This window comes from Nonomuraea sp. NPDC046570 (genome assembly GCF_040645915.1).
GTDB lineage: Bacteria > Actinomycetota > Actinomycetes > Streptosporangiales > Streptosporangiaceae > Nonomuraea.
The window spans coordinates 1-54649 of the sequence record NZ_JBEYZF010000020.1 but is presented as its reverse complement, the minus strand read 5'-3'; the positions used below and the strand labels follow the sequence as shown (position 1 = coordinate 54649).

Annotated in this window: 58 protein-coding genes and 1 pseudogene (1 of these 59 cut by a window edge); 36 read left to right on the top strand and 23 right to left on the bottom strand. The window is 69.0% G+C overall.

Features of this window, described 5'->3' with window-relative positions:
* Positions 1–187 carry the 3' end of a serine protease gene (locus ABZ911_RS27700; protein WP_358061905.1) on the top strand. The gene continues 917 nt to the left of window position 1, outside the view, so the window shows 187 of its 1104 coding nt (coding positions 918–1104); its start codon lies off the left edge, out of view; its stop codon occupies positions 185–187.
* 52 nt (positions 188–239) lie between these two features.
* On the opposite strand, the gene ABZ911_RS27695 is transcribed toward ABZ911_RS27700, so the two are convergent.
* On the bottom strand, positions 240–620 hold the full coding sequence (locus tag ABZ911_RS27695) for an SSI family serine proteinase inhibitor (RefSeq protein ID WP_358061902.1): 381 nt from the start codon (positions 618–620) through the stop codon (positions 240–242).
* Between the two features lie 445 nt (positions 621–1065).
* On the opposite strand from ABZ911_RS27695, the gene ABZ911_RS27690 reads away from it, so the two are divergent.
* The 5 genes from ABZ911_RS27690 to ABZ911_RS27670 all read left to right on the top strand — a co-directional run bounded on the left by ABZ911_RS27690 (position 1066) and on the right by ABZ911_RS27670 (position 9144).
* Positions 1066–2136, top strand: coding sequence for a hypothetical protein (locus tag ABZ911_RS27690; protein WP_358061899.1), 1071 nt, complete (start codon positions 1066–1068; stop codon positions 2134–2136).
* A 258-nt stretch (positions 2137–2394) separates the two neighbouring features.
* A complete protein-coding gene (locus tag ABZ911_RS27685) occupies positions 2395–3558 on the top strand; it encodes a hypothetical protein (protein WP_358061896.1) in 1164 nt (387 codons plus the stop codon).
* 386 nt (positions 3559–3944) lie between these two features.
* Positions 3945–5459, top strand: coding sequence for a hypothetical protein (locus tag ABZ911_RS27680; protein ID WP_358061893.1), 1515 nt, complete (start codon positions 3945–3947; stop codon positions 5457–5459).
* Between the two features lie 452 nt (positions 5460–5911).
* Positions 5912–7435 carry a hypothetical protein gene (locus ABZ911_RS27675; protein WP_358061891.1) on the top strand — a complete coding sequence of 508 codons (1524 nt, stop codon included), beginning with the start codon at positions 5912–5914 and terminating at the stop codon, positions 7433–7435.
* A 200-nt stretch (positions 7436–7635) separates the two neighbouring features.
* Positions 7636–9144 (top strand): hypothetical protein, encoded by a 1509-nt coding sequence (locus tag ABZ911_RS27670; RefSeq protein ID WP_358061888.1) that lies wholly within the window; start codon positions 7636–7638, stop codon positions 9142–9144.
* A gap of 476 nt (positions 9145–9620) precedes the next feature.
* Here the strand turns inward: ABZ911_RS27670 and ABZ911_RS27665 are convergent, their stop codons facing one another.
* A complete protein-coding gene (locus tag ABZ911_RS27665) occupies positions 9621–10979 on the bottom strand; it encodes a hypothetical protein (protein ID WP_358061885.1) in 1359 nt (452 codons plus the stop codon).
* A gap of 160 nt (positions 10980–11139) precedes the next feature.
* Positions 11140–12330: an NADP-dependent malic enzyme gene (locus ABZ911_RS27660; protein ID WP_358061882.1), complete on the bottom strand. Its 1191-nt coding sequence runs from the start codon at positions 12328–12330 to the stop codon at positions 11140–11142.
* A gap of 186 nt (positions 12331–12516) precedes the next feature.
* Here ABZ911_RS27660 and ABZ911_RS27655 point away from each other — a divergent pair, with 186 nt between their 5' ends.
* Positions 12517–13038, top strand: coding sequence for a CGNR zinc finger domain-containing protein (locus ABZ911_RS27655; protein WP_358061879.1), 522 nt, complete (start codon positions 12517–12519; stop codon positions 13036–13038).
* Here ABZ911_RS27655 and ABZ911_RS27650 read toward each other — a convergent pair.
* On the bottom strand, positions 13008–13304 hold the full coding sequence (locus ABZ911_RS27650; RefSeq protein WP_358061876.1) for a S24 family peptidase: 297 nt from the start codon (positions 13302–13304) through the stop codon (positions 13008–13010). The genes ABZ911_RS27655 and ABZ911_RS27650 overlap by 31 nt on opposite strands.
* A gap of 89 nt (positions 13305–13393) precedes the next feature.
* On the opposite strand from ABZ911_RS27650, the gene sodN reads away from it, so the two are divergent.
* The 3 genes from sodN (at position 13394) to ABZ911_RS27635 (ending at position 15147) form a co-directional block, all read left to right on the top strand.
* Positions 13394–13795, top strand: a complete 402-nt coding sequence (sodN, locus tag ABZ911_RS27645; protein ID WP_358061873.1) for a superoxide dismutase, Ni — start codon at positions 13394–13396, stop codon at positions 13793–13795.
* A 180-nt stretch (positions 13796–13975) separates the two neighbouring features.
* Positions 13976–14350, top strand: coding sequence for an anti-sigma factor (locus ABZ911_RS27640; protein ID WP_358062187.1), 375 nt, complete (start codon positions 13976–13978; stop codon positions 14348–14350).
* Positions 14351–14367: 17 nt separating this feature from the next.
* The gene (locus ABZ911_RS27635) at positions 14368–15147 is read left to right on the top strand and encodes an RNA polymerase sigma factor SigF (protein WP_358061871.1); all 780 of its coding nucleotides are present in this window, start codon (positions 14368–14370) and stop codon (positions 15145–15147) included.
* Here the strand turns inward: ABZ911_RS27635 and ABZ911_RS27630 are convergent.
* Positions 15144–15518, bottom strand: a complete 375-nt coding sequence (locus tag ABZ911_RS27630; protein WP_358061868.1) for a hypothetical protein — start codon at positions 15516–15518, stop codon at positions 15144–15146. The genes ABZ911_RS27635 and ABZ911_RS27630 overlap by 4 nt on opposite strands.
* Before the next feature lie 94 nt (positions 15519–15612).
* Here ABZ911_RS27630 and ABZ911_RS27625 point away from each other — a divergent pair, with 94 nt between their 5' ends.
* The 3 genes from ABZ911_RS27625 to ABZ911_RS27615 all read left to right on the top strand — a co-directional run bounded on the left by ABZ911_RS27625 (position 15613) and on the right by ABZ911_RS27615 (position 18605).
* A complete protein-coding gene (locus tag ABZ911_RS27625) occupies positions 15613–17055 on the top strand; it encodes an AAA family ATPase (protein WP_358061865.1) in 1443 nt (480 codons plus the stop codon).
* Positions 17056–17115: 60 nt separating this feature from the next.
* Positions 17116–18078 carry a diacylglycerol kinase family protein gene (locus ABZ911_RS27620; protein ID WP_358061862.1) on the top strand — a complete coding sequence of 321 codons (963 nt, stop codon included), beginning with the start codon at positions 17116–17118 and terminating at the stop codon, positions 18076–18078.
* Positions 18079–18350: 272 nt separating this feature from the next.
* A complete protein-coding gene (locus ABZ911_RS27615; protein WP_358061859.1) occupies positions 18351–18605 on the top strand; it encodes a WhiB family transcriptional regulator in 255 nt (84 codons plus the stop codon).
* A 173-nt stretch (positions 18606–18778) separates the two neighbouring features.
* Here ABZ911_RS27615 and ABZ911_RS27610 read toward each other — a convergent pair whose 3' ends face one another.
* Positions 18779–20248 (bottom strand): histidine kinase N-terminal domain-containing protein, encoded by a 1470-nt coding sequence (locus tag ABZ911_RS27610; RefSeq protein WP_358061856.1) that lies wholly within the window; start codon positions 20246–20248, stop codon positions 18779–18781.
* 62 nt (positions 20249–20310) lie between these two features.
* Between ABZ911_RS27610 and ABZ911_RS27605 the strand changes: the two genes are divergently transcribed.
* From ABZ911_RS27605 to bioB, 4 genes are read left to right on the top strand one after another with little or no spacing between them, the layout of a single operon-like run.
* On the top strand, positions 20311–21459 hold the full coding sequence (locus ABZ911_RS27605; protein WP_358061853.1) for an 8-amino-7-oxononanoate synthase: 1149 nt from the start codon (positions 20311–20313) through the stop codon (positions 21457–21459).
* A 20-nt stretch (positions 21460–21479) separates the two neighbouring features.
* Positions 21480–22199, top strand: coding sequence for a GntR family transcriptional regulator (locus ABZ911_RS27600; RefSeq protein WP_358061850.1), 720 nt, complete (start codon positions 21480–21482; stop codon positions 22197–22199).
* A 30-nt stretch (positions 22200–22229) separates the two neighbouring features.
* The gene (gene bioD, locus ABZ911_RS27595) at positions 22230–22952 is read left to right on the top strand and encodes a dethiobiotin synthase (RefSeq protein WP_358061847.1); all 723 of its coding nucleotides are present in this window, start codon (positions 22230–22232) and stop codon (positions 22950–22952) included.
* A 20-nt stretch (positions 22953–22972) separates the two neighbouring features.
* Entirely contained in the window at positions 22973–23971 is a 999-nt protein-coding gene (gene bioB / locus ABZ911_RS27590) for a biotin synthase BioB (protein WP_358061844.1), read from the top strand.
* On the opposite strand, the gene ABZ911_RS27585 is transcribed toward bioB, so the two are convergent.
* Positions 23968–24570, bottom strand: coding sequence for a hypothetical protein (locus ABZ911_RS27585; protein ID WP_358061841.1), 603 nt, complete (start codon positions 24568–24570; stop codon positions 23968–23970). The genes bioB and ABZ911_RS27585 overlap by 4 nt on opposite strands.
* A 145-nt stretch (positions 24571–24715) precedes the next feature.
* Here ABZ911_RS27585 and ABZ911_RS27580 point away from each other — a divergent pair, with 145 nt between their 5' ends.
* Genes ABZ911_RS27580 through ABZ911_RS27565 form a run of 4 tightly spaced genes read left to right on the top strand, consistent with a single transcriptional unit; the run spans position 24716 to position 29032 of the window.
* A complete protein-coding gene (locus ABZ911_RS27580; RefSeq protein WP_358061838.1) occupies positions 24716–25909 on the top strand; it encodes a sensor histidine kinase in 1194 nt (397 codons plus the stop codon).
* Entirely contained in the window at positions 25900–26541 is a 642-nt protein-coding gene (locus ABZ911_RS27575) for a response regulator transcription factor (RefSeq protein ID WP_358061835.1), read from the top strand. Before ABZ911_RS27580 ends, ABZ911_RS27575 begins: the two co-directional genes overlap by 10 nt.
* A 16-nt stretch (positions 26542–26557) precedes the next feature.
* Positions 26558–27340 carry a DUF4097 family beta strand repeat-containing protein gene (locus ABZ911_RS27570; protein WP_358061832.1) on the top strand — a complete coding sequence of 261 codons (783 nt, stop codon included), beginning with the start codon at positions 26558–26560 and terminating at the stop codon, positions 27338–27340.
* Positions 27341–27385: 45 nt separating this feature from the next.
* Complete coding sequence (locus ABZ911_RS27565; protein WP_358061829.1) at positions 27386–29032, top strand: acetolactate synthase; 1647 nt, start codon at positions 27386–27388, stop codon at positions 29030–29032.
* A gap of 3 nt (positions 29033–29035) precedes the next feature.
* Here the strand turns inward: ABZ911_RS27565 and ABZ911_RS27560 are convergent, their stop codons facing one another.
* Positions 29036–30622: a protein kinase gene (locus ABZ911_RS27560; RefSeq protein WP_358061826.1), complete on the bottom strand. Its 1587-nt coding sequence runs from the start codon at positions 30620–30622 to the stop codon at positions 29036–29038.
* A 386-nt stretch (positions 30623–31008) separates the two neighbouring features.
* On the opposite strand from ABZ911_RS27560, the gene ABZ911_RS27555 reads away from it, so the two are divergent.
* A complete protein-coding gene (locus tag ABZ911_RS27555; RefSeq protein ID WP_358061823.1) occupies positions 31009–31392 on the top strand; it encodes a hotdog domain-containing protein in 384 nt (127 codons plus the stop codon).
* Here ABZ911_RS27555 and ABZ911_RS27550 read toward each other — a convergent pair.
* From ABZ911_RS27550 to ABZ911_RS27525, 6 genes are all read right to left on the bottom strand, one after another.
* On the bottom strand, positions 31382–31594 hold the full coding sequence (locus tag ABZ911_RS27550; RefSeq protein WP_358061820.1) for a biotin/lipoyl-binding carrier protein: 213 nt from the start codon (positions 31592–31594) through the stop codon (positions 31382–31384). The two genes, ABZ911_RS27555 and ABZ911_RS27550, sit on opposite strands and share 11 nt — an antisense overlap.
* Positions 31595–31634: 40 nt before the next feature.
* Positions 31635–31823, bottom strand: a complete 189-nt coding sequence (locus tag ABZ911_RS27545) for a hypothetical protein (protein WP_358061817.1) — start codon at positions 31821–31823, stop codon at positions 31635–31637.
* Between the two features lie 11 nt (positions 31824–31834).
* The gene (locus ABZ911_RS27540) at positions 31835–33103 is read right to left on the bottom strand and encodes an HD domain-containing phosphohydrolase (RefSeq protein ID WP_358061814.1); all 1269 of its coding nucleotides are present in this window, start codon (positions 33101–33103) and stop codon (positions 31835–31837) included.
* The gene (locus ABZ911_RS27535; protein WP_358061811.1) at positions 33100–34455 is read right to left on the bottom strand and encodes an HD-GYP domain-containing protein; all 1356 of its coding nucleotides are present in this window, start codon (positions 34453–34455) and stop codon (positions 33100–33102) included. Before ABZ911_RS27535 ends, ABZ911_RS27540 begins: the two co-directional genes overlap by 4 nt.
* 276 nt (positions 34456–34731) lie before the next feature.
* Positions 34732–34998 carry a mycothiol system anti-sigma-R factor gene (gene rsrA, locus ABZ911_RS27530; protein WP_358061808.1) on the bottom strand — a complete coding sequence of 89 codons (267 nt, stop codon included), beginning with the start codon at positions 34996–34998 and terminating at the stop codon, positions 34732–34734.
* Complete coding sequence (locus ABZ911_RS27525) at positions 34995–35600, bottom strand: sigma-70 family RNA polymerase sigma factor (RefSeq protein WP_358062184.1); 606 nt, start codon at positions 35598–35600, stop codon at positions 34995–34997. The genes rsrA and ABZ911_RS27525 overlap by 4 nt, the downstream gene beginning before the upstream one ends.
* A 233-nt stretch (positions 35601–35833) precedes the next feature.
* Between ABZ911_RS27525 and ABZ911_RS27520 the strand changes: the two genes are divergently transcribed.
* Complete coding sequence (locus tag ABZ911_RS27520) at positions 35834–36574, top strand: methyltransferase domain-containing protein (RefSeq protein ID WP_358061805.1); 741 nt, start codon at positions 35834–35836, stop codon at positions 36572–36574.
* A gap of 31 nt (positions 36575–36605) precedes the next feature.
* On the opposite strand, the gene ABZ911_RS27515 is transcribed toward ABZ911_RS27520, so the two are convergent.
* Both ABZ911_RS27515 and ABZ911_RS27510 read right to left on the bottom strand, forming a co-directional pair.
* On the bottom strand, positions 36606–36938 hold the full coding sequence (locus ABZ911_RS27515; RefSeq protein WP_358061802.1) for a TraR/DksA family transcriptional regulator: 333 nt from the start codon (positions 36936–36938) through the stop codon (positions 36606–36608).
* Positions 36939–37091: 153 nt separating this feature from the next.
* Complete coding sequence (locus tag ABZ911_RS27510) at positions 37092–37838, bottom strand: SOS response-associated peptidase (protein ID WP_358061799.1); 747 nt, start codon at positions 37836–37838, stop codon at positions 37092–37094.
* A gap of 96 nt (positions 37839–37934) precedes the next feature.
* On the opposite strand from ABZ911_RS27510, the gene ABZ911_RS27505 reads away from it, so the two are divergent.
* The 4 genes from ABZ911_RS27505 to rsgA all read left to right on the top strand — a co-directional run bounded on the left by ABZ911_RS27505 (position 37935) and on the right by rsgA (position 42204).
* Positions 37935–38582: a Uma2 family endonuclease gene (locus ABZ911_RS27505; protein ID WP_358061796.1), complete on the top strand. Its 648-nt coding sequence runs from the start codon at positions 37935–37937 to the stop codon at positions 38580–38582.
* Between the two features lie 35 nt (positions 38583–38617).
* Entirely contained in the window at positions 38618–39646 is a 1029-nt protein-coding gene (locus ABZ911_RS27500; protein WP_358061794.1) for an NAD(P)-dependent alcohol dehydrogenase, read from the top strand.
* Positions 39647–39693: 47 nt separating this feature from the next.
* Positions 39694–40980 (top strand): 3-phosphoshikimate 1-carboxyvinyltransferase, encoded by a 1287-nt coding sequence (gene aroA, locus ABZ911_RS27495; RefSeq protein ID WP_358061792.1) that lies wholly within the window; start codon positions 39694–39696, stop codon positions 40978–40980.
* Positions 40981–41184: 204 nt separating this feature from the next.
* Complete coding sequence (gene rsgA / locus ABZ911_RS27490) at positions 41185–42204, top strand: ribosome small subunit-dependent GTPase A (protein WP_358061789.1); 1020 nt, start codon at positions 41185–41187, stop codon at positions 42202–42204.
* A gap of 22 nt (positions 42205–42226) precedes the next feature.
* On the opposite strand, the gene ABZ911_RS27485 is transcribed toward rsgA, so the two are convergent.
* Positions 42227–42664 (bottom strand): ester cyclase, encoded by a 438-nt coding sequence (locus ABZ911_RS27485; protein ID WP_358061786.1) that lies wholly within the window; start codon positions 42662–42664, stop codon positions 42227–42229.
* Positions 42665–42704: 40 nt separating this feature from the next.
* On the opposite strand from ABZ911_RS27485, the gene ABZ911_RS27480 reads away from it, so the two are divergent.
* Together ABZ911_RS27480 and ABZ911_RS27475 are read left to right on the top strand one after the other, a co-directional pair.
* Positions 42705–43379, top strand: a complete 675-nt coding sequence (locus ABZ911_RS27480) for a helix-turn-helix domain-containing protein (RefSeq protein ID WP_358061782.1) — start codon at positions 42705–42707, stop codon at positions 43377–43379.
* A gap of 33 nt (positions 43380–43412) precedes the next feature.
* A complete protein-coding gene (locus ABZ911_RS27475; protein ID WP_358061779.1) occupies positions 43413–43886 on the top strand; it encodes a MarR family transcriptional regulator in 474 nt (157 codons plus the stop codon).
* Between the two features lie 23 nt (positions 43887–43909).
* On the opposite strand, the gene ABZ911_RS27470 is transcribed toward ABZ911_RS27475, so the two are convergent.
* Positions 43910–44350, bottom strand: coding sequence for a DUF4442 domain-containing protein (locus ABZ911_RS27470; protein ID WP_358061776.1), 441 nt, complete (start codon positions 44348–44350; stop codon positions 43910–43912).
* Positions 44351–44433: 83 nt separating this feature from the next.
* Here ABZ911_RS27470 and hisN point away from each other — a divergent pair, with 83 nt between their 5' ends.
* On the top strand, positions 44434–45213 hold the full coding sequence (hisN, locus tag ABZ911_RS27465; RefSeq protein ID WP_358061773.1) for a histidinol-phosphatase: 780 nt from the start codon (positions 44434–44436) through the stop codon (positions 45211–45213).
* Between the two features lie 4 nt (positions 45214–45217).
* Here hisN and ABZ911_RS27460 read toward each other — a convergent pair.
* Both ABZ911_RS27460 and ABZ911_RS27455 read right to left on the bottom strand, forming a co-directional pair.
* Positions 45218–45997 (bottom strand): annotated as a pseudogene (locus ABZ911_RS27460) (fructosamine kinase family protein).
* On the bottom strand, positions 45984–46457 hold the full coding sequence (locus tag ABZ911_RS27455) for a low molecular weight protein-tyrosine-phosphatase (protein ID WP_358061770.1): 474 nt from the start codon (positions 46455–46457) through the stop codon (positions 45984–45986). The pseudogene ABZ911_RS27460 and the gene ABZ911_RS27455 overlap by 14 nt, the downstream one beginning before the upstream one ends.
* Positions 46458–46595: 138 nt before the next feature.
* Here ABZ911_RS27455 and ABZ911_RS27450 point away from each other — a divergent pair, with 138 nt between their 5' ends.
* The 5 genes from ABZ911_RS27450 to ABZ911_RS27430 are packed head-to-tail and all read left to right on the top strand — an operon-like array spanning position 46596 to position 51024.
* Positions 46596–47597: a PstS family phosphate ABC transporter substrate-binding protein gene (locus tag ABZ911_RS27450; protein ID WP_358061767.1), complete on the top strand. Its 1002-nt coding sequence runs from the start codon at positions 46596–46598 to the stop codon at positions 47595–47597.
* Positions 47597–48538, top strand: coding sequence for a phosphate ABC transporter permease subunit PstC (gene pstC, locus ABZ911_RS27445; RefSeq protein ID WP_358061764.1), 942 nt, complete (start codon positions 47597–47599; stop codon positions 48536–48538). Before ABZ911_RS27450 ends, pstC begins: the two co-directional genes overlap by 1 nt.
* Positions 48538–49428 carry a phosphate ABC transporter permease PstA gene (gene pstA / locus ABZ911_RS27440; RefSeq protein WP_358061761.1) on the top strand — a complete coding sequence of 297 codons (891 nt, stop codon included), beginning with the start codon at positions 48538–48540 and terminating at the stop codon, positions 49426–49428. Before pstC ends, pstA begins: the two co-directional genes overlap by 1 nt.
* 25 nt (positions 49429–49453) lie before the next feature.
* Positions 49454–50287 (top strand): phosphate ABC transporter ATP-binding protein PstB, encoded by an 834-nt coding sequence (pstB, locus tag ABZ911_RS27435; protein WP_358062181.1) that lies wholly within the window; start codon positions 49454–49456, stop codon positions 50285–50287.
* Complete coding sequence (locus tag ABZ911_RS27430) at positions 50287–51024, top strand: response regulator transcription factor (protein WP_358061758.1); 738 nt, start codon at positions 50287–50289, stop codon at positions 51022–51024. The genes pstB and ABZ911_RS27430 overlap by 1 nt, the downstream gene beginning before the upstream one ends.
* Here ABZ911_RS27430 and ABZ911_RS27425 read toward each other — a convergent pair.
* Positions 50990–51670 (bottom strand): serine hydrolase, encoded by a 681-nt coding sequence (locus ABZ911_RS27425; protein ID WP_358061755.1) that lies wholly within the window; start codon positions 51668–51670, stop codon positions 50990–50992. The genes ABZ911_RS27430 and ABZ911_RS27425 overlap by 35 nt on opposite strands.
* Positions 51671–52139: 469 nt before the next feature.
* On the bottom strand, positions 52140–53021 hold the full coding sequence (locus ABZ911_RS27420) for a phenylalanine 4-monooxygenase (protein ID WP_358061752.1): 882 nt from the start codon (positions 53019–53021) through the stop codon (positions 52140–52142).
* Between the two features lie 274 nt (positions 53022–53295).
* Here ABZ911_RS27420 and ABZ911_RS27415 point away from each other — a divergent pair, with 274 nt between their 5' ends.
* Entirely contained in the window at positions 53296–53766 is a 471-nt protein-coding gene (locus ABZ911_RS27415; RefSeq protein ID WP_358061749.1) for an Lrp/AsnC family transcriptional regulator, read from the top strand.
* Here ABZ911_RS27415 and ABZ911_RS27410 read toward each other — a convergent pair.
* On the bottom strand, positions 53747–54391 hold the full coding sequence (locus tag ABZ911_RS27410) for a uridine kinase (protein WP_358061746.1): 645 nt from the start codon (positions 54389–54391) through the stop codon (positions 53747–53749). The two genes, ABZ911_RS27415 and ABZ911_RS27410, sit on opposite strands and share 20 nt — an antisense overlap.
* Between the last annotated feature and the right edge of the window lie 258 nt (positions 54392–54649).

Here is a 54649-nt window from a genome sequence, read left to right as displayed (position 1 = left end):
GGGCGCCAGCGGCGGCCCGTTCCTGTACAGCTACAAGAACTCCAGCCGCACCGGCTACCTGATCGGCGTCAACAGCGTCGCCTGGGACACCGACGGCAACGACAGGTACGACCACATCAGCTCGCCGTACTTCAACACCGACACCTACAAGGTCTACAAGGCCGCGGCCAACAAGTGGACCAAGTGACCTAGCGAAAAAGACCCGGCCTCCTCGCGGGCCGGGTCTTTTTCTGTGCGACTCAGAAAGCGAAAACCGCGCCGCCTTCGACCCGCATCGCGCACTCGTTGCCGTACGTCCGCTCGAAACGCACCAGCCGCCCGTCCCAGACCCCGGTCGCGGTCGCGGTGATCGGCTGGTACTGCATGGTGCACATCACCTGAGGCCTGATCCGCATCCGGCCCGGCTCCCCGTTGGCCCTCACCAGATCCGCGCACGCCGCGACCGGCTGAGGATGCCTCGACCCTTGCCCCTCATCACAGACCAGCAGCGCCACCCTGGAGTCCACGGTCAGCATCAGAACCCGGGCCTGCTGGTACGGCGGAGCACCGGCGGCCCGCGCGGGAGCGGAGCCCACGAGCACGGCGAAGCAGACGGCGACGAGACAGGCGAGTTTTCGCATACCACCGACCTTCGCTCAGCCCCACCTCACGAACGGCTCCGACACGTGAAACCTGACCAGCAGTTTGCGTTCTCCACTCACCCCGCGGCACCGATGAGCACCGAGCTCTCCGCGACAGTCCACCCGTGCGGCAGTCTGGGAGCGCCGCGGTCGCAGCCCCCGCGTGGTCCCAGCGGCGGGCTCCGGGATCGTTCCAGCGCCATTGGAAGAGGCGGACGAGCCTTGGCAGGCATTCTTCCTGAACTCGGATTGGCGGGCACGGAGATAACAAGATCAAATTAACTCAAAGCCCATCCGACCTGCGGTAACACCCGAATGGCACTGTTCTTCACGTGCGCCATACACATCGGGAATCATCCTTGATCACATAACGATGTCAGATCTGAGCTGCAATACACCTAGTTGATCTGGAAAAATCACCCGATACGGCGTAAGGAAGGCATTCATGATCCCCCGGGCACGACGGCTGGCAGCCGCCGCGATCAGCGGTGCGCTGTTCATGCTGCCTGCCTTCACGGGGACGGCGAGCGCCACCGCGCCCGACTACGTGGTGTCGCTGCCCATGGCCAAGTCGGACGCGGACATGAAGCGCGTCGCCGAGTACTGGAAGCCCGACCGGCTCAAGCGGGCCGACAGCTACACCCCCGCCACCCCCGGCTCCAAGGCGTCGGCGCCGAGCGCGTCCCCGAGTGCGAGCGCGGGCGGCGCGATCGCCCGGACGCAGCAGGCCAGGCGCACCGTCGCCAAGGAGGTGCGCGCCACAGCCCCGCTCAAGGGCGGCACCGCGCGGACGGTCGGCAAGGTCTTCTTCAAGTACGGCGACAAGGAGTACTGGTGCTCGGCCAGCGCGGTCGCCTCCAGGAACCGCAATGTGGTGGCCACCGCCGCGCACTGCGCCTTCGACGTCCGCGAGTCCAAGGCCGCCGAGTACTGGATCTTCGTGCCGAACCCGGGCCCCGGCGGCGAGGCGCCCGACGGCATCTACGTGGGCGCGTCGCTGCACCTGCACGAGGACTGGTCGGGCGCGGCCGACTACGACTACGACTACGCGTTCGTCTCGGTGCACCGCGGTTTCCGCTGGGTGGCCAAGGACGGCGCGTACACCATGCAGGACACCGGCCGCCTGGTCGACAACGTCGGCGGCCAGGGCATCACGATCAGCAAGAAGGCCGGCAACCAGGTCCACGCCTTCGGCTACCCGGCGGGCGCGCAGCCCGACGGCTCCCGCCCCTTCGACGGCCGCACGCTGAAGAACTGCGCGGGCGTCACCAAGTGGACCCGCTCCCCCACCCGCAGCCTCGAGTACGGCGTGCAGCTCCCCGACTGCGAGTTCAGCGCGGGCGCGAGCGGCGGCCCCTGGATGATCGACTACCGGGCGAGCACCGGCCTCGGCCTTCTGAACGGCGTCAACAGCCTGACATGGAACAGTCAGGCCAACGGGAGGTACGACGCGATCTCCTCGCCGTACTTCATGGCGGCGACGCTTGAGGTCTACCGGCACGCTGAAGCCGGCTGAATGTGACTCACGTCATAGCAACCCCATGTGACTGAGCGAGCACGCCGTACACATATCACCGTGATCAGCCCAAACGTCGCATTCCGAAGATCTCGGGAAGGTCACGCTCGCACACGGCTTACCGGATTCCCTTTGACTCGATCACCGAGCGCCTCCCACTGCGGCAGTCAGCGTTATAGGTTCCTGGCTGTCCATTTGCTGATTTTTCGTAGCGCACAAAGTGCTCGAATCAGCGCAAGGGAATGCTCTGGAGTCACCTTGAAGCGAATCTTCCTCCCGGCCGGCGGCGCCCTCATGGCGGCCGGCCTGCTGGCCTCCGGACTGGCCGGGTCCGCCCAGGCCAGCAGCGACATGGCCGACGACCCGATGGCGGGCTCGACGCGCGAGGCCGCGTCCATCGCCTCGTTCTGGGCCGCCTCGAACGGCGCGGCCCTCCGCCAGGCCACCTCTTACACCTGGGACGCCAAGCAGGTCCGGAGGCTCGTGTCCAAGGGCGGTTACACCCCCGACGGCAACCCCGGCACCGTGAACCCCACCAGCGACGCCCCCCGTTCCGGTGGCGGGCAGAACATCAACCTGCCCAAGACCATCGGCAAGGTGTTCTTCGTCGACGCCTCCGGCAGCTACCGCTGGTGCTCGGCCACGTCGATCCAGTCCAACTACAAGAACCTGGTCGCCACCGCCGGTCACTGCGTCTACGACGTGGACGGCAACCGCGACACCATGAACAAGTGGGTCTTCGTCCCCGGCTACTACCAGGGCAAGGCTCCGTGGGGCATCTACGTCGGCAAGACCGCCTACACGCACTACGACTTCGCCAACTACGAGGACTTCGACCGCGACTACGCGTTCGTCACCGTCTACAACGGCATCCAGTTCGACGGCGTGAAGCAGGTCAACAAGAGCGACTACAACCGCTTCACCGGTCCCAAGTGGAGCAGGGGCGGGCACTACTACATCGCCCTGTCCAAGGACGCCGGGCGGCTCGGTGACGCGGTCGGCGGCCAGGGCTTCGCCTGGAACCAGTCGACGGGCAAGGTCGTGCGGGCGTTCGGCTACCCGTACGCGCCGCACCCGGACGGCCACAAGGCCTACTCGGGCGTCACGCCGAAGCACTGCTACGGCAAGACCACCGGCAAGGCCGTCGGCGCGTCCTGGCTGAAGGTCGAGGAGCACATCGGCCTCAAGTGCGCCGTGACCCCCGGCTACGACGGCGGTCCCTGGATGATGAACTACAGCAACTCCAAGCGTCTCGGCTACGTGAACGGTGTCACCAGCACCTTCGCCGACCAGGACGAGAACGACCGCATCGACTACATCACCTCGCCGTACTTCGACGGCGAGACCGCCGCGATCTACAACGAGGCCAAGAAGTTCGCCTCGGGCAAGATCGTGGGCCCGAACGGGGAGCTGTTCAAGTAGTCCCCACAGCTCGACGACACGAGGGGTCCGGCATCGCGCCGGGCCCCTTTTTCGTTGCCCCGACGAAGATCAAGGAGCAACTTAGACGGAGAAAGCCGCGATTTGGTGCCATCAAATTCCTGTGATCTGAGTCACATATGGAGCATCGTGTGGCACGGTCCCGCGCTCGCACCCCTCTCGCCACACCCCCTTCCTGTCCAGTGAAAACGCGACGTTCCGGATAAAGTCTCTGACTGGTAACGGAAAGGTCACGGCGGATGGGGGTGTGACGAGAGGGGCCGAAACGGCTTCCACCTGCGAAGATCAGCGCTGTATGTTCCTTGCTATCCCTTTACTGACGCATGGGACGCGTGTTGCGACCCACGACAGAGCAAGGAGCTTTACCCTTGAAGCGCATCCTCATCCCCGCTGGCGGTGCCGTACTGGCCACCGGTCTCCTGGCTGCCGGCCTCGTCGGCTCCGCCCAGGCCGCCAGCGACATCGCCAGTGACCCGCTCGCCAACAGCGTCGCCGACGCCAAGGCCGTCGCGGACTTCTGGGGCAAGGCCAACGGCGCCGCCCTCAAGTCCGCCACCGCGGTCAACTACTGGAACGACGGCAAGGACGTAGCCAAGCTCCAGAGCAAGGGCGGTTACACCCCCGACGGCAAGGCCGGCTCGGTCCAGCCGATCGGCGAGGAGAAGAAGTCCTCCTCCAAGACCAAGAACGTCAACCTGCCCCGCACGATCGGCAAGGTGTTCTTCGAGAACGCCAAGGGCGAGCTGAAGTGGTGCTCGGCCACCTCGATCCAGGGCAACTACAAGAACCTGGTCGCCACCGCCGGCCACTGTGTCTACGACACGGCCAGCAACGCGGCCACCCTCCGCAAGTGGGTCTTCGTCCCCGGTTACTACCAGGGCAAGGCGCCGTGGGGCATCTACGTCGGCAAGACGGCGTACACGCACTACGACTTCGACGTGTACGAGGACTACGACCGCGACTACGCGTTCGTCACCGTGTACAACGGCATCCAGGTCGGCGGCGGCGCCGCCAAGCAGGTCTCCAAGGCGGAGTTCGACAAGTACCAGGGCGTCAAGGACGCCAAGGACGTGTCGATCACCGAGGCCGAGTACAACAAGTGCAAGGACCTCAACGGCGGCGAGACCCCGGACTGCTGGGCCAAGGCCTCCACCACCGAGGACCTCGTCGGCCCGAACTACCCCGGCGCCGTCATGGTGCTGAAGGAAGTGTCGAAGGAGAAGTACGACGAGGCCCCCACGGGCCACAAGAACGGCGCCCAGGCCCCGACCAAGACCGCCGTCGAGCACGTGACGGAGTCGCAGTACAAGGCCTACACCGGCCCGGGCTACCGCAAGATCGACGCCAAGGGCAACTTCACGATCACGCACTACTTCGTGAAGTACTTCGTCAAGAAGACCGCGAAGGTGGACTACTTCAAGACGAACTTCTACATCATCGAGGGCCACATCAAGGACCTCGGCAAGCTCGGCGACAACGTCGGCGGCCAGGGCTTCGCGTGGAACCAGAAGACCGGCCAGAAGGTCTTCGTCTTCGGTTACCCGTCCGCCCCGCACCCCGACGGCCACAAGGCCTACACCGGCGTCACGCCGAAGTGGTGCTACGGCAAGACCTCGGCCAAGACCGTCGGCTCGGCCAAGAAGAAGATCGAAGAGCACATCGCGCTCAAGTGCTCCATGACCGAGGGCTCCAACGGCGCCCCCTGGCTCATGAAGTACAGCAACGCCAAGCGTCTCGGCTACGTGAACGGTGTCACGAGCACCTTCAACGACCAGGACGGCAACAAGCGCGTGGACTACATCTCCTCGCCCTACTTCGACGGCGAAGCCGCCGCGGTCTACAACGCGGCCAAGAAGAACTGGTCCGGCTCGATCGTCAAGTAACACCCGTACAAGGCCGCAGGGCCTTCGTACGTCCCCGAGGGGCCCGGCAGAGCGCCGGGCCCCTCGGCCTGTGTCAGGGACGGCAGTCAGACGCCCTGGGCGCGTTTTGTGTGGGGCCTTTGGACGCACGGAACGGCCAGACGGTGCCATCCGGTCGATGTGATCTGCGTCACATACTCCGCCAGCGGCTTGGCCGGGGGACCTCTCCAACCACGGCAGTCACACTAACAACATCTTTATGTTGATCTGCGGAAATGCGCCTCGATGGCCCCGTTTTGCCCGGCAGACGCGGCAGCCACCTAAACATCACGAAACAGTCACGCCCGCTCGTGCCGCTCTTTTCCCTCCAAACCAGCTTCCAGTTTTCAAGATCGGCACTGTATGTTCCTGGCTATCCCTTTACTGACGCATGGGACGCAAGAGGCGGCCCACATCAGACCAAGGAGTTCCCCTTGAAGCGCATCCTCCTCCCCGCCGGTGGCGCCATTCTGGCCACCGGTCTGCTGGCTGCTGGCCTGGCCAGCTCCGCCACCGCCGCTGTCCCGGACTGGGCCTACGACACCATGGCCAAGGACATCCCGGACGCCGTCAACGTCGCCAAGTTCTGGCTGGACGTTAACGAGGAGACCAACAACCTCGCCAAGGCCACGGCCTACAACTGGGAGACCAAGGGCGCTGCGACGCTCAAGGCTTCCGGTGGGTACACCCCGGACTCCAAGCCGGGCCTCGTGGTCCCGATCGGCGAGGAGAAGAAGACCGCCGCCAAGGTCAAGAACATCAACCTGCCGAAGACCATCGGCAAGGTGTTCTTCGTCGACCCCGACGGCAAGACTCTGCGTTGGTGCTCCGCCACCTCCATCCAGGGCGCGCACAAGAACCTGGTTGCCACCGCCGGCCACTGTGTCTACGACGACACGAAGAACGCCAGCGTCATGGACAACTGGGTCTTCGTCCCCGGTTACTACCAGGGCAAGACCCCGTGGGGCATCTACGTGGGTAAGACCGCGTACACGCACTACGACTTCAGCGCGTTCAACGACAGCGACCGCGACTACGCGTTCGTGACCGTGTACAACGGCATCCAGATCGGCGGCGGCGCTGCCAAGGCCGTGTCGAAGGCCGACTACGACAAGTTCGAGACCGGTCCGAAGTTCGGCAAGGACGAGGCCATCTCCGAGGCCGAGTACCTGAAGTGCAAGGACCTCAACGGCGGCGAGAGCACCGACTGCTGGGCGAAGACCGACAGCAAGGTTGAGGTCGTCGGCCCGGACTACCCTGGTGCGGTCAAGGCTTTCACCGAGGTCACCAAGGAGGCTTACGACGCTGCCCCCGCTGGTAGCGGCAACGGCTCCAAGGCCCCCGGCCAGACCCAGACCGACCACGTCACTGAGGACGCCTACAAGGCCTACACCGGCCCGGGCTACCGCAAGATTGACGCAAACGGCAACTTCACCATCACCCACTACTTCATCAAGCACTGGGTGAAGAAGACCGCCGTTACGGGTTACTTCAAGACGACCTTCTACATCGTCGAGGGCTTCATCAAGGACGTCGGCCGTCTGGGCGACAACGTTGGTGGCCAGGGCTTCGCCTGGAACCAGAAGACCGGCCAGAAGGTCTTCGTCTTCGGTTACCCGGCTGGCACGCACGAGGACGGCAACAAGCCCTACACCGGCGTTACGCCGAAGTGGTGCTACGGCACGACCTCTGGCAAGACCTACGCGTCGGCCAAGTACAAGGCTGAGGAGCACGTCGCGCTGAAGTGCGCCGTGACCGGTGGCTACGACGGTAGCCCCTGGCTCGTCAAGTACAGCAACGCGAAGCGTCTCGGCTACGTGAACGGTGTCACCAGCCTGTTCGCGGACCAGGACACCAACAAGCGCTACGACTACATCTCCTCGCCGTACTTCGACGGTGAGACGAACTCGGTCTACCGCGCTGCTGAGAAGAACTGGTCCGGCTCGATCGTCAAGTAGTTCTGACGAGCAAGCCTGAGCGAAGAGGTCCAAACTCCTAGCTCGCCCAGCTTCACCCGAAGGCCCGGCCCTGTGCCGGGCCTTCGGCGTTTCCCGCAGCTCAACCCCTGAGGAACTTCGCAGTTGGAAGTCCCCCGCAGGTGATCACAAGGTAGATAGGGTCGTAGAACCCCTCATTTGACCCTCTTGTGGAGCATCTTGTGAAGCGCCTGATCGTCCCCCTCATCACCACCGGCCTGGCCATAGCCGCGTTGACCGCCGCTCCCGCCCATGCTGCCCCGGACTGGGCCACCGACCCGCTCACCCCCAAGCCCGCCGATGCCTACGGCGTCGCCTCCTTCTGGCTTGATGCGAACGGCGCGGCACTGCGCAAGGCCACCCAGTTCCCCACCGACTCCAAGCCGGTGAGCAGGCTCGTCACGAAGAGCCCGGACGACCCCTTCGACGGCAAGGCCGGCTCCGTCGCCCCGACCGGCAGCGAGCGCGGCACCTCCGCGAAGATCAAGAACATCAACCTGCCCAGGACCATCGGCAAGGTCTTCTTCTTGGACGCCAAGGGCGAGTACCGCTGGTGCTCGGCCAGCTCGATCCAGTCCCGCCACCGCAACCTGGTGGCGACCGCCGGCCACTGCGTCTACGAGAGCGGCAAGGACGTCTACACCAAGTGGGTCTTCGTCCCCGGCTACTACAAGGGCAAGGCTCCCTGGGGCGTCTACCCCGGCGCCTACGCATTCACCGCCTACGACCTCGACACCTATGACGACTACGACGGCGACTACGCCTTCGTCGCGGTGCACAACGGCTTCTCCCTCGCCGGAGACAAGCAGGTCGGCAAGGCCGACTACGACAAGTGGGCCGGCGACAAGTGGGCCGAGGACGTCGAGATCATCGACACCGAGTACCAGAAGTGCAAAGACCTCAACGGCGGCGAGACCTCCAACTGCTGGGCCGGTGTCTCCACCACCGCGGACCTCGTCGGCCCCGACTACAAGGGTCCCAAGAAGCAGGCGTTCAAGGAAGTCGACAAGGATGAGTTCACCGCCGCGGCCACCGGCGACGGGAACGGCACGCAGGCGCCCGAGAAGACGGTCGTCGACTTGGTCACCAAGAGCGAGTACGAGGGATACAAGGGCTCGGGCTACCGGAAGATCGACGCTGCTGGCAATTTCACCATCACCCACTACTTCCTGAAGTACTGGGTGAAGGAGACCTCCAAGTCCGCGTACTTCAAGACGGTCTTCTACATCGGCCTGGCCAAGGACACCGGCCGCCTGGGTGACGTCGTCGGGGGGCAGGGGTTCGCCTGGAACCAGCCCACCGCGCGGAAGGTGTTCGTCTTCGGCTACCCCGCCGAGCCGCACCCCGACGGCCACAAGGCCTACACCGGCCTCACCCCGAAGTACTGCTACGGCACCACCGCCACCAAGACCTACCAGGTCAACTCCTTCAAGGTGGAGACCCACCAGGCGCTGCGCTGCTCCATGACCGGCGGCTCCGACGGCTCCCCCTGGCTGCTCAAGTACAGCAACACCAAGCGCCTGGGCTACCTGAACGGCGTCACCAGCCTCTTCCACGACCAGGACGGCAACGACCGCATCGACTTCATCACCTCGCCCTACTTCGACGGCGAGACCGCGGCGGTCTACAACAAGGCCGACTACGCCGCAACCAAGCCGATCGTCGGCCCGAACGGCGAACTCCTCAAATAGCCTCGGGAGGGCCGCTGGCTTCCGGCGGCCCTCCGGCGTACCGAAGTCCGACCTTCAAACGGGAACGACGGTGACGAGGTTCTCGAGCCCTTTGAAATCGGCTTCGTTACGCGTGTACAGCGGAAGGCCTCTGCTGGACGCGATCGCCGCGATCATCAAGTCCATACGCCGAGGCCGGAGATCACGTCCTGCCGCGATGGTCATAGTCGTCATCGCCCACACGATCCTCGGTCCCGAAGAACTCGTCAGCCTCTCTCCTCATCTCGGCATAGTCCACCTTGGGCAGCCGGCGATGCCTGGCGTCAAGTTCTTCCGCTGTCAGCCGCCGCCGACGCGGAATGGGCCGCAACTCGACGACCTCTACTCCGTTTCTCGTGATGTGGTACGTCTCTCGACCGTATCCATCACGGCGGCTGAGTTGTTGCGGAACTCTCGCTGAGTGATGAATTCCGCCATGCTGCCAATAGCACATGGGGCTACACCGGCGAGAGCTCCCTAGCCTGCTCGTTCAGGGCGATCACCGGGCCGGTCGTCCGGTAGGGCTCCAGGCGCCGACGCAGGTCCGCCGCGTAGCTTCGGGTCCGTACGGACTGCAGGTCTGAGGCGAGCGCCAGCGCGTCACCCGCCGCCGTACAGGCCTCCTCCAGTTCCCCGCACTGCAGCAGCCCAGCCGCCAGCAGCGACAGGTTGAACATCCGCCCCCGCACGAACCGCCCGTCCATCTCCAGCGACCGCCGGGCCTGCCCCACGGCCCGCTCCCCCTGCCCCAGGTCCCGGAAGCAGTGCGAGAACTTGGCCGCCAGATAGGCCTCGTCGAAGTACGCCAGCCAGTCGGGCTCCTCCTCCGGCTTGCGCCTGTCGAAGGCCAGCTCGGCCTGGTGCAGGGCGGCGCCGCAGGAGTTGGCGTCGCCGAGCCCGGCGTGCGCGTGGGCCTCCAGGGCGTGGCAGGAGGCCATCAGGGTCTGCAGGCCGGACCGCTCGGCGGACTGCTGGGCGGCGCGGGCGAGGTCGAGGGCGTGCGCGGGCTGCCCCATGTAGATCGCCTGGTGGCTCATCCCGGCGAGGATCTCGCCGCCGAGCCCGTGGTCGCCGGCGCCGCGGGCCAGGCGCAGGGCCTGGATGAGGTAGCGCTGGGCGAGGCCGTGCTGTTCGAGGTCGTAGGCCATCCAACCGGCCAGGCGGGTCAGCTCGGCGGCCGCGGCGGCCAGCTCCTTGCCCGCGATCTCGCCGTAGGAGCCGTCCCGCAGCAGCGGGTTGACGGCCGTGTCGAGGTACTTCACCACGGCGGAGCGCACCCGCCCGCCGCCGAAGCGGTTGTCCAGCTCGCCGAACGAGCGGGTCACCTCGTGGATGGCGGCGATGTCGGCCATCCCGACCCGGCGCCGGCCGGACGCGCTGGGCCGCCCCTCGGGCGGGAACGTCAGCCAGCGCAGGGCCCCCACGGAACCCGCTCCAATGGCGAAGGTGGAGTCGAGCAGGAACCTGCGTCGCTCCACATCCGCGCGCCACAGTGCTGTCACTGTCGAGACTCCCTCCTGCCACGTATGCGTGAACTCCTGACCGAGGTCAAGGGGTGTACTCACGGCCGGCATGCCGAGGTCCTCCGGACTCACGGGCCGGCCGAGACGTAGCGCGAAGATCTCGGCGAGCAGGCACGGCACCGGATCTCTCGGCCGCTGACCACCGATCCAGCGCAGCACGGAGCTGTGGTCGTACTTCAGGCCGGGGGTGCCGCGCGCGGTGCCCAGATCGTTGAGCCGGCGGGCCAGTCCTTTGTGGGAGAAGCCCGCCTCCGCTATGAGCTGCTGGAGCAGGCGGTTGGCCTCACGTTCCATCGGCTCTCCCTAGGGTCGGCGGAGAGTCACACGCATCCTTACAGAGCGTTCCTGTTATAGCACTTTGGGTAAGGCTTTAGGTGGCGTTCCTAAAAGCTCGGGAAAAACAGCAAGGGGTACGGCTTGCCTGTGCCGTACCCCTGTCCCGCGAACGAGCCGTCTAGCGGCGGGCGACCCCGTCCTCGCGAGCCTGCGCGGCCACCGCGGCGATGACCGCGGGGGCCACCCGCGCGTCGAACGGGCTGGGGATCACGTAGTCGGCGCTCAGCTCGTCGCCCACCACCCCGGCCAGCGCCTGCGCGGCGGCGACCTTCATGTTCTCGGTGATCGTGGTGGCCCGGACGTCCAGCGCGCCCCGGAACACCCCGGGGAAGGCGAGCACGTTGTTGATCTGGTTGGGGAAGTCGGAGCGGCCGGTGGCGACGACCCTGGCGTACTTGGCGGCGATCGAGGGCAGCACCTCGGGGGTCGGGTTGGACAGCGCGAACACGATGGAGTCGGCGGCCATGGAGGCGATGGCCTCCTCCGGGACGGTCGAGCCGGACAGGCCGACGAACACGTCCGCGCCGACCAGGGCCTCCTCGGTGGAGCCGGTGTGCCCGCCGCGGTTGGTGTCGCGGGCCAGGGCCTGCTTGACCTCGTTGAGGCCGTCCCGGCCGGCGTAGATCATGCCCTTGGAGTCGGCGACGGCGATGTCGCCGATGCCCGCGTTGAGCAGGATGCGGGTGACCGCGACGCCCGACGCGCCCGCGCCGGCGACGACCGCGCGCAGGTCGCCGAGGGTGCGGCCGGTGAGGCGGGCGGCGTTCTGCAGGGCGGCGAGCACGACGATGGCGGTGCCGTGCTGGTCGTCGTGGAAGACGGGGATGTCGAGCAGGGCGCGCAGGCGGTCCTCGACCTCGAAGCAGCGCGGCGCGCTGATGTCCTCCAGGTTGATCCCGCCGAAGGAGGGGGCGAGCCTGACGACGGTCTCGACCAGCGCGTCCACGTCGGTGCAGTCGAGGCAGATCGGCACGGCGTCGACGCCGGCGAACTCCTTGAACAGCAGCGCCTTGCCCTCCATGACCGGCATGGCGGCCGCTGGGCCGATGTCGCCGAGGCCGAGCACGGCGGTGCCGTCGGAGATCACGGCGACCACGTTGGACACCCAGGTGTAGTCGCGGACGAGGTCCGGGGTTTCGGCGATAGCCGTACAGACTCGGGCGACGCCCGGGGTGTAGGCGAGGGAGAGGTCGTCCGCGTCGCGGACCGGGATGGTGGAGCGAACCTCGAGCTTGCCGCCGCGGTGCAGCGCGAAGGCGGGATCGGCGTCGAGTTCGTCGGGGGAGATGGAAGCGGGCGTGACGGTCACTGAGACCCCTGCAGTTCGTCGGACGGAAGGGAACCTTCTTCAGACGCCACAAGAGGCCTGGCTTCGGTAGCCGCCAGGGTCCCCTCGCTTGAACGGTCGTCTCGGAGGGGGTACGGGGGTCACCCGTCGCTCGATTCTGCCACATGCCGAACGGGTGCCGTCTGCTGCCATACTCGGAAGCCCACCATGGACCTGACCTCTTACGCCGAGCTGGCGGTCTTGCTGGTCAACAGCCCCGACCGGCTGCAGAATCTCGAGGGGCTGCGTGACCTGCTGGCCGACGCCGGCCGGGACGCCCGCCCCACCCGAGTCGACCTCGACGCGCTGCGCGAACTGCGCGAGGAACTGGCCGCCGTGTTCGCCTGCGCCGGCCGGGGCGGCGAGTGCGAGGCCGTCGAACGGCTGAACGCGCTGCTGACGCGTTTCCCCGTACGCCCGCAGATCTCCGGGCACGACGGGCAGCGCTGGCACCTGCACCTGACCGAGGGCGGCGAGGCCGGCGACGCCTGGGCGGCGGGCGCCGTGATGGGACTCGCCACCCTGGTCACCGATCTGGGCGTGGACCGCATGGGGTTGTGCCGGGCGGCGCCGTGCGCACGGGCCTTCATCGACACCTCCACCAACCGTTCGCGCCGCTACTGCTCCGAGCGCTGCGCCAGCCGCGCGAACGTGGCCGCCTACCGGGCCCGTCGCAGGAGCGGCCAGTAGCGGAACACGACCCGGCCGACGATCTCGCTGACCGGGCCGAAGTCCCAGCTGTCGCGCCGGCCCGAGGCGCGCTGGTTGTCGCTCTCCAGCCACCAGCCGTCCGCTCCTCGGTACTGGGCGCGTTTGACGATCAGGCGTTCGGGATCGTCGGGCAGCCGGGCGACGACTAAGTCACCGGGGTGGACCGTGCCGCCGCGGCGTACCAGCAGCCAGTCCCCCGGCAGCAGCGCGGGACGCATGGAATCACCTTCGACACGCACCCTCATGGGCGAAGACCCCCTCCGTCACAGGCGTTCGGACCCGAGTAAGGTCGGTGATGGACCAAGCTGATTCAGCATCAAGGAAGGACTTTCTGATGCTCGCACGACTGCTACGACCCAAGCACGTGGCTTCGGCGCACTGTGACCTGCCGTGTGGTGTTTATGACCCCGCCCAGGCGCGCATCGAGGCCGAGTCGGTCAAGGCGATCATGGAGAAGTACGCGGGCAACGAGGACCCGGTCTTCCGGGCGCGCGCCCTCTCCATCAAGGAGGACCGGGCCGAGCTCGTCAAGCACCACCTGTGGGTGCTCTGGACCGACTACTTCAAGCCTCCGCACCTCGAGCAGTACCCTCAGCTCCACCAGCTCTTCTGGGAGGCGACCAAGCTCGCGGGCGCGGCCGGTGGCAAGGGTACGGTCGATGTCGCCAAGGCAGACGACCTGCTCGGTAAGATCGACGAGATCTCGAAGATCTTCTGGGAGACCAAGGCCGCGTAATGCGGTGTCAAAGGCCCTGCCCGGCAGCTCGCCGCGCAGGGCCTTTTTCCGTCGTTGGCGAGTCTGAATCCGCCAACCACCGCCCAGGGGTTGTAAGTTGCAGTCAGCGTCGAATACGCGAGGAGGAACGTGACCGAGGCAAGCGAGACGCGTGCGGAGGGAGTGACCGGGATCCGCGACATGGTGAGCGTGAGGTTGCCCGCCGCGAGCGCATACCTGTCCGTGCTCCGTACGGCTACGGCCGGGCTGGCCGCGCGGCTTGACTTCACTCTCGACGAGATCGAAGATCTGCGGATCGCGGTCGACGAGGCGTGCGCCATGCTGCTCAGCGAGGCGGTGCCCGGCACCGACCTGACGGCCGAGTTCGAGCTGACCGGGCAGGAGATGCAGGTCAGAGTGGAGGTGGCGACCGTGGGCAGCACGGCGCCGAAGCGCGACGACTTCGCCTGGATGGTGCTCACCGCACTGGCCGACGACGTCGACGCCGTCACCGACTCTCCCGATCGCATGGCGATCGTCCTGCGTAAGCGCCGAGGCGTGGCGAGGCCGGCGTGACGGAAAGGACTGGAGCCATGGCCGACCGCGACACGGCAGTCCCCGACCGCGTGCGCGCCCGCGTGCTCTTCGCCGAGCTGGCCGAGCTGGCTCCGGGGGAGCCGCGCCGCCAGCGCATCCGGGACGAGCTCGTCGAGCTGCACCTTCCTCTGGTCGAATACCTGGCCCGCCGGTTCCGTAACAGGGGCGAGTGGCTCGACGACCTGACCCAGGTCGCCACCATCGGCCTGATCAAGTCGATCGACCGGTTCGACCTCGCCCGCGGGGTCGAGTTCTCCACCTATGCCACGCCGACGATCGTCGGTGAGATCAAGCGGCACTTCCGCGACAAGGGCTGGGCCGTGCGCGTGCCGCGCAGGCTGCAGGAGCTCAAGCTTTCGCTGACCAAGGCGATCAGCGAGCTCTCGCAGCGTGAGGGCAGGGCGCCGACGGTGGCCGAGCTGGCCGCCTACCTCAAGATGACCGAGGAGGAGGTGCTCGAGGGTCTGGAGTCGGCCAACGCCTACTCCACCGTCTCCCTCGACGCGCCCGACTCCGGCGACGACGACGCTCCGGCGGTCTCCGACTCGCTGGGCATCGTGGACGAGTCGCTGGAGGGCGTGGAGTACCGCGAGTCGCTCAAGCCGCTGCTGGAGCGCCTGCCGCCGCGGGAGAAGCGCATCCTGCTGCTGCGCTTCTTCGGCAACATGACCCAGTCGCAGATCGCCACCGAGCTCGGCATCTCCCAGATGCACGTCTCGCGGCTGCTGGCCCGCACGCTCGCGCAACTGCGTGAGGGCCTGACCGCCGAGGACTAGTCTCCGTACATCGCCTTCGTGGTCGGTGGCGCCAGCAGCGCCACCAGCCCGATCACGGCCGCGACGATCAGCGGTACGCCGATGGCCGGCTGGCCGGACTGCGTGACGGTGATGCCCACGGGGATGATGAAGATCTGGGCCAGTACGCCGGGCGCCCGGCCCCAGCGTTCGGCCTTCAGCAGCCCGCCCCAGGCGACCCAGAGCAACCCCGCACCGATGAGCAGGCCGAACCCGGCCTCGGCCGCGGCGGCGGTCACCTCCTTCGCCTCCCCGGCCAGCGTGTTCACCGCGACGTACAGGCCGAGCCCGAACGCGATGAGCCCTTCGAGCGCCACGACTACGGCGGCGATAATCAAGGTCAGCGGACGCACGCGCAAACCCTATCCCCGCAGGGGCTGTGCTCTCTCATACGGTTACCGCCTGCATCGCATCTATGTAGATACAATCTACATAGAGGTGAGCTACATGACCGGATTCATCGGCAGGACGGCCGAGCTGGGGCTGCTCCGGCGGCGGTTGGCGCGAGTTCAGGAAACCGGCGAAGGATCCGCCCTGGCCATCAAAGGCCGCAGGCAGATCGGCAAGTCCAGGCTCCTGCAGGAGTTCTGTGACGCCGCCGCCGTGCCGTACTTCTTCTACACCGCGATCAAGGGAGCCTCGCCCGTCGACTCCGTGGGCCGGTTCTGTCGGGAGCTCAAGGAGTCCGCGTTGCCGGTGGACGCCGAGCTGGTGAGCGTTCTGGAGAGCGGCAACTGGCATGACGCGTTCAGGCAGCTGGCAGCGGTGCTTCCGGCCGGACCGTCCGTCGTCGTACTGGACGAGCTGCCCTGGCTCGCCGAGCAGAGCGAGGTCTTCGACGGGTCGCTGCAGGTGGCGTGGGACCGGTTGATGAGCTCTCGGCCCGTGCTGCTGATTCTGCTCGGCAGCGACCTGCACATGATGGAGCGCTTCACCGCCTATGACCGGCCGTTTTACGGGCGGGCTGACCCCATGACCCTGGGGCCGTTGAACCCGGCGGAGACGGGGGCCGCCACAGGGCTCGACGGAGCCGACGCGCTCGACGCGCAGTTGGTCTCCGGGGGACTGCCCGGGATCCTGCGCGCCTGGCCGTACGGCATGCCCGCGCTGGAGTTCGTCCGAGGGGAATCCGCCGAACCCGCCTCGCCGCTCTTCTCCGTTCCGGAGACGGCTCTCATGGCCGAGTTTCCCGCGCCGGACCTGTCGAGGCGGGTGCTGGAGGCGATCGGCAGCGGTGACCGTACCCAGGCGAACATCGCCGCGGCGGCCGGAGGCCAGGGCGGGGCTCTGCCGTCGGGGTCACTGTCGCCGCTGCTCCAGCGCCTCACCCAGGAAAAGCGTGTCGTAGCCGTCGAGGAGCCGCTGTCGACCACGCCGGGCAAACCCGCGCTCTACCATGTCGCCGACAGCAATCTGCGGTTCTACCTCGCGGCCCTGCGCCCGGCGCAGGAGCTGAGCCGGCGGGGGCGGCCGGAGGTGGGCTTCCGGTTGGTCGAGCGGCGCTGGTCGGCCTGGCGTGGGCGGGCCGTCGAGCCGCTGATCAGGGAGTCCCTGGCGCTCGCGCTCGCCGCCGGAGCGCTGCCCTGGCCGGACGCGGAGGTAGTCGGCGGCTGGTGGAACCGCGCCTTCGCCCCTGAGGTGGACCTGGTGGGCGCGGACCGGGCGCCGGTCGCGCGGCGTATCCTCTTCACCGGTTCGGTGAAGTGGCATGACGGCCCCTTCGACGGGCACGCGCTCAGAGCGCTGTTCGAGGCCGCCGTCCATGTGCCCGGCGTGATCGCAGGAGAGACCGGCACCGTGGTCGTCTCACGGTCGGGCATGGTGCCGGGCCTGGCGCCGGTCGATGTGCTCTGGGGGCCGGAGGATGTCGTCGGCGCATGGAGACCCTAGGCGGGGCATACCGCCCACAGTGACACAAGGAGGGCGGGGTTCACCGGCTAGTCTGGCGATATGCGCGCCATGCTCCTGGTCAATCCGAAGGCGACCACGACGAACCATCGCACGCGGGACGTCCTGATCCGTGCGCTCGGGGCGGCCGTGGATCTTTCGGTCGAGGAGACCGGGTATCGGGGCCATGCCGCCACTCTGGCGAGTACGGCGCACGCCAAGGGCTACGACATCGTGGCCGTGCTCGGCGGTGACGGCACGATCAACGAGACGGTGAACGGGCTGCTCAACGCGGCCAACGGCGCGCTGCCGGGGGACGAGAACCCGAGCACCAAGCGACCCGCCGTCATCGTCATCCCCGGAGGCAGCGCCAATGTGTTCGCGCGGGCGCTCGGCCTGCCGAACGACCCGGTGGAGGCGACGGGCGCGGTGCTGGAGGCGCTGCGGGAGAACCGCCGCAGGACCGTGGGTTTGGGTCAGGCCCTTTGGGAGGGCGAGAGCCGCTATTTCACCTTCTGCTCAGGCATGGGGTACGACGCCGAGGTGATCCGCGCGGTCGAGGGGCTGCGCGGCACGGGCCGCAAGGCGACCCCGGCACGCTACGTGAACACGGCCCTGCGGCACTACTTGATGACCGACAAGCGGCACCCGGCGATCACGATCACGGGGCCGGGCCTGCCGACGGCCGAGAAAGTGTACATGGCGATCATCTCCAACACCTCTCCCTGGACCTATGTCGGCTCCAAGCCGGTCACGCCCACCCCCTGGGCGAGCTTCGAGACCGGGCTTGACCTGCTCGGTCTGCAGCGGATGGGCTTGCCGTCCATGTTGCCGCTGATTTCCCAGATCCTTACAGAGCGTGATTCTTTGCCATCGGGGCGGCACCTGGTACAGCTGCACGACGAGGCGGAGTTCACGCTGAACGCCGAGCGGCCCGTGGCTTTTCAGCTCGACGGCGACTACCTGGGGGAACGGGAGTCGGTAACGTTCCGGTCTACCCCGAATGCATTACAAGTTCTGGTATAGGGCGTTACATTCGGTCATTGTGTGACGCATCCGACATCCATATCGACCAAAACTTCAGGCCAAACCTCTTGCGTGTACTCAGCGTCGCTGCCAGTCTCAACATTGACGTCGGAACGTAGGACCTTTAGAACCCCATAAGGGACACGCCCGGCGATCAGCGGGCATCTCCCCGAGTCCCACAGGATTCGGGTAAATGTTCGCGCTAGCTAGTGAAAGTCTTCACAAAGTAGACCGCACGGAGCCCAACGGCTCCACTACGAAGGAGTGGACGCATGGACTGGCGCCACCGAGCCGCCTGCCGTGACGTGGACCCCGAGCTGTTCTTCCCGATCGGCAACACCGGCCCCGCACTGATGCAGATCGAAGAGGCCAAGCAGGTCTGCCGTCAGTGTCCGGCCACCGAAGCCTGCCTGAAGTGGGCCCTTGAGTCCGGCCAGGACGCCGGCGTCTGGGGCGGCCTGAGCGAGGACGAGCGCCGCGCGCTCAAGCGTCGTACGGCACGCGCCAGGGCCCGAGCCAACGTCTGAATACCCGCCTGGTGTGCGACTCCTTTCCCTCCAGGCACGCGACCCCGCGGGGCCGCGCCGATCACGCGACTACGCCGGACATGTCACTACATGTCCGGCGTAATTGTGTCTAGAGACCCGATGACGATGCCACAAGATCGACCCCGTGACGATACCGGGTATCGGCCGATTGGTCACACCGAGGGCAGCGGGATGGACAGCGTGACCACCGTGCCCCCGCCCTCACGCGGCTCGACCGCCAACCGGCCCGACAACTCCCCCTCCACCAGCGTGCGCACGATCTGCAGCCCGAGACTGGTCGAACTGTCGAGGTCGAACCCCGAGGGAAGACCCCGCCCGTCGTCCCACACGGTGACGTTCAGCCGCTCGGGACCGGGCTCGATCACCACCTGAAGCCGCTTCGGCCGCCCGTGCTGCAGCGCGTTCTGCAGCAGCTCGGTCAGCGCCATGGCGAGCGGCGTGGCGATCGCCGACGGCAGCACGCCGAACACCCCCACCCGGCGCGGCATGACCGCCGCCTCCGGCGCCGAGACCTCCCCGGCCATCGCGATCACCCGGTCGGCGATGTCGTCGAAGTCGACGAACTCCTCCGGCGCCATGGAGAGCGTCTCGTGCACGATCGCGATCGAACCGACCCGCCGTACCGCCTCCTCCAGGGCCTCGCGCCCCTCCGGGACCTGCAGTCTGCGCGCCTGCAGGCGCAGCAGGGCGGCCACGGTCTGCAGGTTGTTCTTGACCCGGTGGTGGATCTCGCGGATCGTCGCGTCCTTGGTCATCAGCTCGCGCTCGCGCCGGCGCAGCTCGGTGACATCGCGGATGAGCACCAGGGCGCCGATCCGGCCGCCGCCGACGATCAGCGGGATCGCGCGGAGCTGGACGATCGTGCCGCCCGACTCGACCTCGGTCTCCTTGGCCGCCCGCCCGCTGGCCACGATCATCAGGTCTTCGTTGATCGGCTCGTCGGAGTAGCAGAGCGTGGCGGTGACCCGGCCCAGCTCGGCCCCGACCAGGTCGGCGTTGAGCCCGAGCCGCCGGTAGGCGGACAGCGCGTTCGGCGAGGCGTAGGTGACCCGGCCCGCCCGGTCCAGGCGCAGCAGGCCGTCGCCGACGCGCGGCGAGCGGACCAGGATCGGCTCCTCGCCGGAGAACGGGAAGCGCCCCTCGGCCACCATCTGGGCCAGGTCGGAGGCGCTCTGCAGGTAGGTGAGCTCCAGGCGGGAGGGGGTGCGGGCCGAGGACAGGTTGGTGGAGCGCTGGATCACGCCGAGGAAGCGGCCCTCGCCGTCCGGGAGCGCGCGCCGTACCGGAATGGTCTCCTCGCGTACGGGCACGCCCGTGGACCAGTCGGGGTCGCCCTCGCGGCAGATGCGGCGTTCGTCCCAGGCGGTGTCGATCAGCGGGCGCTCGCCCTTGGCCGCGGTGGTCCCGACGACGTCGTCGTGGTAGACGGTCGGGCCGGTGGTCGGGCGCATCTGCGCGACGGCCACCCAGCCGTCGCCGCCGAGCAGCGGCGTCCACAGGATGAGATCGGCGAAGGACAGGTCGGCGAGCAGCTGCCAGTCGGAGACCAGCGCGTGCAGCCAGTCGATGTCCCCCCCGTCGAGCGCGGTGTGGCGGACGACGAGGTCGCTGAGAGTCGGCACGAGTGCATCATGCGTGCTTTTCCCCACAACAACCAACTCGCCGTGCCTGGTTAGATGCGCTCATGGATCCCCTGGACAGACTCCGTACGGCCGGCGCCGCCCGGCGGGCGGCCGGGCTGCGGCGCTCGCTGCGCCCGCGCGACCCCGGCGGCGACGGGCTGCTCGACCTGGCCTCCAACGACTACCTCGGGCTGACCCGCGACCCCAGGCTGATCGAGGCCGCGGTGGCGGCGGCGCGGACCTGGGGCACGGGTTCCACGGGCTCCCGGTTGGTCACCGGCTCGACCCGGCTGCACGCCGAGCTGGAGGAGGCCCTGGCGGCCTTCTGCGGCGCTCCGGCGGCTCTGGTGTTCTCCTCCGGCTATCTGGCCAATCTGGCGGCCGTGGCGGGGCTCGGCAGGGGCGCGCTGGTCGTCTCGGAGGAGGGCAACCACGCCTCGATCGTCGACGCCTGCCGCCTGTCCAGGTCCCGGGTGGTCGTCACGCCGCACAAGGACGTGATGGCCGTGGAGAAGGCGCTGGCCGAGCGGTCCGAGGAGCACGCGCTCGTGGTCACCGACGCGGTGTTCTCCGCGGACGGCGACCTGGCCCCGGTCGCGGAGCTGGCCGAGGTCACCGAGCGGTACGGCGCGCTGCTCGTGGTGGACGAGGCGCACTCCCTGGGCGTCGTCGGTGAAGAAGGACGCGGCGCGGTGTACGCTGCCCGCGTTTTTGGGGCATCTCACATTGTGAGAACCGTCACACTGTCCAAATCCCTTGGATCCCAGGGCGGGGCCGTGCTGGGAGCGCCGGAGGTGATCGACACTTTGATCGACACTGGCAGGTCCTTCATCTTCGACACGGGCCTGGCACCGGCCTCGGTGGCCGCCGCACTCGCGGCTGTGGATATCCTTCACAATCAGCCCGAGCTGCCCGGATACGCGCGCGCCAGGGCGAGGGACCTGGCTTCGATGGCCGGGGAACTCGGTCTGGAGACGAACGTACCCGCGGGCGCGGTCGTGCCCGTGGTGCTCGGACCTCCCGAGGTCGCACTGCGAGCCGCCGCGACCTGTGCGGAGCACGGAGTGCGTGTCGGATGCTTCCGGCCGCCCTCGGTGCCCGACGGCCGCTCTTGTTTGCGGTTGACCGCTCGGGCCAATCTGAGTTCCGATGATCTCGCGGTGATCAGACACGCCCTCACCGCCGTGGCAGGAGTGAAGGTGACCCGGTGAGTGAGCGAACTGGAGGCCCTGTGAGCGACGAGTCTCCACGCGTGCCGAAGTACTACGACGTGAAACGCAGTCTGCTGGAGCTGACCAAGAGTCTGCCGCCCGGCAGTTCGCTGCCGCCCGAGCGGACGCTCGCCGTACGGTTCGAGACCTCGCGCACCACGGTCCGCCAGGCGCTGACCGAGCTGGTCGTCGAGGGGCGGCTGCTGCGCATCCAGGGCAAGGGCACGTTCGTCGCCCAGCCGAAGGTGGCGCAGGTGCTGCAGCTCACGTCGTACATCGGCGACCTGCGCACCGCCGGTCTGGAGCCGGACACGAAGATACTCGACACCAGCTACATCACCGCCGACGAGGCGCTGGCCCGGCGGCTGGCGATCAACCCGGGCGGGCGGGTGCTGCGCATCCACCGGCTGCGGCTGGCCAACGGCGAGCCGGTGTCCATCGACACCACGCACCTGTCGGCGCGGCGCTTCCCGCGGCTGCGGCGCGAGCTGGAGGTGCACTCGTCGCTGTACGAGACGCTGCACAACGCCTACAACGTGCGCCTGACCGACGCCGAGGAGATCATCGAGACGGTCCTGGCCACGCCGTACGACGCCCAGGCGCTGGGCGTGGACGTCGGCCTCCCGATGCTCCTGCTCACCCGCCACGCCTTCGACGCCGACGGCAACCCGGTCGAATGGGCCCAGTCCCTGTACCGAGGCGACCGCTACAAGTTCGTCACCAGACTCCGCAGACCCTAGCTCCGGCCGACCCTGCCTTAGGGTGACCGGATGAGCGTGCTTGTGGTGACCGGAACCGACACCGGTGTGGGAAAGACCGTGGTCACGGCGGCGGTCGCCGCCCTGGCTCGGGCGCGGGGCGCGTCCGTGGCAGTGGTCAAACCCGCCCAGACCGGCGTCCTCCCCGGCGAGCCGGGCGACCTCGACGAGGTCATCAGGCTGTCGGGCGTCACCACCACGTTCGAGTTCGCCCGCTTCCCCGCCCCCCTCTCCCCCGCCGCCGCGGCCCGCGCGGCGGGCCTGCCACCGGTGTCCCTGCTCGACGCGGCCTCCCGCGTCAGGGAACTGGCCGAGTCCCACCGCCTGGTCGTCGTCGAGGGCGCCGGCGGCCTGCTGGTCCGCTTCGACGAGGACGGCACCACGATCGCCGACCTGGCCCGCCTGCTGACCGCTCAGGTGCTGGTGGTGACCAGAGCGGGGCTCGGCACCCTCAACCACACCGCGCTCACCCTGGAGGCGCTGGCCAACCGCGGCGTCGACCCGGCCGGAGTGGTGATCGGCTCGTGGCCGCGAGAGCCGGGAGCCGCCGAGCGGAGCAACGTCCCCGACCTGGAGATGCTCGCCGCCCGCCCGCTGTCCGGCGCCCTCCCCGAGGGGGCGGGACTGCTGGAGCCCGACACCTTCACCGAGGTCGCCCGCAACGGCCTGGCCGCCACCCTGGGCGGCGCATTCGCCCCGGCGAGGTTCAGAGAGACCTTTAAGCTGACGCCCTGACGAAACCGACAGGGAGAGCTATGAGCACGGACATCCTCGAGATCGCCCGCGTCCAGGTGCTTGAGGAGGGCAGGGGGCTCAGCGCGGAGCAGGCCCTGCGCTGCCTCACACTGTCCGACGACCGGCTGGCCGAGCTGCTGGCGCTGGCCCACGAGGTGCGCATGCGGTGGTGCGGCCCCGAGGTCGAGGTGGAGGGCATCATTTCCCTCAAGACCGGCGGCTGCCCCGAGGACTGTCACTTCTGCTCGCAGTCGGGCCAGTTCTCCTCGCCGGTGCGCTCGGTGTGGCTGGACATCGCCCAGCTCGTCGAGGCCGCCAGGCAGACGGCCGAGACGGGGGCCACCGAGTTCTGCATCGTCGCCGCCGTGCGCGGCCCCGACCGGCGCCTGATGGACCAGGTGCGCGAGGGCGTCAAGGCGATCAGGGAGGCCGTCGACATCAACGTGGCCTGCTCGCTGGGCATGCTCACCCAGGCCCAGGTGGACGAGCTGGCCGAGATGGGCGTGCACCGCTACAACCACAACCTGGAGACGGCCCGCTCGCACTTCGGCGAGGTGGTGACCACGCACTCGTGGCAGGAGCGCTGGGACACCTGCCTGATGGTGCGGGCGGCGGGCATGGAGCTGTGCTGCGGCGGCATCGTCGGCATGGGCGAGACGCTGGAGCAGCGGGCGGAGTTCGCCGGGCAGCTCGGCGAGCTGGAGCCGGACGAGGTGCCGCTCAACTTCCTCAACCCGCGCCCCGGCACCCCCTTCGAGCACTACCCGCTGGTCGAGGGCGCCGAGGCGCTCAAGACGATCGCCACCTACCGGCTGGCGCTGCCGCGCACGATCCTGCGGTACGCCGGAGGCCGGGAGCTCACGCTCGGCGACCTCGGGACGCGGGACGGCATGCTGGGCGGCATCAACGCGATCATCGTGGGCAACTACCTGACCACGCTGGGCCGTACGCCCGCGCAGGATCTGGAGTTGCTGGCCGATCTCCGGATGCCGATCAAGGCGCTCTCCCAGACGCTCTAGCAGCGCGCCTCGGGCAGCCGGCAGATCTTGGCGGTCATCGTCGCGGCCTTGGCGGTCAGCGCGCGGAACTCCTTCGCGGGCAGTTTCGTGCTGGGCCAGGCGCTCTCGGTGTAGAGGATCAGGGCGGCGCCTCTGCGTACGGCGACCGCGCGTATGCCGTTCTCGAACTCGCGGGCGCCCACCTTGACCGCCTCGTCGCCGAGATTGAGGGGCTTGCTGTAGTAGCGGCTCCGGCTGAACCCCTTGCCGCGCTTGGCGCACCGCTTCAGGTCCGCCCGCAGCGTCTTCATGACGGTTCGGGCGGCCCGCTCGTCGCGGTAGAGGACGACCTGCTCGCTCTTGAAGCGGTACTCGCTGGTGAACAGGATGGTCCTGGAGGCGTGGCGGCCCTTGTCCTTGGCGGGCTTGCCTGTGTGGTACGCGGTGTCGCAGGGGTCGAGCATCAGCGCCTTCTTGCGGCTGTCGCTGACCGTCCAGTGCTCCCACTTCGGATGCGGCCCCTCGGCCTGCTTCTCCATGAGCAGAAATCCGTCGGGCAGACTCCCGCCCGTCAGTCCCAGCGCCGCCGCGGTCAGCACGGCCGCTACCGTCGTCACCATCCTGCCTCCTGTCGTCGATCTATGAGATTCTCACCCGCGCCTACTTGTTCGGGCTATCTGCCGAAAAGGTGGTGCTTTCCCCACCTTTTTCCGGGCTGCCCAGGCCCCTGTCCGGCACCCCGCGCAGGTCTCTACCGTGGTCTCCATGACCGCATCACGTGTGGCCCGGCCGCTGCGTGCCCCGTGGACGGCGCGAGCCTGGCTCGACACCGCCCATGTGGTGACGGGAGCGGCGGTCGCCCTCGTCACCGCGCCGCTGACGATCGTCTTCCTCGTGCAGCCCCGGCTCTGGCTCCGGCTGGTGGGAGCCGTCACGCGGTTGCAGCGCTCGCGCTTCGGCGCGTTCCTCGGCGTGCACATCCCCGAGGTGCCGAGGGCCGGCAGCTTCCGGCAGGCCTTACACACCAGAAGCACCTGGCGGCAGGTCAGCTACCACCTGCTCAGCGCGCCGCTCGGCGTGGCGGGGGCCGTCGTGGTGGCGGTGACCTGGACGGGCGGGCTGGTGCTGGCGCTGTCGTTCACGCACGCGCAGCGGGTGCCGCCGCCGATGGTCTTCCCGCTCGACTACCGTGACCCGGTCGTCGCGGCGCAGGCCACGGCGAGCGGGCTGGTGCTGCTGCTGGCGGCGCCGTGGGTGGCCCGCGGGATGGCCACGCTCGACGTGATGATGGCCATGACGCTGCTCGGGGCCAGCCGGGAGGAGCTGACGCACCGGATCGAGTCGCTGCGCGAGAGCAGGGCCGGAGCGGTCGACGCGGCGGACGCCGAGCGCCGCAGGATCGAGCGCGACCTGCACGACGGGGCGCAGCAGCGGCTGGTGTCGCTGGCGATGAACCTCGGGCTGGCCCGCGCGACGCTCACCGACCTGCCGGAACCTGCCCGGGAGGCGCTGGCCCAGGCGCACGAGGAGGCCAAGCAGGCGTTGAAGGAACTGCGTGACTTCGTCCGGGGCCTGCATCCCGCCGTACTCAACGACCAGGGGCTCGACGCGGCGCTGTCCGGCATCGCCGCCCGCTCGCCGCTGCCTGTGCGGTTGCGCGTGGAGATCTCCGGACAGCTGCCGCCGACGATCGAGACGGTCGCGTTCTTCGTCGTCTCCGAGGCGCTGACCAACATCGCCAAGCACGCCGCCGCCACCCGCGCGGAGGTCCTCGTCCAGCGGGTGGAGGACGTGCTGACCGTGACGGTGCTCGACGACGGGCACGGCGGGGCCGACCTGGACGGCGGCTCGGGGCTGCGCGGGCTGAACCAGCGCGTCGCCTCCGTCGACGGCGTGCTGTGGCTGGACAGCCCCCCGGGGGGACCGACGAGGATCACCGCGGAGCTGCCATGCGAGTAGTCCTGGCCGAAGACTCCGTCCTGCTCAGGGAGGGCCTGATCCGGCTGCTCGCGGCGGGCGGCATGGAGGTCGTCGAGGCGGTGGCCGACGCCGACGAGCTGCTGGGGGCCGTGGCCGAGCACGATCCCGACCTGGTGGTCACCGATGTGCGGATGCCGCCCAGCCATACCGACGAGGGGCTGCGGGCCGCGCTGACGCTGCGCAAGAGGTGTCCGTCGCTGCCCGTGCTGGTGCTCTCCCAGTACGTCGAGGAGCGCTACGCCGCCCAGTTGCTGTCCTCGGCCACCGGCGGGGTCGGCTACCTGCTCAAGGACCGGGTGGCCGACGTGAGCGAGTTCCTCGAGGCGCTGCGGCGGGTGGCCTCGGGCGGCACCGCGCTCGACCCGGAGGTGGTCGCCCAGCTCCTGCTGCGCCGGCACAGCGACCCGATCGACCGGCTGTCCCGGCGCGAGCGCGAGGTGCTGGCGCTGATGGCCGAGGGCCGCTCCAACAACGGCATCGGCGAGGCGCTCGTGCTCAGCGAAGGGGCTGTCGGCAAGCACATCGGCAACATCTTCACCAAGCTAGGCCTCACCCCCGCCGACGGCGATCACCGGCGCGTCCTCGCCGTGCTGCGATTCCTGAAGATCTGAGTTGAAGGAGCCCTCGATGATCGGCGTGCGAAGCGTGTGGCTCGGCCTGGGAACCGTGCTGACCGTGGCCACCCTGTTCGTCGCCCTGGCCGGCGTGTGGGAATTGGCAGCCGACGCGGAGCGGCCCTCGGAGAACACCCAGGGGACGCTCCCGTTCGACGGCGGCGCGTTGACCGTCGAGGTGGTTGGCGGCGACGTGAACCTCTGGCTCATGCCCGGCGACGCCGGACGGGTGATGGTGGATCGGGTGCTGCAATGGTCGGCGGCCAAGCCCGTGGTCAAGGAGGAGTGGGACGGCGGCAAGCTCCGGCTGATCCTGACCTGTCCCGGCGGCGAGCGGTCCGGCGAGCCCCTCTGCCAGGTCGACTACAGGCTGGGCGTACCGCCGGAGACCGCGGTGCAAGCGTCGATCCAGCGAGGCTCGATCGACGCCCGGTGGATCTACGGCGCGCTGCGGCTCACCACGGTGTCCGGCGACATCCGCGTGTCCGACACCCCCGCCACGGTGTGGGCGCGCACGGGCACGGGCAGCGTCAACGCGCACGGCCTGCGCGGCGACAGCGCCGACGTGGAGGTCGGCACCGGGCAGGTGTCCTTGTCGTTCGAGCAGACGCCCCGGCAGGTCAGGGCCGTCGTCAGGGCCGACGGCGACGCGCACGTGAACCTGCCCGACCGCGGCCCATACGCCGTGGACACCAAGGGCCGGAACATCGACGTGAACGTGGACAGGGACGCGAATTCGCCCAGGAAGATCCTCGTGCACACCTTCGACGGCGACGTGACGATCGCGCACTGGTGATTCGGCCCCCTGTTTACTCTTGTGACTCGTTGGTAGGTTCCCGGCATGGAGTCTGCGAAGCACGCCGGTGACGCCGCCGTCGCCGTGTCCAAGGCCTACGGGGTCGAGACGATGTTCACCCTCTCGGGCGGGCACGTCTTCCCGCTCTACGACGGAGCCGTGCACGAGGGGATGCGCATCCTCGACGTACGGCACGAGCAGAGCGCGGTCTTCGCCGCCGAGGCGACGGCCCGGCTGAGCAGGAAACCCGGCCTGGCCGTGCTCACCGCGGGTCCCGGCATCACCAACGGGGTGAGCGGCGTCGCCACCGCGCACTACAACGGCTCCCCCGTCGTGGTCATGGGCGGCAGGGCGCCGCAGTCGCGCTGGGGCAGCGGCGCGCTGCAGGAGATGGACCACCCGCCGCTGCTGGCCCCGATCACCAAGCTGTCGTTCACCGCGACCGGCCCGGACTCCGTCGGCCAGGACGTCGAGCTGGCCTTCCGCACCGCCGTCGCCCCGCACCGCGGCCCGGTGTTCATGGACTTCTACATGGACCACCTGTTCTCCCCCTCGCCCGTGCACGCCGCCGAGACGCAGACGCCCTCCCCGCTGGAGCCCGACCCCGAGTCGGTGGCCGCCATCGCCAAGCTGCTGGCCGAGGCCGAGCGGCCGGTGGTGGTGCTCGGCTCGGACGTGTGGATGGACCGCGCCGAGGAGGCCGCCCGCGACTTCGTCGAGGCGTGGAAGCTGCCGGTCGTCCCGAACGGCCAGGGCCGCGGCATCCTGCCCGCCGGGCACGAACTGCTGGTCACCCGGGCTCGCGGCCAGGCGTTCGGCCAGGCCGACCTGGTGATCGTCGTCGGCGCGCCGCTGGACTTCCGCCTCGGCTACGGCTGGTTCGGCGGCAAGGACGGCGCGCCGCTGGCCAAGGTCGTGCACATCGCCGACGCGCCGTCACAGCTCGCCACGCACATGCGGCCCGTCGCCTCCGCCGCCGGAGACCTCTCGCTGGTGTTCTGGAGCCTGGCCACGGCCTGCGGCGAGGCCGGGGTCAAGACCTCCCGCCACGCCGACTGGGTGTCGCGCCTGTCCCAGACCGCCGCCGCGGCCATCGCGGCCGACGCCGGACTGCTGGCCGCCGACTCCGACCCGATCCACCCCATGCGCGTCTACGGCGAGCTGGGCAAGGTGCTGGCCGACGACGCGGTGGTGATCGGCGACGGCGGTGACTTCGTCTCCTACGCCGGAAAGTACGTCGAGCCTCGTAATCCGGGCAACTGGCTCGATCCGGGCCCCTACGGCTGTCTGGGGACCGGGCTGGGCTACTCCATCGCCGCCCGCCTGGCCAGACCCTCCTCCCAGGTGGTGCTGCTGCTCGGCGACGGCGCCGCGGGCTTCTCCCTGATGGACGTGGACACACTGGTGCGCCACAGACTTCCGGTCGTGATGATCTGCGGCAACAACGGCATCTGGGGGCTGGAGAAGCACCCCATGCAGATGCTGTACGGCTACGACGTGGCCGCCGAGCTCCAGCCGCAGACCCGTTACGACCAGGTGGTGACCGCCCTCGGCGGTGGGGGCGAGCTGGTGACCAGCCCGTCGGAGATCGGGCCCGCGTTGCGGCGGGCGTTCGACTCCGGCGTGCCGTACATGGTCAACATCGTCACCGACCCCCAGGTCGCCTACCCGCGCAACACCACGGGCGTGTGAGGCCTACGGCTTGGGGGTGAGGGTGGTCGACGGGGTGGGGGTGCCCGTCGCGGCCTGGGTCGGGCAGATGTCGCTGACCGTGGTGATGGTCACCACGCGGCCCTTCTCGTAGGACTCACCTGCGGCGGGATCCTGCTCGGAGACCTTCGGGCAGGTGCCGAGGTCGCCGGTCGTATTGTTGATCACCCTGAGCTTGAACCCGGCGCCCTCGATCCTCTTCTTCGCCTCGTTGTAGAACAGGTCGAGGACCGACGGCACGACCTCCTTCTTCAGCTGTGACTTCGACGGCGTGGGCGAAGGCGACGGCGACGAGGTCGGCTTGGTGGCCGTGGGCGACGGCGTCCTGCTGGGCTCGGGGTCCCGCGTGGGCTCGGGGTCGGGGTCCTCTTTGATGGTCGGCCGCGCGGGCTGCGTCTTCGGCGGTCTGGTCCTGGTCGTCCTTGCCGGGTGCGGGATCGTCGGGTCCGCCTTAGCGGACTCGCTGCCCTTGTCGCCGCTCGGCGTCACCGGCGTGGCTTCGGGAACCATGCCGGTGAGCGCCACCGCGCCCGCGCCGACGCCGAGCACCGCCACGACCGCGATCCCCGCGACCAGGCCGCCGCGCCTGCGGGCCTTGGCCGCCCGCCGGGAGCGCCGGGGCGTGGCCACGGTGACGGGGTCGAGTCCCGGCCCGGTGTCGGAGGAGGGCTGCGGCGGCTGCGGGGCCGCCATCGTGGCCCCGGTCACCGGCGCCAGCTCGGCCAGCGGCGGAGCGTGCCCCTCGGGCGACACGGACCGCCTGGCCTCGGCGGCCATCGCCGCCGCGGACGGGAAGCGCCGGGCCGGGTCCTTCGACAGGGCCCGCTCCACCAGCGCCCGCACCGCCGGGGGAATCTCCACCGGCAGCGGCGGCGGCGCCTCCCGGATGTGCTTGAGCGCGATCGTGACCGGGCTGTCCCCGTCGAACGGCCGCTGGCCGACCAGGCACTCGTAGGCCACCACGCCGAGGGCGTAGATGTCCACGGCGGGCGTCACTGGCGCGCCCTCGGCCTGCTCGGGCGCGCAGTAGGCGGCCGTGCCCAGCACCATGCCCGCGTCGGTGAGCCTGCTGGCCACATCCGCGCGGGCGATGCCGAAGTCGGTGATGACGAGCGTGCCGTCGCGCTGCACCAGCAGGTTGCCCGGCTTGACGTCGCGGTGCACGATGCCCTGCTCGTGAACGGCCTGCAGCGCCGAGGCGGCCTGCGCGATCAGCTCCATCGCCGGCTCGGGCGCGATGCGCCCCAGCCGGGCCAGCAGCCGGTCCAGCGGCTCACCGTCGACGAACTTCATCACCAGGTACGCCGTGGCCCCCGCGCCGGCGATCTGGTGCACTCCGTAGTCGTAGACGTCCACCACACCCGCGTGGTTGATCGTCGCCATCGCCCTGGCTTCCCCTTGGAAGCGGGCGACGAATCCCGGGTCGTCAGTGCGGCCGGGAAGCAGCACCTTGACGGCGACGGTCCTGGCGAGAACGACGTCCTCACCCCGCCAGACCTCGCCCATGCCGCCGGCGCCGATGCGGGTGTCCAGGCGATATCGCCCCGCCAGCGTCGTCCCTTGGGCCACCATGTCTCCCCCGTTACCCCCCTGTCGCTCGAACCTCTCCCACCCCAGGGTTCTCCAACAAAGCGGATTTGGATCGCGGCGCGGTAACGCAGAGGTCACGGAATTCTGCGAGTGTACGACTCACGCCCCATGCGTCACCACAAAAACAGCGCAAGCCGTACAAACCTATCTTGATGGCCCGTGTTGGTGCGTGCAGGTCCGATCATTGAGATGAAATCGGGCCGTGCGCCGAGCACCTGGCCGTCCAGCCGGTGGGGGTGACCTGGACGACGAGGCGGCGGCGGCAAGCCGAGCAGTAGCGCGGCGGCTCCATCGTGCGCGCCGCCACGCAGGAGGAATGGTCCGCTTCGTCCGAGGGGCGTCCGCAGTGATCGCAGTAGGCTGACGACATGACGCTCGCTCCCGGTCTCCGCTCCCAGCTGCTCATCATGGTCGAGCGCGAGGATATCGCGACCAAGATTGGCAGCGGGGACGTGCCGGTGCTCGCCACGCCCAGGCTGCTCGCGCTGGCCGAGATGGCGACCGTGCAGGCCGTCAGGGGCCACCTGCGGCCCGGCGAGACCTCCGTCGGCACCCGCGTCGAGCTGGAGCACCTGGCGGCCAGCCCGGTGGGCAGCCACATCGAGATCACCGTCGAGCTGACCGAGGTCGAGGGGCGGCGGCTGGTCTTCGGCTTCCTGGCCCGCGACCGCACCACCCTGGTCGGCAAGGGCACGATCGAGCGGATGGTCGTCGACCGCGAGAAGTTCCTCGGCAGGCTCGCTACTCGATGACGGCGATCAGGTCGCCCTCCTGGATCACGTCGCCCTCCGCCACCTTCAACTGCGACACGACGCCGGCGTCCTCGGCGAGCACCGGGATCTCCATCTTCATCGACTCGAGGATGACGAGCGTGTCGCCGTCCTCGACGGCCTCACCCTCCTTGACGACGACCTTCCAGACGTTGGCCACCATCTCCGCGCGCACTTCAGCCACCTGGCACTCCCCTCTCGATGTTCCCAACCATGACACCTGCCTATGAGCGCATGCGCCCGACCAATCCCGTGTCGTAGTCGCCGCTCACGAACTCCGCATTCTCCAGCAGTTCCGCGCAGAACGGCAGATTGTTCTTGGGACCTTCGACGGTGTACGCGGCGACAGCCTCGCGGGCGCGCCATCCCGATGCCGCCGCCGCCAGTCCACAAAGGTGAGCGGCGGGAGACATGCCCGCCGTACCTAGAGGCGATCCACAGGAGCCAGGCGGTCGGCCACGCGCGCCATCGCCTCGATCACCGCCGGATCGTAGGCCACGCCGACGCCCAGCCGCAGCCGCTCCAGCGCGGCGCCCGCCCGATCCCGGTCGGTGGAGCCGCCCACCAGGTCGTCGTAGGCGTTGGCGGCCTTGATGATACGGCTGGCCAGGGGCGGGTCCTCACCGATCGGGTCGCACTGGCGGCGCACCAGCTCGGCCACCCGGTCGAGCACCCCGGTCTGCTTGATCACCTCGGCGCCGAGCTCGGCGATGCGCCTGGCCTGCTCGGGGTCGGTCAGCACGGTCGCGCCGCCGGGGATGGGGTCGCGCAGGGAGAGCTGGCCGATGTCGTGCATGAGCGCGGCGTACTCCAGCTCCAGCAGCTCCGGTTCGGCCATGCCCAGCTCGCGGCCGATCGCCACCGACAGCCTGCTCACCCGCCGCGAGTGGCCGGGCTCGACGTAGCCGCCGACCTCGGTCACCCGCGACAGCGCCCGCACGGTCTGCAGGTAGGTGGCGCGGATGCCCGCGTACTTGCGGAAGGCCACCTGGGTGACCAGCAGCGGCGCGGCGAACACGATCAGCGCCACCATGTCCATGCTGTGCGAGGCGAGCGCGAGCAGCACGCTGGAGGCGGCCACGGCCGCGCCGAGCGGGAAGGCCATCCGCAGCTCGTCGCGCACCGCGACCTTGAAGGCCGTGCGCACCTGCTCGGCTCTCAGCATCGCCGCGATCAGCACGTCGACCAGCAGCGCGAGCACGATGAGCACGACCATGACGACCAGCGCCGGCCACCAGGTGCCGTGCTCCCCCTGGGTGAGGGAGTAGAGGGTCTCGGCCAGCGGCCTGAAGGCGAAGGCGAGCAGCGCGCCGGTCAGCAGCCGTCTGGCCATCGCGTCCAGTCGCGGCGGGCGGCCCACGGCCAGATGAGGCAGCGCGCCGGCCACCATCCCGACCGCGATGACCGCGACCACCTGCAGCGCGGAGTGGTCGAGCGGCTTGTTGCTCAGGTCGAGCAGCAGGGTGTATCCGAGGGCGGCGGCGGCGCCGATGGGCGCGACCTCGCGGTTGCCCGGCATGGTCAGCCTGGCCAGTTCACCGACCGCGATCAGCGCGCCGAACCCGATCGCGATCTCCGGCCTGACCGGCCCGACGGCCGCGGTGTAGGCGACCCCGGCCACGGCGACCAGCCCGGCGCCCGCGATGAGCAGGAGCTGACCGGAGTCGAGCGTCTGGAAGGCCCCCCGGGTCACGGCCCGCTCACCACCTGGATGGGCACGGTCGGGTCGTCGTGGTCCTTGGCCGTGGTCTCGGTCGCGTCGGCGGGCGGCGCCTCGACCTTGCGCGGCGGCTGCCAGGGCTCGCGCTCCAGCGCCTTGACGAAGGCGGCCACCATCTCCGGGTCGAACTGGGTGCCCGCGCCCTTGCGCAGCTCCGCGACCGCCACCTCGACCGGGCGCGCCCCCCGGTAGGAGCGGTCGGAGGTCATCGAGTCGAAGGCGTCGGCCACCGCGATCACCCGGGCGAACTCGGGGATCTCGTCGCCGGCCAGCCCCATCGGGTAGCCCTTGCCGTCGTGCCGCTCGTGGTGGTGCATGATCCCGGCGAACGCCTCGTCGAGGAAGTCGATGCCGCGCACGATCTCCAGGCCGCGCATCGGGTGCAGCTGGATGGCGGCGAACTCCTCCTCGGTCAGCGGCCCGTCCTTCTGCAGCACCTTGGTCGGCACGCCGAGCTTGCCCACATCGTGCAGCATGCCCGCGTAGCGGATCGCGCGCAGCCTCTCCATGCCCATGCCGATCTCCTGCGCGATCATCGTGGAGGCCAGCGAGACGCGCGTGCAGTGGCCTCTGGTGTAGTAGTCCTTGGTCTCCACCGCCTGGCACAGGGCCGCGATCGTGGCGTCGTAGGATCGCTGCTGGGCGTGGTACTGGCCGAAGGCCCAGCGGGCCACGAACAGCGGCAGCAGCACCAGCACCGCGGAGATCGACTGGACCGTCGCCCACAGGCCCGCCACAAGCAGGCCGAAGGTGGCGTAACCGAAGTAGGAGACGAGGAACTGCACCATGCCCTTGAGCGGGACCTCCTCCGCCCTGACCCGGGTGGCCAGCGTGATCATGGTCAGTGTGAGCACGATGTTGACCGGGATGAACACCGCGGCGGCGGCCGCGTAGGGGCCGATGAGCGCCTCGAAGGCGTTGACGTCGGGCACCCCCGACACGCCGCCGGTGTACTCGTAGGCCCGGCCGGCGGCGTAGCCGCAGAGCGCGAACTGGGCGCCGTTGAACAGCCGCTTCACCAGCGGCAGCCCCGGCCGTACGCTGAACATCGCGGTCAGCCCCACCAGGGCCGCGCCCTCCGGGCCGATCAGCACCACCGCGGCCAGCGCGGCCGAGAAGCTCACCGACACCGCGAACTGCTCCACATTGAGCAGGGTCGGCATCGACTCGCACACCAGGAACAGCAGGGTGAGCACGAGCAGCGTGCCGTAGGCGCCGGAGTCGACCAGCTGCCCCGTGGTGATCAGGCTGCGCGCGAGCAGGGCGGCGGCCGCGCCGATGACGGCGACCAGATAGACCTTTGCCGGCCACGGCAGTCCACGCATTGCGGCCCCTCGGGTGCGAACCGGGCGCTTGCTCAGGTCCAGGACACCCCTGGGGAGACGGCTCCGCCGCCCGCCGCCAGAAGAACCACCGGGCTGATCAGGACCGCGAACGTGATCAACCGAGTGGCCACACCCTCCACCATGCGCATGCCTCCACGTCGATGTCTGTGGGTCACGCTACAGAAATCGACCCTTGCGGTGGGGCGGAGCCGGGAATCGCAAGCAAAGTGTAATCAAGCCACTACCTGCGGCGACACCCTCGCGTCGGCGCGGTGGCTAGTCCGCGAGCTCGGATCGCACCTGGGAGATCCGGTCGAGCACCTTGGACCTCAGGTCGGCGGGCACGGGGTCGCACCCGCAGTGCTTGGCCACCAGCTGCTTGATCACTTTGTCCAGGTCATACTCCTGGAGGCACGGGCTGCACTCGTCCAGGTGCACCCGGATGTCCACGCAGTCACCCTCGCCCAGCTCCCCGTCGAGATAGGCGTAGATCTTGTCCAGGACGTCGCGACAGTCAGTGTCGTGCGGCTGACCACAGCTCATTTGGACCCCTCCGACGGGACCAGGCCACGCTCGCGAGCGTAGTCCTCGAGATGCGACCGCAGTTGCCTGCGACCGCGGTGGAGCCTCGACATCACGGTGCCGATGGGAGTCCCCATGATGTCGGCGATTTCCTTGTAGGGGAAGCCTTCGACGTCGGCCAGGTAGACGGCGATCCTGAACTCTTCGGGGAGCGCGGCCAGCGCGTCCTTGATGTCGCCGTCGGGCAGGTGTTCGAGCGCCTCGACCTCGGCCGACTTCAGTCCGCTCGAGGTGTGCGACTCGGCTCGGGCGAGCTGCCAGTCCTCGATCTCCTCGGTGCCGGACTGCTTCGGCTCCCGCTGCTTCTTGCGATAGCTGTTGATGAAGGTGTTCGTCAGGATCCGGTAGAGCCAAGCCTTGAGGTTGGTCCCCTCCTGGAACTGATGGAACGATGCGAACGCCTTGGCGAAGGTCTCCTGCAGCAGGTCCTCCGCATCCGCCGGGTTCCGGGTCATCCGGAGTGCGGCGGAATAGAGTTGCTCGAGATACGGCATGACGTCGCGCTCGAACCGCTCGCTGCGCTGCTCCAGAGTCTCCGCTCCTGTCGCAGGCACCGGACCCACCCCCCTAAGATCGCCGGTGGCCAGCTGTGGCGGTACACCGTACTCAGGGGAGGATACCCGCTTGTCAGCGACCCGCAGGTCACCGGGGACGGGTTCGAGCAATGAGAGCATGCTCGTCGCAACACGCCCGCGTTCGCGTCTGTTCCCGCAAGATAGAAGGTGACGAACGATCCGGTACGGGGAAAAAGAAACGTACCGGCTGGTAGCCATTTCCCGGAACCCAGGAGTCGCGTGTGCTGCCCATTCCGGCCGAGGAACTGAACGGCTCAGGGACGCTCGGGCCGTACTGGACCTTCTATCGTGCGGTCGTCGCCGAGCAACTGAACCGATGGCTCCCCAGCCGTCCCTCCGTGCTCCTCGACCTGTCCGGCGGCCGCGGCCGCTGGTCGGGTCAGGCGGCGAAGGCCGGTCATCAGGTCATCGAGGTGGTCGACTTCCGCCGCGCGCTGGAAGGGCAGCCGAAGCTGCGTGATGCCGACCGGGTGCGCCAGGTCCGCGCCGACGACCTGGGCTTCCTGCCCGACGAGAGCGTCGACGCGGTGGTCGCCGAGGAACGGGTCATGTCGATCGAGCTGATGGCCGAGTCCGCGATGAAGGACGTGGCCAGGGTGCTGCGCCCCGGAGGGCGCGCCCTGGTGTGCGTGGACTCCCTGGTGCTGGGCATGGCGATCCTCGCCGAGCAGAACTACTGGCAGCACCTGCGGCAGACCGGCGAGGTCATGCTGGTGCCGTGGCCCGACGGCAGCATCACGCGCTGCTTCAGCAGCGGCCAGTTGCGCGAGCTGCTGACCGGGGTCGGCCTGCAGGTCGAGTGGGTACGGCCGCGCACCGTGCTGTCCCCCTCGACGGTCGACCACGTGCTCGCCTCCGACACCCGGGCGATGGCCTGGCTGGTGCGCACCGAACTCGACACCCATCCCGACGACGGCGACACGGTCGGCATCCACCTGGTGGCCAGCGCGCTGAAGCCGTGACCCCGCCGGATTCGGGCGGGGCGCCGTACGGCTAGCGGCGGCGTTCCCGCTTGGACTGGCACTGGACGCAGCGCGAGGCCTCGGGCCTGGCCTCCAGGCGGCCGTCGGGGACCGGCTTGGCGCAGTCGACGCAGCGGCCGTAGCTCCCGTCGTCGACGCGTTTGAGCGCGTCGACGACGGCGCGGCGCTGGGCCGTGGCGACGGTGAGCATCGCCTGGGTCCGGTCGGCGTCGGTCAGATCGGATCCCGCGTCCGCCGCGGACCGGTCCCGTACCGCGACGGGATCCCCGCGCAGCACTCCGATGGATCGGTCGAGTTCGGCGAGCATGCTCTCCAGACGCTCACGAGCGGTCGTGTCGTCCACAGACCCGCACCTCCGGGTGGAAGGGGAGCCGGCGGCGGGACTCCCCGGTTGTTCCGCCCGGCGCGATGGGGTGAAGGGCGGTGACTCCGAGTGAACGGACAGCACCGCTTTCCTCACCGGATGCCCACTTGGCGCGGTTCTTACACCGCCCGACTAGAAAAGCGCGCTTTCTTCCCCTGGCTCTTCGGGCTTGATCAGGTCGGGGCCGTTGTTGCGGACACTGTTGACGTCGGTGGAGACCGGATAGGCCGCCAGGTGCCCGGCGTCGGCGGGCACCAGCAGCCCCGAAGCCCGCTCGACGTCGGTGAGCATGGGGTCGAGCCACTCCGCCCAGCGCTCGCGCTCGATCATCATCGGCATGCGGTCGTGTACGGTGCCCGCCACGTCGGTGGCGTTCGTCGTGATCACCGTGCAGGTGACCAGCCACTTGAGCGGATCGTCGTCTGCCCGGCCCGGATCCTTCCAGAACTCGTACAGCCCGGCCATCGCCAGCACCCCGCCGTCCTCGGGATGGATGTAGTAGGGCTGCTTCTTCTTCTTTTCTCCTTCGACGGGCATCCACTCGAAGTAGCCGTCCGCCGGGAGCAGGCACCGGCGCCGCGCGAACGCCCTGCGGTAGGCGGGCTTCTCGGCGACCGTCTCGATCCTGGCGTTGATCATGCGCGAGCCGACCGACGGGTCCTTCGCCCAGGCGGGCACCAGGCCCCAGCGCATGATCCTGAGCTGCCTGACCGCCCGTTCGGCCTCCTCGGGCACCCGGCTGAGCACCGCGTAGACCTGCTTGGTCGGGGCCACGTTGTAGTCGGGGGCGAGCTCCTCGTCAGGAGCACCGTCGAGCTCGACCTGGAACTCCTCCAGCAGCTCGTGCTTCTTCCGCGCCGACGCGTATCTGCCGCACATGTCACCACACTGCCACGTAAGGCTTTCGCTCGCATGTGCGAGGGCGTTGCGGAATACTGAGCGTGTCGACAAGGACACGAAGGGAAACCGGCCGTCATGGTGACCACCTCACGCAAGACACACGCCCGTTCCGCTCCGGCCCTGGAGCCGGAGGAGTCCGCGACGACCGCAGAGACCGTCCCCCCCTCCCGGGGCGAGCAGGAGCTCACGACCTTGCGCGAGGTCTACGACTCCCTCGTCGGCCGCACCAGGCTGCGCGCCGAGATCATCAACGGAAGGTTGATAGTGAGCCCCCTCGGAACCCCCGAACACCAGGACATGGCGTGCACGCTCTACTTCGTGCTGCGCCCGCACGCCATGGACAACGGTTGGAAGGCCTATGCCGGACTCGACATATGCGCGGACGGCTCGCGTGACCCCTACGCGCCGGACTTCGCCATGTGCCCGCCGGACGCGCCCCGCTGGGGAGATCGCGAGATCTACGCCAGCGGCCTGGTCATGGTCGGTGAGGTTGTGTCGAAGGGCAGCGCCGACACCGATCGGGATGAGAAGCCCCGCGTGTACGCGAGGGCTGGAATCCCGGTTTTCCTGCTGATCGACCCGATCGCCGAGCCCGCCACGGTCACCGTCTACAGCGAGCCCGCCGACGATGTCTACGCCGCGTCCTCGACCGTCAGCATAGGCAAGGAGATCCACCTTCCGGATCCCGTCGACTTCACTCTGGACACTTCAGTCTTCCTTTGACATATGCGCACATAGTGCCGGGTATTCGAGGCCTCATGAAAGCGTTCCAGCTCATCGCTCCTGGCAAGACCGAACTCCGTGACATCGACGTCCCCGAACCGGGTCCCGGCCAGGTGCTGCTCAAGGTCAGCGGCTGCGGCGTGTGCCACTCCGACCTGCACTTGCTGCACATGGAGCGGATGCCGTTCCCCATGACGCTCGGCCACGAGCCGTCCGGCCAGGTGGCCGCGATCGGCCCGGACGTGACCGGCTGGGAGATCGGGCAGTACGCGATCTGCCACATCGTCTGGGGCTGCGGCGTGTGCCGCCAGTGCGCCACGGGCGCGGAGAACGCCTGCCAGCGCTTCCCCCGCGGCCTGGTTCCCGGTCCCGGGCTCGGCTATCCGGGCGCGATGGCCGAATACCTCCTGGTGCCCGGCAGGGCGCTGGTGCCGCTCGGCGATCTCGATCCGGTCGACTCCGCGCCGCTGGCCGACGCGGCGCTGACGCCGTACCACGCGATCGACCGCTCCCTGGAGTTGCTCACGCCCACGGCCACGGTCGTGGTGATCGGCGTCGGCGGGCTGGGGCACATGGCGGTGCAGATCCTGCGCGCGATCACCGGGAGCAGGATCGTCGCCGTCGACCTCGACGAGGCGAAGCTGGAGGCGGCGCGCGGCTACGGGGCCGACGAGAGCGTCGTGTCGGGGCCCGACTCGGCGCAGGCCATCCTGGAGCTGACCCGTGGCGTCGGAGCCGACGTGGTGCTGGACTTCGTCGGCGCGAACCCGACGCTGGCGCTCGGCGCGGCCGTCGTGTCCTCGTACGGGAACCTGACGGTGGCGGGGCTGGCCGGAGGGGAGCTGCCCTTCGCCGCCGCGAGCCCGCCGGTGGGGTTGCCGTGGGGGGCGACGGTCAGCAAGCCTTACGCGGGGACGCGGCGCGACCTGCACGAGGTGCTCGCGCTGGCACGGCAGGGGCGGATCAAGGTGCACGTCGAACGGCACCCGCTGGCGGACGCGGCGGACGTGCTGCACAGGCTGGAGGAGGGCAGGATCCAGGGCCGCGCGGTTCTCGTCCCCTGACAGTTCGCCCGCGACCCGGTCGTACCGGCTGCCAGTAGGCTTTGCGCATGTCCTCACCACTGTGGCCCGCCCCGGTGGCGACCGGTCCGGTCGCCGCGACCGTCCGCCTGCCCGGCTCGAAGTCGGTGACCAACCGCGCGCTGCTGCTCGCCGCGCTCGCGGACGGCCCCGGCGTCGTACGGCAGGCGCTGCGCAGCCGCGACGCCGACCTGATGGTGGCGGCGATCCGCGCCCTCGGCACGGAGCTGACCCCGTCGAGCGAGGCCGTCTCCAGCGTCGACTGGCAGGTCACGCCCGGCCCGATCAGGAGTGGCGCCCGCATCGATGTGGGCCTGGCCGGCACCGTGATGAGGTTCGTGCCGCCGATGGCCGCGCTGGCCGACGGCGAGGTGTTCTTCGACGGCGACCCGCACGCCCGCAAGCGCCCGATGGGCCCGATCCTCGACGCCCTGCGCGCCCTGGGCGCCCACGTGGACAACGACGCGCTGCCCTTCACCATCCGCGGCCGGGTGACCGGCGGCGAGGTGACGATCGACGCCTCCGCGTCCTCGCAGCTCATCTCGGGCCTGCTGCTGACCGGCGCCCGTTTCGAGAAGGGGGTCACGATCAGGCACGCGGGCAAGCCCGTGCCGTCGATGCCGCACATCGAGATGACCGTGCAGATGCTCCGCGCGGCCGGCGTGAGCGTCGACGACGACGAGCGCGACGTGTGGCGGGTCGAGCCCGGCCCGATCGCCGCCCTGGACCTCGTGGTCGAGCCCGACCTGTCCAACGCCGCCCCGTTCCTGGCCGCCGCGCTGCTCACCGGCGGCACGGTGACGATCCCCGACTGGCCGCTGGAGACGACGCAGCCCGGTGACGCGCTGCGCGGCCTGCTGGGCGCGATGGGGGCGAGCGTGTCACGCGCGCCGGAGGGGCTGCGCGTCACAGGCACCGGCGAGGTCGAGGGTCTGGACGCCGACCTGCACGAGGTGGGCGAGCTGACCCCGACGATCGCCGCGCTGGCCGCCCTTGCCAACTCGCCGAGCAGGCTGCGCGGCATCGCCCACCTGCGCGGCCACGAGACCGACCGGCTCGCCGCGCTCGTCACCGAGATCAACCGGCTGGGCGGCGACGCCGAGGAGACCGACGACGGCCTCGCCATCCGCCCCGCCCAGCTTCACGGCGGCACCTTCCACAGCTACGACGACCACCGCATGGCGACCGCGGGGGCCGTGATCGGCCTGGTCGTTCCCGGCGTCAACGTGGAGAACATCGCGACAACGGGTAAGACACTTCCCGAGTTCACCCATATGTGGACAGAGATGCTGGATCTCCACCATGACCACGCCTGAACCATCAATGATCCACGACATGCAGGGGGTAGACCGCTGAGGAAGCGGCAGTACGACGAGGACGACGTACGGGTCAGGCCGGGCAAGGGGTCCCGGCCTCGGACCCGGATCCGTCCTGCGCACGAGGACGCGACCGAGGGCTTCGTCGTCGGGGTCGACCGGGGCCGCTTCACCTGCCTGGTCGGCGCGGAGATCCTCGATCTCATGAATGCGGCCCGTGAGCGGGTACGGGAGAACCGCGAGCGCGTCGAGGACGGCGCCGACCACGCGGGCGACCTCCACGACGCGGTGCCCCTGGATGACCACACGGTGCACGCGGACGGCGACGGGCATCGCCCGAAGGCGGACAAGGGGCGTCGCAAGAAGAAGGACTCGGGGCAGGACACCCGGGTCGTCGTCGCCATGAAGGCCAGGGAGCTCGGGCGCAAGGGCATCGTCGTGGGCGACAGGGTCGCGCTCGTCGGCGACGTCTCGGGGCGGGCCGACACGCTCGCCAGGGTCGTCCGCGTCGAGACTCGCAGTTCGATGCTGCGCCGCTCGGCCGACGACACCGAGGACACCGACGGCATCGAGCGTCCCGTCGTCGCCAACGCCGACCAGCTCGTGATCGTGGCCGCCCTGGCCGACCCGCCGCCCAGGCCTCGCATGATCGACCGCATCCTGGTCGCCGCGTTCGACGCCGGGATCGAACCGCTGCTCTGTCTCACCAAGTCCGACCTGGCCCCGCCGGAGGAGTTGCTGGAGCTGTACTCGCCGCTTGGCGTGCCGTACCTGGTGGTGCACAAGGGGGGGTCGCTCGACGAGTTGCGCGGGCATCTGCGGGGTCGGATCAGCGTGCTGGTCGGGCATTCGGGCGTGGGCAAGTCCACTCTGGTCAACGCCTTGGTGCCGGACGCCAACCGCGCGGTGTCGCACGTCAACGCGGTGACCGGGCGCGGGCGGCACACCTCGACCTCGGCGGTCGCGCTGGCGCTGCCCGACGGCGGCTGGATCATCGACACGCCGGGAGTGCGCAGCTTCGGCCTGGCCCACGTGTCGGTCGACACCGTCCTGGCCTCGTTCCCCGACCTGGTGGACGGCACCGTCACCTGCCCCAAGGGCTGCACCCACCTGACCCCCGACTGCGCCCTGGACGCCTGGGTCTCAGAGGGCCACGCCGACCCGGCCCGCCTCGACTCCCTTCGCCGCCTCCTGTCCTCCCGCGACCTCGACCCGACCTCGTAGCCTCGGACGCGCCTGGCAGGGCTCACGCCAGGCGGTCCAGTACGCCGGTCTGGGCGAGCATGGCGAAGCGGTCGGGCACGCCCCAGTGCTCGACGATGCGGCCGTCGACCACGCGGGCCACGTCGAGCACGGTGAAGTCGACGGCCCGGCCGCTTGGCGGGCCGAAGAACGGACCGGTCGCGGTCCCCTGGGCGCGCACCCGCACCCAGATCTTGTCTCCCTGCTCGACCGAGTCCTCGATGGTGAAGGAGATGTCGGGCACGATCCCGTGGACATCCCGGATCGCGTCCTTGACGTGCTGGATCGCCTCGGCGCCGGTTCCGGACAGGCCGAACTGGTGCTCCACCAGGTCCGGTGCGCAGAGCTGGTCGACGACGTCGCCATCGCCCTTGGCGAAGCCCTCCTCGAAGATGCGCCGCATAACGGTGTAGGCGTCGGATCGGTCCGCGATGATGCCCATGGCATCCTTCCCTGATGCAATTGATCCGAGTGACACTTGATTGAATACGGATAAGGAGAGGGCCGTCAAGACTCCACGGAGCTACCGCTCACCGCTGCGCGAGACGCAGGCCAGGGAGACCCGGCGCCGCATCGTGGCCGGTGCCCGCGAGCTCTTCCTCCAGCAGGGCTATCCCGCGACGACGATCGCGGCCGTGGCCCGCCGTGCGGGCGTCTCCGCCGACACGATCTACACCGTCTTCGGCTCGAAGGGCGCCCTGCTCAAGGAGGTCCTCGACGTCGTCATCGGCGGGGACGACGAGGACGTCGCGCTGCTGGAGCGGGCCGGTCCGCGGGCCGTACGCGCGGAGCCCGACCAGCGGCGCCAGATCGCCCTGTTCGCCGCGGGCATGACCGAGCAGCTCGAACGCGTCCGGCCGATGGACGACATCCTGCGCGGGGCGGCGGCCGTCGACCCCGCCGCCGCCGAACTGCGGGACGACCTGCAGGTCCGGCAGCGCCGGGAGGCGATGCGCGCGGTCGTGGGCTGGATCGCCGCCCGCGGGCCGCTCCGCGACGGGCTCGGCCAGGAGGACGCCGCGGCGATCGTCTGGACGCTCACCTCACCGGAGGTCCACCTCCTGCTGCGCGACACCTCGCGCTGGACGCGAGAGAGGTACGAGGAGTGGCTGCGCGACACCCTGACCACGAGCCTGCTGCAGTCTTCTGGCGGATAATCCGCTACGGATCGAATTGATACCCTGGCGAGCATGACCGCCATCGAACCGGACCTGTCGTTCCTGATGGACCACACCAGCCATGTCCTGAGGACCCAGATGTCGGCGGCGCTCGCCGAGATCGGCCTGACAGCCCGCATGCACTGCGTGCTGGTCCACGCCCTGGAAGAGGAGCGCACCCAGATCCAGCTCGCCGAGATCGGCGACATGGACAAGACCACGATGGTGGTGACCGTCGACGCCCTGGAGCAGGCCGGCCTCGCCGAGCGCCGCCCGTCCAGCACGGACCGGAGGGCCCGGATCATCGCGGTCACCGAGGCAGGCGCCCGGATCGCCGAACAGAGCCAGGTGATCGTGGACCGCGTACACGGGCAAGCCCTGGCCGCACTCCCCGAGGACGAGCGAGAGATCTTTCTCCGGGCGATGAACCGCCTGGCCGCAGGACATCTGGCCACCCCCGCCGAGAATCCTCAGCAGATCCGGCGAGCACGCCAGCGGACAAAGTAGACCTAAAAGGGATCGTCTGCGGCTCAGATGGGGCGCAGGGTCCAGGAGACGGTCAGTTCGGTGACCAGGGTGGAGTCGGTGGTCCTGATCTCCACCGCCACGTCGAACTCCGGCCGCTCACCCGCGTCCAACCGGGCCACGATCTCGTCCCGTGCGCCCAGGAGGCGGGCCTCGGCGACGACCTCGCCCTTGGCGAGTTTGCGGTATCGGATCGTGGACGCCGTCGCCAGCGGAACCGCGCGGGACAGCTGGTCGCCGAGGGAGGACAGCATGGCCGCGCCGGAGGCCGTCTCCGCCAGCGTGAACAGGGCTCCCGCGTGCGGGCCGCCCACATGGTTGTGCAGGTCGTCGCGGTCGGGCAGGCGGCAGGCCGCGTAGCCGTCCTCGACCTTGTCGAAGGTGATGCCCAGCGTGCGCGCGAACGGCACGGTCTGCAGCAGGAAGGCGCCGGTGTCAAAGGACATGCCCCACATGCTACCCATCAGTAACAAAATCCGACCATAGCCGACTGATGTAAGGGACGTCTGACGCGATAGCGTGATTCCTCGTGACGGGATACAGCGACGATCTACGCCTCGCGCATGTCATGGCGGACGCCGCCGACGACCTCACCATGCGCCGATTCAAGGCCGTCGACCTCAAGGTCGAGACGAAGCCCGACCTCACCCCGGTCAGCGACGCCGACCGCACGGTGGAGGAGTCCATCCGCGGCACGCTGCGGCGGGCCAGGCCGCGGGACGCGGTCATCGGCGAGGAGTACGGCAACACCGGCTACGGCGCCCGCTCCTGGATCGTCGACCCGATCGACGGCACCAAGAACTACGTGCGCGGCGTGCCCGTCTGGGCCACGCTGATCGCCCTGATGGAGCACGGCACGATCGTCGTCGGCCTGGTCTCCGCCCCCGCGCTGGGCCGCCGCTGGTGGGCCGCCCGCGACGGCGGCGCCTGGACAGGCAAGAGCCTGACGAAGGCGACCCGCTGCCAGGTCTCCAAGGTGAGCAAGCTGGAGGACGCCTCGTTCTCCTACTCCGACATCGAGGAGTGGGAGAAGGCCGACCGGCTGGAGAAGTTCCTCGGCCTGTCGCGCAGCTGCTGGCGGTCGCGCGGCTACGGCGACTTCTGGTCGCACATGATGGTCGCCGAAGGCTCCGTCGACCTGTCGGCCGAGCCGGAGCTGTCCCCCTGGGACATGGCGGCGCTGACGGTGATCGTCGAGGAGGCCGGCGGCGTCTGGAGCGACCTGTCCGGTACGGCCAGCATGGACGGCGGCAGCCTGGTCTGCACGAACGGCGCCCTGCACGCCGAGGTCCTGCACCACCTGGGCTGAGCGGTCACATGGCCAGTACCTTGGCGACCGCGCTCATCAAGCCGTCCCGGTAGGCCTCGCCGTACAGGCAGACGTGCACCAGGAGCGGGTGCAACTGGTGCAGGGGCACCCGCGCCCGCCAGCCGTCCGCCAGCGGCGCCTCGGCCGCGTAGGCCCCGAGCACCCGGTCCAGGTACGGCACGCCGAACAGGGCGAGCATGGCCAGGTCCGTCTCGCGGTGCCCGCCATGGGCCGCCGGGTCGATGAGCACGCCGGTGCCGCGCGCCCACAGGACGTTCCCGTTCCACAGGTCGCCGTGGATCCTGGACGGCGGCTCGTCCGGCCCGGCGACCTCGGCGACCCGCCCGGCGGCCCGCTCGACCAGCCGCACGTCCGCCGGAGCGAGCCGCGCCCGGCGCAGGAACGGCAGCAGCCGCCGGGTGGCGTAGAACTCGGCTCAGGAGCCCACCGACGAGTTGTCCATGGGCAGCTCGGCGATGAACCCCGGCCACGGCGCCCCGAAGGACCCGGCCCCAAGCGCGTGCGTCCTGGCCAGGTCCCGGCCGAAACGCTCGGCCGCTGCCGGAGTCGCCTGTTCGGTGTCGATCCATTCGAGCACCAGCCGGTCCTCCCCGGCCTCCACCACCTCGGCGGCCTGCGGCCCGAGCCAGCGCAAGCCGGCGGCCTCGGAGGTGAACAGCGGGGAAACCGTTCCGGTCTTGACGAAGACCTGCCGCCCGTCGTCGAGCCTGGCGCGCCGCAACCGCCACCCGTGCGAGTGGCCGAGCTCCTCAACGAAGTTCATCGGACAGTTTCTTCGCCAGCCCCTCCGCCGCCGCCCTGACCTGCACCAGCACCTGCTCGAACCCCTGGACGCCCCCGTAGTAGGGGTCGGGCACCTCCGCGCCCTCGGGCGCCTCGGGGTCGAAGGAGCGGAACAGCCGCACGTCCGCGCCCGGCGGCGCCATGTGCCGCAGCGCCCGCAGGTTCTCCTCGTCCATGGCCAGCACCAGGTCCCGCTCGCCGAACCAGTCGCGGGCGAACTGCCGCGCCCGGTGCGAGGAGCCGTCGTAACCGTGCCTGGCCAGCATCCGCGCCGCCCGGTCGTCCATCGGCCCGCCCGCGTGCCAGCCGCCGGTGCCGGCGCTGTCGACGCTCACCCGCTCGGCCAGACCGTGGTCGTCCAGCGTCTGCCTGAGCACGATCTCCGCCATCGGAGAGCGGCAGATGTTCCCCATGCACACCAGGCATACGCGATAGCTCATAGGTCAATCATGCCTATTCACGCGAGGCGGCACACCTCTTCCGGCCCTGGTCACGGCTCGTTTCATTTCCGTTCACTTTGCCCCAGTTGTATCGGAGACATCGAGAAACGGATCTCACAACGGAGAAGGACACATACCGTGACCAGTGGACAGCGCCGCCTGAGCGCGGTGGCGACGGCCGCGCTCGTGGTCGCCCTTTCGGCAGCCTGTGGCGGCGACGCGAAGCCCAGCGCGGACGGCGGCAGCACTGCCCCGGCCCCCGCCGACAACGCGAACGCCGCTCTTACCGGTGAGGTCAAGGTCGACGGCTCCAGCACCGTCGCCCCGCTCACGCAGGCCGCCTCCGAGCTCTTCGGCGACGAGCAGCCGCAGGTCAAGGTGCCGGTCGGCACCTCCGGAACCGGCGGCGGCTTCGAGAAGTTCTGTGCCGGCGAGACCGACATCTCCGACGCCTCCCGTGCCATCAAGGACGAGGAAAAGGCCGCGTGTGACGCCAAGGGCATCAAGTACACCGAACTCACGGTGGCCACCGACGCCCTGACCGTGGTCGTGCCCAAGGAGAACACCTGGGCCACCTGCCTGACCACCGACCAGCTCAAGAAGATGTGGGAGCCGGCCGCCGAGGGCAAGGTCAAGACCTGGAAGGACGTGGACGCCAAGTTCCCGGCCGAGGCCCTGAAGCTGTACGGCCCCGGCACGGACTCCGGCACCTTCGACTACTTCACCGACGAGATCAACGGTGAGGAGGGCGCGAGCCGCAAGGACTACAGCCCCTCCGAGAACGACAACGACATCGTCACCGGTGTCGCCGGCGCCAAGGGCGGCCTGGGCTACTTCGGCTTCACCTACTTCGAGGAGAACGCCGACAAGCTGAAGGCCGTCGAGATCGACTCCGGCGCCGGCTGTGTCGCGCCGAGCGTCGAGGCCGCGCAGTCCGGCAAGTACACCCCGCTGGCCAGGCCGCTGTTCGTCTACCCGTCGGCCACCGCGATCAAGCGGCCCGAGGTCGCCGCGTTCCTCGACTTCTACGTCAAGAACATCGGCACCATCGCCAAGGACGCCAAGTACATCCCGCTCAACGCCGAGCAGGAGGCCAAGCTCAAGACCGACCTCGACTCGCTGAAGTCGCAGGCCGGCTGATGGCCGCATCGCACCGAGCGGCCGCGCCCGGGACCGGCAGGTCCCTGGCGCGGTCGCGCCCGCGCTACGGCGAGACGGTCATCAAGGCGATCCTGCTGCTGGCCGCTCTGGTCTCGGTCGCGACCACGATCGGCATCGTGGCCGCCCTGCTGGAGCCGACGATCGAGTTCTTCGGCGCGGTGACCTTCGGCGAGTTCTTCGGCTCGACGAGCTGGGGCCCGCTGTTCAAGGACCCCACGTTCGGCGTCTGGCCGCTGATCGTCGCCACCCTGGAGATCACGCTGATCGCGATCGTCGTCGCGGTCCCGCTCGGCCTGGCCGCCGCGATCTACCTGTCCGAGTACGCGACCCCCCGGGTGCGAAAGATCTTCAAGCCGGTCCTCGAAGTGCTGGCCGGCGTGCCCACGGTGGTCTTCGGCTTCTTCGCGCTGACCTTCGTGACCCCACTGCTGCGCGACCTGTTCCCCTTCCTCGACCTGGAGGCCAAGAACGCCCTCGGCGCCGGGCTCCTGGTCGGCGTGATGATCATCCCGATCGTGGCGTCCCTGTCCGAGGACGCGATGGCGGCGGTGCCGAACGGGCTGCGCGAGGGCTCGTTCGCGCTCGGCGCCTCCAAGATGCTCACCTCGGTGCGCGTGGTGGTGCCCGCCGCCTTCTCCGGCATCGTGGCCGCGATCATCCTGGCCGTCTCCCGCGCCGCCGGCGAGACGATGATCGTCGCGATCGCGGGCGGCTTCAAGTCCGTGTTCACGCTCTACCCGGGCAACGAGATGGCGACCATGGCGGCCTTCATCGCCCAGGCGGGATCGGGTGACGTGTCGGTCGGCACGATCGGCTACAAGACCATCTTCGCGGTCGGCTCGCTGCTGTTCCTGATGACGTTCGCGATGAACTACGCCAGTGCCCGCATGGTCCAGAAGTACCGCGAGGTGTACGACTGATGACGCTCCTGTCGACTCCACGCTCCGCCGTAGAGCTGGCCGGCAAGGGCCGCCCGCTCAAGGAGCACCTCTTCCGCATCGCCTTGCTCTGCAGCCTGGCGATCGCTCTGCTGTTCCTGGCGATGCTCATCTTCTACGTCGTGGAGCAGGGCTGGCCCAGGCTCAACTCGATGCTGTGGGAGAACCAGCCGTCGATCCGCAGGCCGGAGACCTCCGGCATCCAGTCGGGCATCCTCGGCACCCTCTGGATCATCGCGCTGACCGCGGTGATGGCCCTGCCCACCGGCATCCTGGCGGCCATCTACCTGGAGGAGTACGCGGACAAGACCAAGTGGTACAACCGCCTGATCGAGCTGAACATCTCCAACCTGGCGGCCGTCCCCTCGATCGTGTACGGCATCCTCGGCCTGGGCATCATCGCCCGCTGGATGCAGTTCGGGTTCACCATCATGACCGGCGCGATGACGATCTCGCTGCTCGTGCTGCCCATCGTGATCATCTCCGCCCGTGAGGCGATCCGAGCCGTGCCGCCCTCCATCCGCGAGGGCTCGCTGGCGTTGGGCGCCACCCAGTGGCAGACCATCTACCGCCAGGTGCTGCCCGCCGCGGTCCCCGGCATCGCGACCGGCTCGATCCTGGCGCTGTCGCGTGCGATCGGCGAGGCCGCGCCGTTCCTGATGCTGGGCGCCGCCACCATGGTGCGTTTCAACCCCGAGGGCGTGTGGAGCAGCTTCTCCGTGCTGCCCCTCCAGATCTACACGTTCATCACCAGGCCGCAGCCGGAGTACGCGGTACTCGCCGCCGCCGCGATCGTGGTGCTGCTGGTGATCCTGCTGCTGATGAACTCCGTCGCCATCTGGCTCCGAAACCGCTACCAGAAGCGCTGGTGAGGAAGAAGACATGACTGAGATCGGAATCTCTATGCCGAATGTCACGGTCCGCGGGCCGGAAGCCCCCCGGAACATCGAGGCCCTCGACCCGGTGTTCGCCGTCTCCAACCTCAGCGTCTTCTACGGAGATTACGAAGCCGTCCGCGGAGTCGACCTGATCATCGGGAATCGCGAGATCACCGCCATGATCGGCCCGTCCGGCTGTGGCAAGAGCACCGTGCTGCGCTGCTTCAACCGGATGAACGACCTCATCCCGGGCGCCCGCGCCGCCGGTTCCATCACCTTCCACGGCGAGAACCTGTACGGCGACCACGTCGACCCGATCGAGGTCCGCCGCCGCATCGGCATGGTCTTCCAGAAGCCGAACCCCTTCCCCAAGTCGATCTACGACAACATCGCCTACGGCCCCCGGGTCAACGGCATGAAGGGCAAGATGGACGACCTGGTCGAGCAGGCGCTCACCCAGGCGGCCCTGTGGGACGAGGTCAAGGACAAGCTCAAGCAGAACGCCCTGTCCCTGTCCGGCGGCCAGCAGCAGCGCCTGTGCATCGCCCGCGCCATCGCGGTCCGGCCCGAGGTCATCCTCATGGACGAGCCCTGCTCCGCGCTCGACCCGATCGCCACCACGAAGATCGAAGACCTGATGCAGGAGCTGTCGCGCGACTACACGATCGTGATCGTCACCCACAACATGCAGCAGGCCGCCCGCGTCTCCGACCGCACCGCCTTCTTCACCGCGGAGGTCGACGACAACGGTGTACGGCACGGCCGCCTGGTGGAGTTCGACGAGACCAGCCGCATCTTCACCAACCCCGCCGACCAGCGCACCGAGGACTACATCACGGGACGCTTCGGCTGATGGCCCAGCAGCAGGCGGTGACCGAGGTGGACGGGGACACCAGAACGGCTCCCGTACTGCTGGTGGCCGACCCCGACGAGAATCTGGTCCAAGCGCTCGCCGCGGCCCTGGAACGCGAGGGGGTCGCGGTCACCGGCGTCTCCGACGGCGCCCAGGCGCTGCTCCAGGCGGGCGCGCTCCGCCCCGACGTGGTACTCGTCGGCGCGCCCCTGCCGCTCATCGGCGCGGTGGAGTTCGTCCGCGCGGTACGGCTGTCGCGTGCCGTGCCGGTCCTGCTCGGCGTCGGCGAGGGGCACGCCGAGCAGGCGCTGGCCGCGCTCGCGGCCGGGGCGACCGCCTGTGTGGCGAGGCCGTACCGGGTGCGGGAGCTGCTGCCGTTCATCCAGGCCGCCTCGACCGGCGCGGCAGAGACGCGCCGGGTGCTGGCCGTGGGCGGCGTCGAACTGGACGTGAACGCCTACCAGGTGCGCGTCGGCGGCCGGGTGGTACACCTGCCGTTGCGCGAGTTCGAGCTGCTGCAGTACCTGATGCGCAACGCCGACCGCACGGTCTCCCGCGAACAGATCATGCGACATGTCTGGCACGCCGCCGACACCACCTCGACCAACACCATCGCGGTGCACGTCAAGCGGCTGCGCGCACGCCTGGGCGACAACGACGACGAGCTCATCCAGACGGTACGCGGCGTCGGCTACCGGATGATCACCCCGCCCGGCACGACCGGAACGACCTCATAACCCGCGTCACCACCCCTTCCACAGTCGCGACCCCCTGCCCAACCCCGACACTCCCCTCAGTCAGTACGGCTATCGCGTAGTCGTGGCCGCGCGCCCGGATCAGCCCGGCGCTGACCACCGCCCACCGCCCGGTCGACACCCGCCTCAGCCAGCCGTTCTTCAGCGCGACCCGGTCGCCTTCGCACGCCGCGGCGCTGATGCCCCAGTCCTGGCCGTCGACGACCCGGGCCATGAGGTCGAGCACGCGGGCGCGGTCCGCCTCACGCAGGGGGCTCTTTCCGGACACCAGTGCCTTCATCAGGCGTACCTGGTCGTCGGCCGAGGTCTTCGTGATGCCCCAGCAGTACAGGTCCAGGCAGTGGCCGGCGACTCCCGAGGTGTGGCGCAAGCCGTACCGCCTGGCCGCCTTGGTGAAGCCCGGGGCACCGCCGATGCGCAGCCAGAGGCGGTCCGCAGCCTTGTTGTCGCTGCGGCGGATCATGAGAGAGGCGTCCCGCCTGGCGTCTCCGTCCAGCTCGCGCCAGGGAGTCTTGAGCAGCAGGGCCATGAGAATCAGGACCTTCGCGGTGCTGGCGGTGATAAGCCGCCCGCGGCGGTGGTAGCGATAGACGCGACCGGTGGTGAGGTCGTGGACACTAATGGTCACCGGCCCAGGCCGGGAACGAAGGTACACCTCCAGCCGCCGAGTCGTCCTCTCAACATCGACCGGCGGCACCTCCCCAACCTTCACCACCTGCAGACCAACCCCAGCCTGCGCGGTCCCGGTTTGTGCGATCCCCGCCTGTGTGACGGCGGCTGACGGATTGCCTGCGAGTCGCACGGCCACGATCGGCAAGGGCACTGCCCGCTCGCCGCCTCCGCGCAGATCCAGCGCGACCTGCGGATACACCGCGTCCCTCGGGCCGCCGCTCCGCCGGGCGCTCAGGCTCTGCGCGGAGTCGCTCGGAGACACCACCTCGACGGAAACCCGGAGCGCCCGCACCGATCGCACGCGTACGGGGCCGGGCAGGGCCAAGGAAACGGCCACGGCTAACGCGACAACCCATCGCAGCACCACCGAACGCCCTCCCCGTCACCCCCTTCCGGAAATATCACGACAAGGGGGTGCGGAGGACCTAGGCGTGGATCAGCTTCGCGATCGAGTCATCGTCACAGGTCTCCCAGAACCCACCGACGACGTCCTCCAACTGCTCCATGGACTCCGCCCGGAACAACACATCCTGATATTTCGTGATGTCGTACTCGGTACGCCCCATCGCCACCAAGTCCAGCGGCCGGACATCCATGCCCCGAAACTCCTCGATCTCCCCGTACGACGACAGAATCCCCGCCCCGTACGCCTTCAGCTCCGCCCCTTCGGACATGACCCCGAACTCCAGCGTGAACCAGAAGACCTTCGACACGAACTCCAGCGCCTCGTCACTCTCAACCCTGCGCGCCGCGCCCCCAGCCGACCGGTAGAGCCGGGCGAACCGGTCCGAGGCCAGCGCGTTGGCGTGCCCGACCACCTCGTGGATGACGTCGGGCTCAGGCGTGTAGAACGGCACAGAATGGTGGCGGATGTACTGTGTCGAGTGGAAATATCCGTCGGCCAGCACGCCGTAGAAGTCGCGCAGCGGCACCAGTCCCGCGGCGGGCAGGTAGCGGAAGCCGGTGAGCGGCTCCAGCCACTCGGAGACCTCCTCCAACTGCGGGATCCGGTCACCGGGCAGCCCCAGCTTGGCGGCGCCCTCCAGATAGTCCGCCACAGCGTACTTCTCGTGCTTGACCGCCAACTCGCCGGCCACCATGGCCCAGACCTCGTGCTCCTGCTCGGAGTACTCGGCCACCGGGATCGGCATGCCCCGCTGGTATCCGGCGGCGAGCCCGGCGATGGCGTTGCGCCTGGCCCGGTAGACCGGGTCGGCGAAACCCGGATGCGACGCGGCCAACTCGACCACCACCGAGCCGTCGTCCTGCGTGGTCACCGGGGCGAAGTACTGCGCTTCCTCGAACATGTAGCAGATGACAGCAATTCTTGCTTTCGTTGGCAAGAGCGCACAGTTCATCTGGTCGTATCGTACGGTTTTGGTATGTTGATCCTGTTAAATACTGAGCGGATCGCACAGTCCCACGATGGCCCCAAAAACGCTGCACGAATCGCACGATCGTGAGCGGGTGGCACGATCGTGAGCGGGCGGGGCGGGTCGCACGATCGTGAGCGGGTCGCGCGGTCATGCATGAGTCGCGCCGAAAGCTGATCCGGCTGGCGCGGTCGCCGAGGAGGTCATGATGGATGAGCTGGACTCGCGGCTACTGGTGACCATGCGCGCCCATCCGCGGATCGGCCTGACCGAGCTGGCCCGGCTCCTGGGGGTCGCGCGCGGCACCGTGCAGGCGCGGGTCGAGAAGCTCACGGCACGAGGCGTCATCGCCGACTTCGGGCCTACCGTCGATCCGTCGCCGGTCGGGTATCCGATATTGGCGTTCGTGTCGTTGCAGATCGCGCAGGGGCGGCTGGCCGAGGCGGTGACGGCGTTGCGTGCCGTACCGGAGATTCTGGAGTCGCATGGCACCAGTGGGCAGGCGGATCTGCTGTGCCGGGTGGTCGCGCGGAGCACCGAGCACCTGCAGGAGATCATCGCGTACATCCTGACCTCGCCGGCGGTGCAGCGGACGGACACCACGATCGCGCTGTCGAGCCAGATCCCCTACCGGATCGAGCCGCTGCTCGTCCGGGCGGTCAGGCCGTCCGCCGGCTGATCAGGCGCGGGCGGGCGAACTCCGAGTTGTCGATCACCAAGTCCATCCGGGGCATCGGGTCGGCCTCGGCGAGGTAGATGCGCTCAGCCACCAGGTACCGGTTGCGGTGGATCTCCTCCGCGCCGGAACCCGCCCAGTTCACATCCCGTACGGCGCCCCGCGCGATCGACAGCTCAGTGTCCACCTCCAGCCAGATCCGCAGATCCCAGTACGCGTCGATCTCCGGCCTGAACGCGAACACCCCGTCCACGATCAGCACCGCGTCCGCCGCCACCGGCGTCACAACCGACGTGTGATCCCGCTGCGTCAACGGATCGATCCCGCACAACGCACACGAAGCCTCCCCCTGCGACTTACAGGGATCCAGCAACAACCGCTTGACCAGGTCATAGTCGTAGGCATTGCGGTAATACCCCTCGCCCGACTCCCGGTCATACAGATGCCGGTCCTTCCACGGCTTCTTGAAGTCATCCAAGGTCGCCCTGAGCACCGGCCGCCCCGCCCGGCTGACACACTCGGCCAGCTCATGCCCGAAACTCGTCTTCCCGGCCGCGGTCAGCCCGTCAATCCCCACCAGCAGCCGCCCACCCCCTAAACCGACAACCTGCTCGGCGACAAGCTCCACCAACCCCGCCCGCTCAGCCGAAGCCCCCTCAGGACACGGCTGCCGCCACGTGGAAACCGAATGAACAACCCGCCCGCGCATAGCGCCAACCTATCCATCCAGTACGGCACGCGCGGCATCCCACCGTTCTAGATGAGCGGCTCTGCCAGCGGTGTAGGGCCGGAAACGACGAAAGGGCCACCCCCGTCCGAGGTGGCCCTTCACATACCAAACAAACCGGGAGGGAAACGAGAAAGGGCCACCCCAGAAGGGTGGCCC

What these genes read in the sequence shown, in the direction of transcription:
- ABZ911_RS27635 (WP_358061871.1), top strand. Translation starts at nt 14,368, where the DNA reads ATGGCCGACCGCGACACGGCAGTCCCCGACCGCGTGCGCGCCCGCGTG.
- ABZ911_RS27625 (WP_358061865.1), top strand. Translation starts at nt 15,613, where the DNA reads ATGACCGGATTCATCGGCAGGACGGCCGAGCTGGGGCTGCTCCGGCGG.
- ABZ911_RS27485 (WP_358061786.1), bottom strand. Translation starts at nt 42,664, where the DNA reads ATGGGCATCATCGCGGACCGATCCGACGCCTACACCGTTATGCGGCGC.
- ABZ911_RS27475 (WP_358061779.1), top strand. Translation starts at nt 43,413, where the DNA reads ATGACCGCCATCGAACCGGACCTGTCGTTCCTGATGGACCACACCAGC.
- ABZ911_RS27505 (WP_358061796.1), top strand. Translation starts at nt 37,935, where the DNA reads ATGGTGACCACCTCACGCAAGACACACGCCCGTTCCGCTCCGGCCCTG.
- ABZ911_RS27620 (WP_358061862.1), top strand. Translation starts at nt 17,116, where the DNA reads ATGCGCGCCATGCTCCTGGTCAATCCGAAGGCGACCACGACGAACCAT.
- rsgA (WP_358061789.1), top strand. Translation starts at nt 41,185, where the DNA reads ATGAATGCGGCCCGTGAGCGGGTACGGGAGAACCGCGAGCGCGTCGAG.
- rsrA (WP_358061808.1), bottom strand. Translation starts at nt 34,998, where the DNA reads ATGAGCTGTGGTCAGCCGCACGACACTGACTGTCGCGACGTCCTGGAC.
- ABZ911_RS27580 (WP_358061838.1), top strand. Translation starts at nt 24,716, where the DNA reads ATGACCGCATCACGTGTGGCCCGGCCGCTGCGTGCCCCGTGGACGGCG.
- pstC (WP_358061764.1), top strand. Translation starts at nt 47,597, where the DNA reads ATGGCCGCATCGCACCGAGCGGCCGCGCCCGGGACCGGCAGGTCCCTG.
- ABZ911_RS27415 (WP_358061749.1), top strand. Translation starts at nt 53,296, where the DNA reads ATGGATGAGCTGGACTCGCGGCTACTGGTGACCATGCGCGCCCATCCG.
- ABZ911_RS27655 (WP_358061879.1), top strand. Translation starts at nt 12,517, where the DNA reads ATGGACCTGACCTCTTACGCCGAGCTGGCGGTCTTGCTGGTCAACAGC.
- ABZ911_RS27575 (WP_358061835.1), top strand. Translation starts at nt 25,900, where the DNA reads ATGCGAGTAGTCCTGGCCGAAGACTCCGTCCTGCTCAGGGAGGGCCTG.
- ABZ911_RS27585 (WP_358061841.1), bottom strand. Translation starts at nt 24,570, where the DNA reads ATGGTGACGACGGTAGCGGCCGTGCTGACCGCGGCGGCGCTGGGACTG.
- ABZ911_RS27430 (WP_358061758.1), top strand. Translation starts at nt 50,287, where the DNA reads ATGGCCCAGCAGCAGGCGGTGACCGAGGTGGACGGGGACACCAGAACG.
- aroA (WP_358061792.1), top strand. Translation starts at nt 39,694, where the DNA reads ATGTCCTCACCACTGTGGCCCGCCCCGGTGGCGACCGGTCCGGTCGCC.
- ABZ911_RS27665 (WP_358061885.1), bottom strand. Translation starts at nt 10,979, where the DNA reads ATGGAACGTGAGGCCAACCGCCTGCTCCAGCAGCTCATAGCGGAGGCG.
- ABZ911_RS27555 (WP_358061823.1), top strand. Translation starts at nt 31,009, where the DNA reads ATGACGCTCGCTCCCGGTCTCCGCTCCCAGCTGCTCATCATGGTCGAG.
- ABZ911_RS27455 (WP_358061770.1), bottom strand. Translation starts at nt 46,457, where the DNA reads ATGAGCTATCGCGTATGCCTGGTGTGCATGGGGAACATCTGCCGCTCT.
- ABZ911_RS27570 (WP_358061832.1), top strand. Translation starts at nt 26,558, where the DNA reads ATGATCGGCGTGCGAAGCGTGTGGCTCGGCCTGGGAACCGTGCTGACC.
- sodN (WP_358061873.1), top strand. Translation starts at nt 13,394, where the DNA reads ATGCTCGCACGACTGCTACGACCCAAGCACGTGGCTTCGGCGCACTGT.
- ABZ911_RS27640 (WP_358062187.1), top strand. Translation starts at nt 13,976, where the DNA reads ATGGTGAGCGTGAGGTTGCCCGCCGCGAGCGCATACCTGTCCGTGCTC.
- ABZ911_RS27470 (WP_358061776.1), bottom strand. Translation starts at nt 44,350, where the DNA reads ATGTCCTTTGACACCGGCGCCTTCCTGCTGCAGACCGTGCCGTTCGCG.
- ABZ911_RS27560 (WP_358061826.1), bottom strand. Translation starts at nt 30,622, where the DNA reads ATGGTGGCCCAAGGGACGACGCTGGCGGGGCGATATCGCCTGGACACC.
- bioD (WP_358061847.1), top strand. Translation starts at nt 22,230, where the DNA reads ATGAGCGTGCTTGTGGTGACCGGAACCGACACCGGTGTGGGAAAGACC.
- ABZ911_RS27535 (WP_358061811.1), bottom strand. Translation starts at nt 34,455, where the DNA reads ATGCGTGGACTGCCGTGGCCGGCAAAGGTCTATCTGGTCGCCGTCATC.
- ABZ911_RS27565 (WP_358061829.1), top strand. Translation starts at nt 27,386, where the DNA reads ATGGAGTCTGCGAAGCACGCCGGTGACGCCGCCGTCGCCGTGTCCAAG.
- ABZ911_RS27650 (WP_358061876.1), bottom strand. Translation starts at nt 13,304, where the DNA reads ATGAGGGTGCGTGTCGAAGGTGATTCCATGCGTCCCGCGCTGCTGCCG.
- ABZ911_RS27695 (WP_358061902.1), bottom strand. Translation starts at nt 620, where the DNA reads ATGCGAAAACTCGCCTGTCTCGTCGCCGTCTGCTTCGCCGTGCTCGTG.
- ABZ911_RS27615 (WP_358061859.1), top strand. Translation starts at nt 18,351, where the DNA reads ATGGACTGGCGCCACCGAGCCGCCTGCCGTGACGTGGACCCCGAGCTG.
- ABZ911_RS27500 (WP_358061794.1), top strand. Translation starts at nt 38,618, where the DNA reads ATGAAAGCGTTCCAGCTCATCGCTCCTGGCAAGACCGAACTCCGTGAC.
- pstA (WP_358061761.1), top strand. Translation starts at nt 48,538, where the DNA reads ATGACGCTCCTGTCGACTCCACGCTCCGCCGTAGAGCTGGCCGGCAAG.
- ABZ911_RS27420 (WP_358061752.1), bottom strand. Translation starts at nt 53,021, where the DNA reads ATGTTCGAGGAAGCGCAGTACTTCGCCCCGGTGACCACGCAGGACGAC.
- ABZ911_RS27605 (WP_358061853.1), top strand. Translation starts at nt 20,311, where the DNA reads ATGGATCCCCTGGACAGACTCCGTACGGCCGGCGCCGCCCGGCGGGCG.
- ABZ911_RS27545 (WP_358061817.1), bottom strand. Translation starts at nt 31,823, where the DNA reads ATGTCTCCCGCCGCTCACCTTTGTGGACTGGCGGCGGCGGCATCGGGA.
- ABZ911_RS27510 (WP_358061799.1), bottom strand. Translation starts at nt 37,838, where the DNA reads ATGTGCGGCAGATACGCGTCGGCGCGGAAGAAGCACGAGCTGCTGGAG.
- bioB (WP_358061844.1), top strand. Translation starts at nt 22,973, where the DNA reads ATGAGCACGGACATCCTCGAGATCGCCCGCGTCCAGGTGCTTGAGGAG.
- ABZ911_RS27690 (WP_358061899.1), top strand. Translation starts at nt 1,066, where the DNA reads ATGATCCCCCGGGCACGACGGCTGGCAGCCGCCGCGATCAGCGGTGCG.